At 67.9% G+C, this 57,671-nt stretch carries 52 protein-coding genes and 1 other annotated feature (2 of these 53 running past the window's edge); of the genes, 20 read left to right on the top strand and 32 right to left on the bottom strand.

Features of this window, described 5'->3' with window-relative positions; translation table 11 throughout:
* Nucleotides 1-1,903 carry the 3' portion of a dimethylglycine dehydrogenase gene (locus TEF_16760; protein ANK82255.1) on the top strand. It extends 530 nt beyond the left edge of the window, so only the last 1,903 of its 2,433 coding nucleotides appear in the window; its start codon lies off the left edge, out of view; its stop codon occupies nt 1,901-1,903.
* Between the two features lie 3 nt (nt 1,904-1,906).
* Here the strand turns inward: TEF_16760 and TEF_16765 are convergent, their stop codons facing one another.
* The gene (locus TEF_16765) at nt 1,907-2,578 is read right to left on the bottom strand and encodes a hypothetical protein (protein ANK82256.1); all 672 of its coding nucleotides are present in this window, start codon (nt 2,576-2,578) and stop codon (nt 1,907-1,909) included.
* 219 nt (nt 2,579-2,797) lie between these two features.
* On the opposite strand from TEF_16765, the gene TEF_16770 reads away from it, so the two are divergent.
* Both TEF_16770 and TEF_16775 read left to right on the top strand, forming a co-directional pair.
* Nucleotides 2,798-3,574, top strand: coding sequence for a hypothetical protein (locus TEF_16770; protein ID ANK82257.1), 777 nt, complete (start codon nt 2,798-2,800; stop codon nt 3,572-3,574).
* Nucleotides 3,575-3,674: 100 nt separating this feature from the next.
* Nucleotides 3,675-3,866, top strand: coding sequence for a general stress protein CsbD (locus tag TEF_16775; protein ANK82258.1), 192 nt, complete (start codon nt 3,675-3,677; stop codon nt 3,864-3,866).
* Between the two features lie 10 nt (nt 3,867-3,876).
* Here the strand turns inward: TEF_16775 and TEF_16780 are convergent, their stop codons facing one another.
* Nucleotides 3,877-4,359, bottom strand: coding sequence for a hypothetical protein (locus TEF_16780; GenBank protein ID ANK82259.1), 483 nt, complete (start codon nt 4,357-4,359; stop codon nt 3,877-3,879).
* Between the two features lie 250 nt (nt 4,360-4,609).
* Between TEF_16780 and TEF_16785 the strand changes: the two genes are divergently transcribed.
* From TEF_16785 to TEF_16795, 3 genes are read left to right on the top strand one after another with little or no spacing between them, the layout of a single operon-like run.
* Complete coding sequence (locus TEF_16785) at nt 4,610-5,785, top strand: acyl-CoA dehydrogenase (GenBank protein ANK82260.1); 1,176 nt, start codon at nt 4,610-4,612, stop codon at nt 5,783-5,785.
* 16 nt (nt 5,786-5,801) lie between these two features.
* A complete protein-coding gene (locus TEF_16790) occupies nt 5,802-7,769 on the top strand; it encodes a 3-methylcrotonyl-CoA carboxylase (GenBank protein ID ANK82261.1) in 1,968 nt (655 codons plus the stop codon).
* An 11-nt stretch (nt 7,770-7,780) separates the two neighbouring features.
* The gene (locus tag TEF_16795) at nt 7,781-8,218 is read left to right on the top strand and encodes a hypothetical protein (GenBank protein ID ANK82262.1); all 438 of its coding nucleotides are present in this window, start codon (nt 7,781-7,783) and stop codon (nt 8,216-8,218) included.
* Here TEF_16795 and TEF_16800 read toward each other — a convergent pair.
* From TEF_16800 to TEF_16830, 7 genes are all read right to left on the bottom strand, one after another.
* Nucleotides 8,209-9,075 carry a hypothetical protein gene (locus TEF_16800; GenBank protein ANK82263.1) on the bottom strand — a complete coding sequence of 289 codons (867 nt, stop codon included), beginning with the start codon at nt 9,073-9,075 and terminating at the stop codon, nt 8,209-8,211. The two genes, TEF_16795 and TEF_16800, sit on opposite strands and share 10 nt — an antisense overlap.
* 102 nt (nt 9,076-9,177) lie before the next feature.
* Nucleotides 9,178-9,570, bottom strand: a complete 393-nt coding sequence (locus TEF_16805; protein ANK82264.1) for a rhodanese — start codon at nt 9,568-9,570, stop codon at nt 9,178-9,180.
* Nucleotides 9,571-9,597: 27 nt separating this feature from the next.
* A complete protein-coding gene (locus TEF_16810) occupies nt 9,598-10,233 on the bottom strand; it encodes a uracil phosphoribosyltransferase (GenBank protein ANK82265.1) in 636 nt (211 codons plus the stop codon).
* 21 nt (nt 10,234-10,254) lie between these two features.
* Nucleotides 10,255-11,331, bottom strand: coding sequence for a BMP family ABC transporter substrate-binding protein (locus TEF_16815; GenBank protein ID ANK82266.1), 1,077 nt, complete (start codon nt 11,329-11,331; stop codon nt 10,255-10,257).
* Between the two features lie 62 nt (nt 11,332-11,393).
* Nucleotides 11,394-12,314 (bottom strand): ABC transporter permease, encoded by a 921-nt coding sequence (locus TEF_16820; GenBank protein ANK82267.1) that lies wholly within the window; start codon nt 12,312-12,314, stop codon nt 11,394-11,396.
* Nucleotides 12,314-13,399: a sugar ABC transporter permease gene (locus TEF_16825; protein ANK82268.1), complete on the bottom strand. Its 1,086-nt coding sequence runs from the start codon at nt 13,397-13,399 to the stop codon at nt 12,314-12,316. The genes TEF_16820 and TEF_16825 overlap by 1 nt, the downstream gene beginning before the upstream one ends.
* A complete protein-coding gene (locus TEF_16830; protein ID ANK82269.1) occupies nt 13,396-14,910 on the bottom strand; it encodes an ABC transporter in 1,515 nt (504 codons plus the stop codon). The genes TEF_16825 and TEF_16830 overlap by 4 nt, the downstream gene beginning before the upstream one ends.
* A gap of 99 nt (nt 14,911-15,009) precedes the next feature.
* Nucleotides 15,010-15,228 (top strand) — a binding site (cobalamin riboswitch).
* 36 nt (nt 15,229-15,264) lie between these two features.
* Between TEF_16830 and TEF_16835 the strand changes: the two genes are divergently transcribed.
* The 5 genes from TEF_16835 to TEF_16855 all read left to right on the top strand — a co-directional run bounded on the left by TEF_16835 (nt 15,265) and on the right by TEF_16855 (nt 21,798).
* Nucleotides 15,265-15,447 (top strand): cobalt transporter subunit, encoded by a 183-nt coding sequence (locus TEF_16835; GenBank protein ANK82270.1) that lies wholly within the window; start codon nt 15,265-15,267, stop codon nt 15,445-15,447.
* A gap of 4 nt (nt 15,448-15,451) precedes the next feature.
* Complete coding sequence (locus tag TEF_16840) at nt 15,452-16,150, top strand: hypothetical protein (GenBank protein ANK82271.1); 699 nt, start codon at nt 15,452-15,454, stop codon at nt 16,148-16,150.
* 4 nt (nt 16,151-16,154) lie between these two features.
* Entirely contained in the window at nt 16,155-17,216 is a 1,062-nt protein-coding gene (locus tag TEF_16845; GenBank protein ANK82272.1) for a cobalamin biosynthesis protein CobW, read from the top strand.
* 124 nt (nt 17,217-17,340) lie between these two features.
* On the top strand, nt 17,341-21,177 hold the full coding sequence (locus TEF_16850; protein ANK82273.1) for a cobaltochelatase subunit CobN: 3,837 nt from the start codon (nt 17,341-17,343) through the stop codon (nt 21,175-21,177).
* 3 nt (nt 21,178-21,180) lie between these two features.
* Nucleotides 21,181-21,798, top strand: coding sequence for a cob(I)yrinic acid a,c-diamide adenosyltransferase (locus TEF_16855; GenBank protein ANK82274.1), 618 nt, complete (start codon nt 21,181-21,183; stop codon nt 21,796-21,798).
* Between the two features lie 196 nt (nt 21,799-21,994).
* On the opposite strand, the gene TEF_16860 is transcribed toward TEF_16855, so the two are convergent.
* Nucleotides 21,995-23,008 (bottom strand): dehydrogenase, encoded by a 1,014-nt coding sequence (locus TEF_16860; GenBank protein ANK83563.1) that lies wholly within the window; start codon nt 23,006-23,008, stop codon nt 21,995-21,997.
* A 140-nt stretch (nt 23,009-23,148) separates the two neighbouring features.
* Nucleotides 23,149-24,219 (bottom strand): 3-isopropylmalate dehydrogenase, encoded by a 1,071-nt coding sequence (locus tag TEF_16865; GenBank protein ANK82275.1) that lies wholly within the window; start codon nt 24,217-24,219, stop codon nt 23,149-23,151.
* A gap of 107 nt (nt 24,220-24,326) precedes the next feature.
* Between TEF_16865 and TEF_16870 the strand changes: the two genes are divergently transcribed.
* Together TEF_16870 and TEF_16875 are read left to right on the top strand one after the other, a co-directional pair.
* Nucleotides 24,327-25,952: a hypothetical protein gene (locus TEF_16870; GenBank protein ANK82276.1), complete on the top strand. Its 1,626-nt coding sequence runs from the start codon at nt 24,327-24,329 to the stop codon at nt 25,950-25,952.
* Between the two features lie 125 nt (nt 25,953-26,077).
* Nucleotides 26,078-27,073: a nitronate monooxygenase gene (locus TEF_16875; protein ANK82277.1), complete on the top strand. Its 996-nt coding sequence runs from the start codon at nt 26,078-26,080 to the stop codon at nt 27,071-27,073.
* Between the two features lie 66 nt (nt 27,074-27,139).
* On the opposite strand, the gene TEF_16880 is transcribed toward TEF_16875, so the two are convergent.
* The 11 genes from TEF_16880 to TEF_16930 form a co-directional block, all read right to left on the bottom strand.
* Nucleotides 27,140-28,612, bottom strand: a complete 1,473-nt coding sequence (locus TEF_16880; protein ANK83564.1) for an acid--CoA ligase — start codon at nt 28,610-28,612, stop codon at nt 27,140-27,142.
* A 66-nt stretch (nt 28,613-28,678) separates the two neighbouring features.
* Complete coding sequence (locus tag TEF_16885; protein ID ANK82278.1) at nt 28,679-29,281, bottom strand: hypothetical protein; 603 nt, start codon at nt 29,279-29,281, stop codon at nt 28,679-28,681.
* A 51-nt stretch (nt 29,282-29,332) separates the two neighbouring features.
* Nucleotides 29,333-30,463, bottom strand: a complete 1,131-nt coding sequence (locus tag TEF_16890) for a pimeloyl-CoA dehydrogenase small subunit (GenBank protein ANK82279.1) — start codon at nt 30,461-30,463, stop codon at nt 29,333-29,335.
* A 44-nt stretch (nt 30,464-30,507) separates the two neighbouring features.
* A complete protein-coding gene (locus tag TEF_16895; GenBank protein ANK82280.1) occupies nt 30,508-31,704 on the bottom strand; it encodes a pimeloyl-CoA dehydrogenase large subunit in 1,197 nt (398 codons plus the stop codon).
* Between the two features lie 101 nt (nt 31,705-31,805).
* Nucleotides 31,806-32,660 carry a polyamine ABC transporter permease gene (locus tag TEF_16900; protein ANK82281.1) on the bottom strand — a complete coding sequence of 285 codons (855 nt, stop codon included), beginning with the start codon at nt 32,658-32,660 and terminating at the stop codon, nt 31,806-31,808.
* 4 nt (nt 32,661-32,664) lie between these two features.
* Nucleotides 32,665-33,933 carry an ABC transporter permease gene (locus tag TEF_16905; GenBank protein ANK82282.1) on the bottom strand — a complete coding sequence of 423 codons (1,269 nt, stop codon included), beginning with the start codon at nt 33,931-33,933 and terminating at the stop codon, nt 32,665-32,667.
* A 151-nt stretch (nt 33,934-34,084) separates the two neighbouring features.
* Nucleotides 34,085-35,185 carry a spermidine/putrescine ABC transporter substrate-binding protein gene (locus tag TEF_16910; GenBank protein ID ANK82283.1) on the bottom strand — a complete coding sequence of 367 codons (1,101 nt, stop codon included), beginning with the start codon at nt 35,183-35,185 and terminating at the stop codon, nt 34,085-34,087.
* 46 nt (nt 35,186-35,231) lie between these two features.
* Nucleotides 35,232-36,353 carry a spermidine/putrescine ABC transporter ATP-binding protein gene (locus TEF_16915; GenBank protein ID ANK82284.1) on the bottom strand — a complete coding sequence of 374 codons (1,122 nt, stop codon included), beginning with the start codon at nt 36,351-36,353 and terminating at the stop codon, nt 35,232-35,234.
* A 143-nt stretch (nt 36,354-36,496) separates the two neighbouring features.
* A complete protein-coding gene (locus tag TEF_16920; GenBank protein ANK82285.1) occupies nt 36,497-39,028 on the bottom strand; it encodes a TIGR02302 family protein in 2,532 nt (843 codons plus the stop codon).
* A complete protein-coding gene (locus TEF_16925) occupies nt 39,029-40,342 on the bottom strand; it encodes a diaminopimelate decarboxylase (GenBank protein ANK82286.1) in 1,314 nt (437 codons plus the stop codon).
* A gap of 130 nt (nt 40,343-40,472) precedes the next feature.
* The gene (locus TEF_16930) at nt 40,473-41,867 is read right to left on the bottom strand and encodes an argininosuccinate lyase (protein ANK82287.1); all 1,395 of its coding nucleotides are present in this window, start codon (nt 41,865-41,867) and stop codon (nt 40,473-40,475) included.
* Between the two features lie 19 nt (nt 41,868-41,886).
* Here TEF_16930 and TEF_16935 point away from each other — a divergent pair, with 19 nt between their 5' ends.
* The gene (locus TEF_16935) at nt 41,887-42,444 is read left to right on the top strand and encodes a hypothetical protein (protein ID ANK82288.1); all 558 of its coding nucleotides are present in this window, start codon (nt 41,887-41,889) and stop codon (nt 42,442-42,444) included.
* 9 nt (nt 42,445-42,453) lie between these two features.
* On the opposite strand, the gene TEF_16940 is transcribed toward TEF_16935, so the two are convergent.
* The 7 genes from TEF_16940 to TEF_16970 all read right to left on the bottom strand — a co-directional run bounded on the left by TEF_16940 (nt 42,454) and on the right by TEF_16970 (nt 49,082).
* The gene (locus tag TEF_16940; protein ID ANK82289.1) at nt 42,454-43,587 is read right to left on the bottom strand and encodes a rod shape-determining protein RodA; all 1,134 of its coding nucleotides are present in this window, start codon (nt 43,585-43,587) and stop codon (nt 42,454-42,456) included.
* Nucleotides 43,588-43,596: 9 nt separating this feature from the next.
* Nucleotides 43,597-45,465, bottom strand: coding sequence for a penicillin-binding protein 2 (locus TEF_16945; protein ID ANK82290.1), 1,869 nt, complete (start codon nt 45,463-45,465; stop codon nt 43,597-43,599).
* A complete protein-coding gene (locus TEF_16950) occupies nt 45,462-45,980 on the bottom strand; it encodes a rod shape-determining protein MreD (GenBank protein ID ANK82291.1) in 519 nt (172 codons plus the stop codon). Before TEF_16950 ends, TEF_16945 begins: the two co-directional genes overlap by 4 nt.
* The gene (locus tag TEF_16955; protein ID ANK82292.1) at nt 45,977-46,807 is read right to left on the bottom strand and encodes a rod shape-determining protein MreC; all 831 of its coding nucleotides are present in this window, start codon (nt 46,805-46,807) and stop codon (nt 45,977-45,979) included. Before TEF_16955 ends, TEF_16950 begins: the two co-directional genes overlap by 4 nt.
* 178 nt (nt 46,808-46,985) lie before the next feature.
* Nucleotides 46,986-47,537: an MFS transporter gene (locus TEF_16960; protein ID ANK82293.1), complete on the bottom strand. Its 552-nt coding sequence runs from the start codon at nt 47,535-47,537 to the stop codon at nt 46,986-46,988.
* 130 nt (nt 47,538-47,667) lie between these two features.
* Nucleotides 47,668-48,402: a hypothetical protein gene (locus tag TEF_16965; GenBank protein ANK82294.1), complete on the bottom strand. Its 735-nt coding sequence runs from the start codon at nt 48,400-48,402 to the stop codon at nt 47,668-47,670.
* Nucleotides 48,403-48,428: 26 nt separating this feature from the next.
* Entirely contained in the window at nt 48,429-49,082 is a 654-nt protein-coding gene (locus tag TEF_16970; GenBank protein ANK82295.1) for a hypothetical protein, read from the bottom strand.
* Nucleotides 49,083-49,125: 43 nt separating this feature from the next.
* On the opposite strand from TEF_16970, the gene TEF_16975 reads away from it, so the two are divergent.
* The 6 genes from TEF_16975 (at nt 49,126) to TEF_17000 (ending at nt 54,470) form a co-directional block, all read left to right on the top strand.
* On the top strand, nt 49,126-49,998 hold the full coding sequence (locus TEF_16975) for a tRNA glutamyl-Q synthetase (GenBank protein ANK82296.1): 873 nt from the start codon (nt 49,126-49,128) through the stop codon (nt 49,996-49,998).
* An 87-nt stretch (nt 49,999-50,085) separates the two neighbouring features.
* The gene (locus tag TEF_16980) at nt 50,086-50,673 is read left to right on the top strand and encodes a hypothetical protein (GenBank protein ANK82297.1); all 588 of its coding nucleotides are present in this window, start codon (nt 50,086-50,088) and stop codon (nt 50,671-50,673) included.
* A gap of 93 nt (nt 50,674-50,766) precedes the next feature.
* Nucleotides 50,767-51,741, top strand: coding sequence for an aspartate carbamoyltransferase (locus tag TEF_16985; protein ID ANK82298.1), 975 nt, complete (start codon nt 50,767-50,769; stop codon nt 51,739-51,741).
* A complete protein-coding gene (locus TEF_16990) occupies nt 51,734-53,035 on the top strand; it encodes a dihydroorotase (protein ID ANK82299.1) in 1,302 nt (433 codons plus the stop codon). Before TEF_16985 ends, TEF_16990 begins: the two co-directional genes overlap by 8 nt.
* 38 nt (nt 53,036-53,073) lie before the next feature.
* A complete protein-coding gene (locus TEF_16995; protein ID ANK83565.1) occupies nt 53,074-53,679 on the top strand; it encodes a glycerol-3-phosphate acyltransferase in 606 nt (201 codons plus the stop codon).
* On the top strand, nt 53,676-54,470 hold the full coding sequence (locus TEF_17000) for a hypothetical protein (protein ANK82300.1): 795 nt from the start codon (nt 53,676-53,678) through the stop codon (nt 54,468-54,470). Before TEF_16995 ends, TEF_17000 begins: the two co-directional genes overlap by 4 nt.
* A gap of 16 nt (nt 54,471-54,486) precedes the next feature.
* Here TEF_17000 and TEF_17005 read toward each other — a convergent pair whose 3' ends face one another.
* The 3 genes from TEF_17005 to TEF_17015 form a co-directional block, all read right to left on the bottom strand.
* On the bottom strand, nt 54,487-55,614 hold the full coding sequence (locus TEF_17005) for a hypothetical protein (protein ID ANK82301.1): 1,128 nt from the start codon (nt 55,612-55,614) through the stop codon (nt 54,487-54,489).
* A gap of 62 nt (nt 55,615-55,676) precedes the next feature.
* Nucleotides 55,677-57,404: a hypothetical protein gene (locus tag TEF_17010; GenBank protein ID ANK82302.1), complete on the bottom strand. Its 1,728-nt coding sequence runs from the start codon at nt 57,402-57,404 to the stop codon at nt 55,677-55,679.
* Nucleotides 57,401-57,671: the 3' end of a chorismate synthase gene (locus TEF_17015; protein ANK82303.1), read on the bottom strand. Its footprint extends 806 nt past the window's final position; only the last 271 of its 1,077 coding nucleotides appear in the window; its start codon lies off the right edge, out of view; its stop codon occupies nt 57,401-57,403. Before TEF_17015 ends, TEF_17010 begins: the two co-directional genes overlap by 4 nt.

The following is a 57,671-nucleotide window of genomic DNA, read 5'->3' on the forward strand; positions in this document are numbered from 1 at the left end:
CGAACGCACGGCATCGGGCGAGTGGAAGGTGACGACCGACAAGGGCGAGATCACCTGCGAGCACCTGATCACCGCGACCGGCAATTTCGTGCAGCAGACCGCGCGCATGCTGGGCCTGAGAATCCCGGTGGTCCCGGTCGAGCACCAGTACATCGTCACCGACGCCCACCCCGACATCCTGAAGCGCCGCGAGCAGGGCCTGCCGGAAATGGGCGTGCTGCGCGATTCGGACGCTTCCTGGTACATGCGCGAGGAGCGCGGCGGCCTGTTGCTGGGTCCCTACGAGGTCGGCGCCCCGGCCTGCTATGTGAACGGTCCCGCCGACGACGCCGAATTCGAACTGTTCCAGGAGGACCTGGACCGTCTGGTGCCGCATATCGAAAGCGCCATTCACCGCGTGCCGGCCTTCGGCGAGGTTGGCGTCAAGCAGGTCTACAACGGCGCCATCTGCTACACGCCCGACGGCAGCCCGATCATCGGTCCTGCCTGGGACTTGCCCAATCTCTGGTTCAACGAGGGCCACAGCTTCGGCATCACCGCCGCCGGCGGGGCGGGCTGGCAGCTCGCCGAGTGGATCGTCGAGGGCGAGCCGACGATCGACATGCTGGGCGTCGATCCCCGGCGTTTCGGCGACTACGCCACCCGTTCCTATCTGGTGAAGAAGAACGAGGAGGCCTACGCCAACGTCTTCACCATCCATTACCCGGACGAGGAGCGCGAAGCGGGACGGCCGCTGAGGACCGCGCCCTGCTACGACCGGCTGAAGAACCTGGGCGCCGTCTTCGGCCAGAAGTTCGGCTGGGAGCGCGCCAACTGGTTCGCGCCCGAAGGCGTGGCGCCGAAGGACGACTGGTCGTTCCGCCGCTCCGCCTGGTTCGAGCACGCCCGGAACGAGGCCCTGAACGTCGCGGACAATGTCGGCCTGCTCGACATGTCGGCCTTCGCCAAGTGCCGCGTTTCCGGCCCCGGCGCGCTGGACTTCCTGCGCTGGATGCTGGCCAACCGCATCCCCTCGAAAGGCCGCATCGGCCTCTGCCACAGCCTGACCGCGCGCGGCGGCGTGCATTCGGAGTTCACCGTCATCCGGGAGGCGAAGGACAGCTTCTACCTGGTCTCGGCCGGGGCCTATCAGCGCCTCGACCATGACTGGCTGCGCAAGCACATGCCGACCGACGGCTCGGTCCAGTTCCAGGACCTGACCAACGCCATGGGCGTGCTGGTTGTCGCCGGCCCGAAGGCGCGCGACCTCATGCAACGGGTCTCCGACGCCGATTTCTCCAACGAGGCCTTTCCCTGGCTGACGGCGCAGTGGATCGACGTCGGTCTGGCGCCGGCCTTCGCCGCGCGCGTCAACTTCGTCGGCGAACTGGGCTGGGAACTGCACCACCCGATCGAGTACCAGAACCACATCTTCGATGCGCTCTGGACCGCCGGACAGGACCTCGGGCTGAAACCCTTCGGCATCCGCGCCATGGACATGCTCCGCATCGAGAAATCCTACCGCATGGTGGGCACGGAGATGTCGATCGAATATGCCGCCTACGAGAGCGGGCTGGAGCGCTTCGTGCATCCGAACAAGGGCGACTTCCTGGGCCGCGACGCCCTGGTGGAGTGGCAGCAGCGGGGCTTCGCCAACGCCTTCGTCACGCTGGAGGTGCACGACATCGAGGACGCCGACGCGCTGGGCAACAATCCGATCTACCGGGACGGCAAGCTTGCCGGCCGCGCGACCTCCGGCAATTTCGGGCCGCGCACGGGCAAGTCGCTGGCGCTCGCCATGATCTCGCCCGACCTGGCGGTGGAGGGCGCAGAGCTGGAGATGAAGATCCTCGACCGCATGCACCGCGTCACGGTGGTGGGCGAGAGTCCCTTCGACCCGGAGAACGAACGCCTCAGGGCGTGAGGCTCAGGCCGCGGGCGCGCCGCGACCGGTCTTCAGGTCCACCTCGAAGCGGACCTTTCGCCCTTCGCCGTCCCGGGCCGTGCCGATGACGCCCCGCGTGCCCACGCCACTGTAGTCGCCGCGCAGTTCCCCGGCACCGCAGCGCACGGAAAACCGGCCCGTCGAGTTCGACGTCGGCGTGATGGTGACCGGGCAGGCGCCGCCGCCGGCAAGACCCTCGACCCTGAGTTCGCCCTCGTGGCCCACCAGCCGTGCGCCGTCCGCAGCCGGCGCCCAGTCAGTCTCGACCGGCCAGACACCGTGATAGGGGACGGTCTGCCCTGTCGCCGGATGGCGGATGTAGATCGGTCCCTGCCAGACGATGCGGCGATCGATCGAGTACAGGCCGCAGTCGTACTGCCCGTCCTTTGTGCAATGGTTCACCGCCCTCTGCGGCGCATTGGATTCGCCCAGACACTTCGACAGCTCCTTCGCCGGGCAATAAGTCGCCCCATAGCTGCGCAGCCGACGATCGACCGCGATATGCAGGTTCTCTCGAACTGCATCACGGCCGTAGCGATACTTCTGAATGGCTCCCTCTGCCTTCGCTGAAAGCACCAGAGGCCCGGTCCCGTAGTAATCGCTGCCGGACTTGCACCCGGCCGCGCCGAATCCCGCGACGGCAATGAAAATCATGAACAATCGAAAGAACACGGCACGCCCTCCTGCCCGCTTCAACCCCTGTTCCTTCATAGCCTCCGACCTGACGCGCGGCAATTGCGCAGGCGTCGAATTCTGCAACCGTCGCGATGAGGGCGAAATTTTTTCGGGAACCTTTTCGGGCCTGGCGGCGTCTCACTCCCGGATGGCGGCGAAACGCCATTCCAACAAGAAAGTCAGTGTGGAGTATTCGACATGATTCCGACGATGAAGAAGCTGGCGGCCGCCGGCATGGCCGCGGTGGCCCTGACCAGCTTCGCGGCGCTGAGCGTCGCCCAGGCCGAAACGAAGAACGACGCGGCGAACGCGAAAGCCCCGGCGCAGAGCCAGAACCAGGCGGCCGCGGACGGTGACAGGGCCGCGAATTCCGAATGCGTCGCCAGCATCCACGACATGCAGGCGAACTACCGCGAGAGCAATGTCCGCTACGATCCGGAACTGCGTGCCGATGTCCGCACCCTGCGCGAGGCGGCCTACACCCTGGCCTACAACGGCGACGAGGATGGCTGCCGCTGGATGCTGCAGAAGATCGAGGAAGTCCGCACCAACGCGCAGGAGAACGGCGCGGCTGACACCGCCGAACTGCAGGAACGCCGCATGGAGCGCCTGGACGAGGCCGAGAGCCTGACCGGAATGAAGGGCGCGGTGCGTGCCGAAATGCTGCTGGGCGCCGATGTGGTCAACATGCAGGACGAGGATCTCGGCGCCGTCGAGGACGTCATCCTGAACAGCAAGGGCAATCCTTCCTACGTTCTGATCAGCCATGGCGGCCTGTTCGGTATCGGCGACAACCTCACCCCGGTCTCGATCGGGCAGCTGAAGAAGATCCAGGGCGAGGACACGCTGGTGCTGGACATCGCCGAGGAACGCTTCGAGGAAGCGCCCGAATATGACGAGGAGGCGGCGCGGACCACGGGTCTCGACGCCTGGTCGCAGGATGTCGAGAACTGGTGGGACAAGAACACCGGCTGAACGGCGACCGGGAATCAGGCGAAGGCTGCGGGGTTGCGACCCCGCGGCTGTCCGCTGCGGGATCGCCCTCGGCGATGCCGGAACGAAGAGGAGTAGCGTGATGAATTCGGAACAGCTCAAGGGCAACTGGAACAAGCTCAAGGGCGAGGCGCGCCGGCAGTTCGGCGAACTCACCGACGACGATATCGAGAAGATCGCAGGCGACCGCGACAAGATGGTCGGGGTCGTCCAGGAGCGGTACGGGATCGAGAAGGAAGAGGCCGAGCGCCGGGTCGACAACTGGCGGGCCTGAAGCCTCCGGGCTATTCGGCCAGGCGGGCGCGGGCGCGCGACAGGCGGGACTTGATGGTCCCCGGCGCCACCCGCTCCCGCCGCGCCAGCTCGGCATGGCTCACGCCGCAGAGGCCGGCGAGATAGATCGCCCGTCGCTCCCGGCTGGGCAATGTCCGCACACGCAGCCATAGCCGGCCGATCGCCGAATAGGCCGGCTGCGGCGGTGCGACGGCGATCAGATCGCGGCAGTCGTCCACATTCTCGTGGACCCCGCGCCGGCCGTCCCGGCGCACCCGGGAACGATGCAGATTGGCCATGATGGCGGCGACCCAGGACCGCACGCTGCCGTCGCCGCGGAAGCGGCCACGCTTGCGCAGCGCCTGCTCCACCCCGTCCTGCACCAGATCCTCGGCCCGGTCGCCTGACGAAGCCAGACGCCGGCCGACGCGATACAGGTAGGGAAGGGCCGCGACCAGCTCGGCCTGGAAGTCGTCATGGATGTCCTGCGCCACGCCATGCTCCTGCTACGCTACGGGCGCGCGGCCCGAAGCGGAAGCGGCGCGCGCCTGAGGTTGTTGTTCCGGCGTCTCCGCGCCGGTTTCGCCGCACTCTGGCGATATCATCTCAGGTGAGCGGCCGCGGCCGGCCCTTCAATGTCCTGCGACATCGCTGCTTTTGCCCGCGGGACGGCTCGCGCCTTCCCCCGTCCGGTCCTTCGTCCTAATGTGCGTGCGGATTCACGCGGTCTGGGGAGGACGCGGCATGGGCGTCTACACGCACGAACACCACGAGATCATCCGCTCGGCAAAGAAGCTGATCGAGGACGAGATCAACCCCCATGTCGACGACTGGGAGGCGGCCGGCGCATTTCCGGCGCACGAGGTCTTCCCGAAGTTCGGCAGGCTGGGCTTCCTGGGCATCCACAAGCCCGAGGCCTATGGCGGCCTCGGCCTCGACTATTCCTACAATCTCGCCTTCGCCGAGGCGCTGGGCCATATCGACTGCGGCGGCGTGCCCATGGCCATCGGCGTGCAGACTGACATGGCGACGCCCGCCCTGGCGAAGCACGGCTCCGACGAACTGCGCGCCGAATTCCTCGCCCCGGCGATCTCCGGCGAGATGGTGAGCTGCATCGGCGTCTCCGAGCCCGGCGCCGGCTCCGACGTCGCCTCGCTCAAGAGCTACGCCCGCAAGGACGGCGGCGACTACGTCATCTCCGGCCAGAAGATGTGGATCACCAATTCCTGGCAGGCCGACTACATGACCATGCTGGTCAACACCGACCCGGACGGCCAGGTCCACCGCAACAAGTCGCTGATCGTGGTGCCGATGGATTCGAAGGGCATCGAGAAGGCGAAGAAGCTCGACAAGATGGGCATGCGCTCCTCCGACACCGGCCTGATCTTCTTCGACGAGGTGCGCGTGCCGCAGCGCCACCGCATCGGCGAGGAAGGCATGGGCTTCACCTACCAGATGGAGCAGTTCCAGGAGGAGCGGATGTGGGCCGTGGCCTCCGGGCTGGCGGGGCTGGAGAAGTCGATCCAGGAGACCATCGAGTACACCAGCCAGCGCCAGATCTTCGGCAAGCCTCTGATCAACAACCAGGTCATCCACTTCCGCCTGGCCGAGATGCAGACCGAGGTCGAGATGCTGCGTTCGCTGATGTACCGCTGCATCGAGGAATACACCGCCGGCAACGACGTCACCAAACTCGCCTCCATGGCCAAGCTGAAGGTCGGGCGGCTGAAGCGGGAGGTCTATGACGGCTGCCTGCAGTATTTCGGCGGCATGGGCTTCATGAACGAGACGCCGATCAGCCGCCGCTACCGCGACGGCCGCCTCGCCTCCATCGGCGGCGGGGCCGACGAGGTGATGCTGTCGATCATCTGCAAGTACATGGGCACCCTGCCCGGCCGGAACCAGAAGACCGGCGACTGACCGGGACGGGGGAAGCATGACCATCCAGACCCTGCTGATCGCCAACCGCGGCGAGATCGCCTGCCGCGTCATCCGCACCGCGCGCCGTCTGGGCATCCGCACCGTCGCCGTGCATTCGGAAGCGGACGCCGGCGCGCCGCACGTCCACATGGCGGACACGGCAATCGGGATCGGCCCCGCTGCGGTCGCCGAAAGCTATCTTTCGATCGAGCGCATCATGGACGCCGCGAGGAAGACGGGCGCCGACGCCATCCATCCCGGCTACGGCTTCCTGTCGGAGAACGCGAAGTTCGCCCGGGCCTGCGAAGACGCCGGACTCACCTTCGTCGGCCCGCCGATCGCGGCTATCGACCTGATGGGCGACAAGGCGCGGTCCAAGCTGCGCATGATCGAGGCGGGCGTGCCGACGGTGCCCGGCTATCAGGACGAGGACCAGTCCGACGCGAAGCTGCTGGGCGAGGCGGATCGCATCGGCTTTCCGCTGATGGTCAAGGCCAGCGCCGGCGGCGGCGGGCGCGGCATGCGCCTGGTCGACGACCCCGCAAAGCTGGAGCGGGCGCTGAAGGCCGCGCGGTCGGAAGCGAAGAACGCCTTCGGCGACGACCGGCTGATCCTGGAAAAGGCCGTGGTCGAGCCGCGCCATGTGGAGATCCAGGTCTTCGCCGACCGGGCCGGCAATGTCGTCCATCTGGGCGAGCGCGACTGTTCGGTCCAGCGCCGCCACCAGAAGGTGGTCGAGGAGGCCCCCTCCCCGGCCGTCACGCCGGAAATCCGCCGCGCCATGGGAGAGGCCGCGGTGCAGGCGGCGCAGTCCATCGGCTATCTGGGCGCGGGAACGGTCGAGTTCCTGCTGGACCGCAACGGCGACTTCTACTTCCTGGAGATGAACACCCGCCTGCAGGTGGAGCATCCGGTGACCGAGATGGTAACCGGCTACGACCTGGTGGAATGGCAGATCCGCGTCGCCGAGGGCGAGGACCTGCCCGCCCGGCAGGCGGACATCCGACTGAACGGTCACGCCATCGAGGTCCGGCTCTACGCCGAAAGTCCGGCGAAGAACTTCCTGCCGCGCACCGGCCGGGCGCATCTGTGGCGCATACCGGAAGGCGCCGGGATCCGCGTCGATGCAGGCCTTTCGGAAGGCCAGGAGATCACGCCCTTCTACGATCCGATGATCGCCAAGGTCATCGCTCAAGGGCCCACCCGCGACGCGGCCCGGCTGCGGCTGGCGAATGCGCTGCGCGACACGAAGCTGCTGGGCGTCGAGACCAACCGGCGTTTCCTGATCGAGACGCTGGAGGACGAGGTCTTCGCCGCCGGCGAGGCGACCACGGCTTTCATCGAGCAGCGTTTTCCGAAATCCCGGCTGAAGCCGGCGGAGATCGGGGCTGAAGACATCGCCTTGGCCGCAGTGCTGCTGTTCCGGCGCACGCGGACGGACGCCCCGGCGGCGTTTCACGGCTGGCGCAGCTCCGGCCAGACGCCGCGCAGCCCGATGGTGATCCGCATCGGCGAGGACGAGCACGAGGTCACCGTGATCTGGCACGGCGGCGACGATTACGAAGTCACGACGGGCGGCGGCGCCGTGACCGTTGCCGGGACCTGCGTGGGCAACGCGGAGATCGCCTGGCGCACGGAAGCGGGCACGAAACGCGCCGCCTTCTGCTTCGACGGAGAGAGGCTGTTGCTGCAGACGGAGATGGCGGATATCGCGGCGGAGGAGACGACCTATCTCGACCGCGCCGCCGAGGCGGCGGGCGGCGACGGCGCCGTGGTCGCGCCCATGAACGGCCGCGTCCTGCGCCTCGCGGTGAAGGCCGGCGACAAGGTGGCCCGCGGCCAGATCGTCGCCGTGCTGGAAGCCATGAAGATGGAGCACGAGATCACCGCGCCGATCGCCGGCGAGGTCGCGGAGACCGCCGCGGCGGAAGGTCAGCAGGTCGCCACCAACGCGCTGCTGGTCCGCATCGAGGCGGGAAACTGAGGCGGGCCGTGATGAGAGCGGCGCCGCCATTCCGGGACGCGGCCGTCGAGGCTGTCTTCGCCTCATACACCGAGCCGGCGCGGGCAGGACTGCTGGCATTGCGCCGGCTGATCTTCGAGACCGCAGCGGCGACGCCGGGCGTGGGCGCGGTGAAAGAGACTCTGAAATGGGGCCAGCCGGCCTATCTGACGCCGGAGACGAAGTCGGGCTCCACGCTCCGGCTCGCCCCGGACAAACAGGGCGGGTTCGCGATCTACGCCCACTGCCAGACCACGATCATCCCGGATTTCCGCGACCTCTTTCCCGACGGCTTCGATTACGAGGGCAACCGCGCCATCCACTTCCGCGACGCGGATTCGCTGCCGCTGGAGCGGCTGCGCCTGCTGGTTTCCAGCGCCCTGACCTGGCACCTGAGCAAACGGAAACAGGCCACCCGTCTTCAGCGGTGACGGCGGTCGTAGTCCGCGACGCGGGCCAGAAGTTCGGCGCGGACAGGCTCCGGCACCGGCTCCAGCATCTCGCCGGGCCGGTCGTGACGCGGCATCGAGGCCATCAGCGCGCGGGTAAAGGGCTGCGCGTCCTTCGAAAGCATCTGCGAGACCGGCCCCTGCTCGACCACCATCCCCTCGTGCATCACGGTCACCCGGTCGCACATCCGCGCGACCACACTCAGATCATGCGTGACGAACAACAGCGTCGACCGGCGGCTTTCGGTCATGTCGGCGATCAGGCGGAGAATCTGCATCTGCGCCGTGACGTCGAGGGCCGCCGTCGGCTCGTCGGCGATGACGAGCTTGGGGCTGCAGGCAAAGGCGATGGCGATCAGCACGCGCTGCCGCGCGACTGCTGAAAGCTCATAGGGATAGCGTTCCACTGCGTGTTCGGGCTCGCGGACGCCGACCTCCTCCAGCAGTTGCAGCGCCGCGCGCCGCGATTCCGAACGGCCGAACTTCAGGTTCTCGCGGAAGACGTCGGCGACCTGGCGGCCGATCCGCCGCGAGGGCGTCAGCGCCATCAGCGGGTCGCGCGGGATGGTGGCGATCTGGCGACCCAGAAGCCGCCGCCTGGGCGAGGTGTGCATGTCCAGAAGATCGCTGTCGTCGAAGCGGATCTGGCCCCCGACGATGCGCATGTCGTCCGGCAGCACGCCCAGGATGGCGCGGGTGACCGTCGTCCGGCCCGCGCCGCTCTCGCCGACCAGTCCATGGACCTCGCGCGCCGCCGCCGTCATGGAAACGCCGCGGAGCACGTTGCTGCCATCCTTGTGGCGGATGCGGAGGTCGCGGATGTCGAGAAGCGCACTCATCACAGGCGCAGGCGCGCGTTCATGATGTCCCCTCCGCATCGATGACCGCGGCTGTCGCCTTCCGGTCCGGCGCTCCCGAACGGAACCCGAAGCCGGCCGCGGCTACTTCTTCTCGACCGCTTCGATCTCGTTGCCCGCCTTCTTCCAGGCGCCGAAGCCGCCGCCGATATGGCAGACATTGGTCAGACCCAGCTTCATCGCCGTGTCGGTCGCCAGCGCCGAACGGGCCCCGGCGGCGCAGTAGAAGACGAACCTGTTGCCCGTCTGGAAGACGTCCTTGGTGTAGGGGCTGTCCTCGGCGATCCAGAACTCCAGCATGCCGCGCGGCGCGTGATAGGCGCCGGGGATCTTGCCGTCACGCCAGAGTTCGCGGACATCGCGGATATCGACGATGGTGACGCCATCCTTGCCCACCAGTTCCTTCGCGTCGTCGACGCTGATGGTTTCCACCCGGGCCATCGCGTCGTCGACCATCTGATTCACACCTGACGGCATTTCCGTGTTCTCCCCTGAATGTTGCGCTCAGACGGTACCATAAAGCCGGTCGCCCGCATCCCCCAGCCCGGGAACGATGTAGCCGACCTCGTTGAGACGGTTGTCGATGGCGGCGGTGACCACGGGAACGTCCGGATGGCGTTCAGCCATGTGGGCCAGACCCTCCGGCGCGGCAAGCACGCAGACGAAGCGAAGCTCGCGCACGCCGGCCGCGCGCAGCTGGTCGATGGCGTCCGCGGCGGAGCCGCCCGTCGCCAGCATCGGATCCACCAGCAGCACCCGCGCCCGTCCGATGCCGCGCGGCAGGTTGAGGTAGTAGCGTTCGGGCTTCAGCGTCGTCTCGTTGCGGCGCAGGCCGATATGCCCGACCGGCACGTCCGGCAGCAGGTCGGAGACGCCGTCGGCCAGCCCGTTGCCCGCCCTGAGGATGGAGACCACGGCCAGCGTACCCTGCGCGATCTCCGAAGCATCCATCTCAGCTACCGGCGTTTCGATCCTGACCGCTGCGACCGGCAGATCGCGCAGCGCCTCGTAGGCCAGCAGCGCACCGAGTTCCCGCAGCGTGCGGCGGAACTGGGACGGCGGCGTCGCCGCGCGGCGCAGCAGCGTCAGCTTGTGCTGCGCCACAGGGTGCTCGACGACCGTCACGCCCGCCGCCGTCATGGCCGTTTCAAACCGTCCGGGTCACTTCGGCAGGCTGCCCTCGAGACCTTCGACATAGAAGTTCATGCCAAGCAGGTCCGCGTCGCTCGCCGTCTCGCCTTCCGCCAGCCAGACGCTGCCGTCCTGACGCCGGATCGGGCCCGTGAAGGGGTGGCGCTCGCCGGCGGCGATCTCGGCGCGGGCCTTGTCCGCCAGCGCCTTGACGTCGCCGGGCATGGCGTCGTTGTAGGGCGCGAAGGCGACCATGCCGCTGGCGATGCCGCCCCAGGTGTCCTTCGCTTCCCACGCGCCGTTCAGCGCGGCTTCCACCCGCTCGATGTAATAGGGCGACCAGTCGTCGATGATCGCCGTGAGCTGCGCGTTCGGGCCGAAGCGGGTCATGTCGGAGGCCTGGCCGAAGGCGTAGATGCCGTTCTGCTCGGCGATCTTCATGGCAGCGGGGCTGTCGGTGTGCTGCATCAGGATGTCGGCGCCCTGGTCGATCAGCGCCTTGGCCGCGTCGGCCTCCTTGCCCGGATCAAACCAAGTGTTGACCCAGACGACCTTGAACTGGATGTCGGGATTGACCGACTTCGCCGCCAGGTAGGCGGCGTTGATGCCGCGCACGACTTCGGGGATCGGGAAGGAAGCGATGTAGCCGACGATGTTGTTCTCGGTCATCTCGCCGGCGATCAGGCCGATGACGTGCCGGCCCTCGTAGAAGCGCGCCGAATAGGTGGCCAGGTTCTCGGCCTGCTTGAAGCCGGTGGCGTGCTCGAACATCGTGTCGGGGAAGCGCTTCGCCACCTTCACGGTCGGATTCATGAAACCGAAGGAGGTGGTGAAGATCAGGTCGTTGCCGCCCTGGGCGAGCTGGCGGATGACGCGCTCGGCATCGGGACCGTCGGCAACGCCTTCGACATAGGTCGTCTCCACCTTGTCGCCCAGCGCTTCCTCGATCGCCTTGCGGCCCTGATCATGCTCGTAGGACCAGCCCAGGTCGCCGACCGGACAGCAGTAGACGAATCCGATCTTCAGCTTCTCCGCCGCCGTCGCCCCGAAGGCGAATGACGCGGCCATGGCCGCCGCCAGCAGCGGCGCCCCGATGCGCTTGAACATGTCGCTTTGTCCTCCTGAACAGGGATGCAGGCTCCTTCTCCCTAACCGTCTGAGCGACCCGGTCAAGAAGAAGCGTAGAAGGTCCGGCCCAGGCTGCCCGGCGCCCGCAGCACCGCCGCCCCCCGCCCGCCGGAGATCAGCACCAGCACGACGATGGTGGCGAGATAGGGCAGCATCGAAAGATACTGGCTGGCGATGTCGACGCCGGCGCCCTGGACGTGAAGCTGGACGATGGTCACGCCGCCGAAGAGATAGGCGCCGAGCAGCGCACGACCGGGCCGCCAGCTGGCGAAGACGACAATCGCCAGCGCGATCCAGCCCCGGCCGGCGGTCATGTCCTCCGACCAGAGCGGCGTCCGCGCCACCGAGAGATAGGCGCCGCCGAGCCCCGCCATGGCGCCGCCGAAGGCGACCGCGGCCAGCCGCACGCGCACCACGGGAAAGCCGATGGCATGGGCGGCGTGATGGTTCTCGCCCACGGCGCGCAGGATCATCCCGGCGCGTGTGGCGTAGAGGAACCAGGCGACCAGCGCGGTCAGCAGGATCGAGAGATAGAACATCGGTTCGTGGTGGAACAGCAGCGGCCCGAGAACCGGCAGCTCGCTCAGCACCGGCAGCCGGATCGCCTCCAGCGGCGGCACGGACAGGCCCGAATAGCCCTGACCCATCAGCGCCGACAGGCCGAGGCCGAAGATGGTCAGCGCCAGTCCGGTGGCGACCTGGTTGGCGAGCAGGATCTGGGTCATCAGCCCGAACAGCAGCCCCATCAGCATGCCGGCGAAGGCCGCGACGGCGATGCCGGCAAAGTGGGAGCCACTCTCGGCGGTGACGATGAACCCGGTGACCGCGCCCACGACCATCATGCCCTCGACGCCCAGATTGAGAACGCCGGCCCGTTCGGCCACCAGTTCGCCCAGCGCCGCGAACAGCAGCGGTGTCGCCGCCAGCATCATGCCGACCAGGATGTCGACGGCGAGCTCCATCAGGGCGTCTCCACCACGTTGGCGCGGCGCGGCAGCCTGAGGCGGAAGCGGAAACCGGCCAGCAGGTCCATGCCCAGCAGGAAGAACAGCAGCATGCCCTGGAAGACGCGGGTGACGGCGGCGGGAAGCTGCATCTGGATCTGCGCCGCCTCGCCGCCGATATAGGTCACCGCGATGACGAAGCCGGCCAGCACGATGCCGATCGGGTTCAGGCGTCCGAGGAAGGCCACGATGATCGCCGTGAAACCATAGCCCGCGGGCAGGGCCGGCACGAGCTGTTCGACCGGGCCTGCGGCCTCGAACACGCCGGCAAGGCCCGCCAGCCCGCCGGAGACCATCAGGCAGAACCAGATGATCCGCTTTTCACGGAAGCCCGCGAAGCGGGCCGCGCGCGGCGACTGGCCCATCAGTCGGATCTGGAAGCCGACCACATGCCGGCCGAGCAGGATCCAGCCCGTGGCGGCGGCGGCGAGCGCCACGAGGAAGCCGACATTGGCCCGGCCCTGCTCGAAAAGCGGGGGCATCAGGGCGCTGTCGTGGAAGATGCGGCTTTCCGGAAAGTTGAAGCCATCGGGATCGCGCAGCGGGCCGGTGACCATGGCGCTCAGCAGCAGGATGGCGACATAGGTCAGCATCAGGCTGACCAGTATCTCGTTGGTGCCGAAGCGGGTGCGCAGGAAGGCCGGCACGGCGGCCCAGGCCATACCGCCGGCGATTGCCGCGAGACTCATGAGCGGCAGCAGCCAGACGCCGGAGATGTCGTAGAACGCGAGCGCCACAGCGCCGCCGGTCAGCGCGCCGATGACGAACTGGCCCTCCGCGCCGATGTTCCAGACCCCGGCCCGGAAGCCGAGCGACAGTCCGACGCCGATCAGGATCAGCGGCGTCGCCTTCACGATCAGTTCCGAGAGGCTGTAGGCGTCCGAGAAAGGCGAAAGGAAGATGATCCCCACCGCCCGTACCGGGTCGACGCCCAGAATCGCGAACAGCACCATGCCGGCGGCGACTGTCAGCAGAACAGCCAGCACCGGCGTCATCCAAACCACTGCCCGGGAAGGCTGCGGACGTCGTTCCAGCCGGATCACGCAGCCTCCTCCAGACGTCCGCCCATCATCAGCCCGATGGTCTCGATATCCAGTTCACCGGTCGGCCGCGGACGGCTCAGCCGGCCTTCCGACAACACGGCGAACCGGTCGCTGATCGCCAGCAGTTCGTCCAGGTCCTGACTGATCACCAGCACTGCTGCGCCGGCGGCCGCCAGGCGGTCGAGCGCGGCGTGGATCTCGGCGGCCGAACCGGCGTCGACGCCCCAGGTCGGTTGGGCGGCGATCAGCACGCCCGGCTCCTGCAGCACCTCGCGGCCGACGACGAACTTCTGCAGGTTGCCGCCCGAGAGGCTGCCGGCCGGTGCAGAGGCGCCCGTGGCGGCAACGCGGAAGACCTCGATCACGCGTTTCGCGTAGCCGGCAGCCGAGAGGAAACTCAGGAAGCCCCGCCGCACCAGGCCCTGGCCGCCGCGGGCCGAAATGATCGCGTTCTCCGCCAGCGACATCTCGGCCACGGCGCCGTGGCCGATGCGCTCCTCAGGCACGAAGGCCATGCCGCGGGCGCGGCGGCCGACCGGCCCACGTGTGCCGACGGGCTTGCCATCCAGAACGATGGTCTCCCGCCTGGCGCTCGGCCGCTCCCCGATCAGCGCCTCCATCAACTCGGTCTGACCGTTGCCGGCGACGCCCCCGATGCCCAGGATCTCGCCGGCGCGCAGTTCGAAGGAGATACCGCGCAACGCCGTGCCGAACTCCGAGACTGCCGGCAGGGAGAGGTCGTCCACCTTCAGGCGCACGTCGCCCGGCGTCTGCTTGGCGCGGCGGGGCGGCGGCAGTTCCGCCCCGATCATCATGGCCGCGAGGCTCCGCGCGGTCTCCTTTCGCGGGTCGCATCGCGCGACCACCTCGCCGCGGCGCAGCACAGTCGCCGCATCGCAGATGGCCCGGATCTCGTCCAGCTTGTGAGAGATGTAGAGCACCGAACAGCCCCGGTCTCTGAGACGCCGGAGAATGTCGAACAGCTTCTCCGCCTCCTGGGGCGTCAGCACCGACGTCGGCTCGTCCATGATCAGCAGGCTGGGCGACTGCAGCAGGCAGCGGACGATCTCGACGCGCTGCTTCTCGCCGACCGAAAGGTCGTCGACGCGCCGCGTCGGATCCACCTTCAGGCCATATTCGGCAGACACGGCGCGGATACGGTGTTCGAGGTCGTCGCCGATCGCATCCGCCGGCAGGCCGAGGGCGATGTTTTCCTCCACCGTCATCGCGTCGAACAGGGAGAAGTGCTGGAAGACCATGCCGATGCCGGCCGCGCGCGCGTCGGCAGGCTTCTGCGGACGATGCCTGCGGCCGTTGACGAACATCTGCCCCGCGTCCGGGCGCAGCACGCCGTAGATGATCTTCACGAGCGTCGACTTGCCGGCGCCATTCTCGCCCAGCAGGGCATGGATGCTGCCCCGCCCCACGGCGAGGCTGACGTCGCGGTTCGCCACCACGCCCGGGAAGGACCTGGCCACGCCGTTCAGTTCCAGCAGGGGGACGTCTTCCATCGATCTTCCCGTTACCGCGTGGGGACGGTTATTCCACCCGAGTCGCGGATCGCGCAAGCCATGCCGTACCGGGGCTTGTCCTCGGGTGCCGCTTGGGCCACCATGACACCCAGCAGCGGTTCCGCCGAATCCGAAGCGTTCGGCGGATGCAAAAGGGAACACGGTGCGGCGTACCCATCAGGGACCAAGACCGTGGCTGCCCCCGCAACTGTAAGCGTCGAGGACGCCCCGATACGCCACTGGGCCAACTGCCCGGGAAGGCGGGGAAGGTCCGCCGAGGCGCGAGCCAGGAAACCTGCCGCCGCGAGAGAGCACGCCAACGGACCGCCGGAGGGGCGGTCGAGGAGGAACGACATGACCACTATCCGCAATGCCGCCGCCGGCGCCACAGACCGCCGCGCTGCCGTGATTCCCGCCGCCGTCGCGGCGATACTCATCGGCGCTTTCCTTGTTTTCGGCGCCGGCCTGGCCCAGTCCAGCACGCTGCACAACGCGGCGCATGACGGTCGGCACAGCTTCGCCTTTCCCTGCCACTGAGGCGATGTTCTACCGTATTTTTGCGAGCGCCCTGGTCGCCGGGGTGCTCGCGGGGCTGTTCGTGTCCGTGCTGCAGCAGTTCACGACCGTGCCCATCATCGTGCAGGCGGAGAGCTATGAGAGCGCTCCGGCTGCAGGGGACTCTCACGCCCACGGTCCCGGCGAGGAAGAAGCGCACGACCACGGCGGCGGTTGGGCGCCGGCCGATGGCGGGGAGCGGATATTCTACACTGCCCTGTCCTCCGTCCTCATCGCCGCGGGCTGGGGCCTGTTGCTGGTCGCACTCATCGCACTGAGCGGACGCCGGATCGACGGCAAGACCGGCGTGCTCTGGGGCGCGGCGGGTTTCGTCGCGACGGCGCTGGCGCCCGGCGCAGGGCTGCCACCCGAACTGCCGGGCACCATGGCCGCCGAAGTCACGGCGCGTCAGGTCTGGTGGGTCGCCACTTTGGTCGCGACAGGCGCCGCCCTCTGGCTGCTGGTCCTGGCCAGGGCGACAATCTGGAAAGGGGCCGGCGTTCTCCTGCTGATCGTCCCTCACGCGGTGGGCGCTCCCCAGCCGGACCATTTCGGCGGCGCCGTTCCACCGGAGCTGGCCGCCCATTTCGTCGCCACATCACTCGCCGTCTCAGCCGCCTTCTGGGTCCTGCTGGGGTGGCTGGCCGGCGCGATGTGGGACAAACTGGAACCCAGTGGAGACTGAAACCATGAGTACCGCATCGGGCAAGATCCCGGCGACCGTCGTCACCGGCTTTCTCGGCGCCGGCAAGACGACGCTGATCCGACACCTGCTGCAGAATGCCGGTGGCAAACGCATCGCCCTGATCATCAACGAATTCGGCGACCTGGGCGTCGACGGCGAAGTGCTGAAGGGCTGCGGCGAGGAAACCTGCAGTGAGGACGACATCGTGGAACTGGCGAACGGCTGCATCTGCTGCACGGTCGCCGACGATTTCATCCCCACCATGACCGCCCTGCTGGAGCGCGAGGTCCGGCCCGACCACATCGTCATCGAGACCTCCGGGCTCGCCCTGCCCCAGCCCCTGGTGAAGGCGTTCAACTGGCCCGACATCCGCACGCGCGTGACGGTCGACGGCGTGGTCACCGTGGTCGACGGCGCGGCAGTGGCCGAGGGCCGCTTCGCGCACGACGAGGCGGCGCTGGACCGCCAGCGGCTGTCCGACGAGATGCTGGACCACGAAACGCCGCTTTCGGAGCTGTTCGAGGATCAGCTCGGCTGCGCCGACATCGTTGTGATCAACAAGACCGACCTGCTGGGCGAAGGCGGCCTCGAGAAGGTCATGGCGGAGCTCCGGCACGACATCCGCCCCGGCGTGCAGGTGATCCGCTCCAGCCACGGCGCAGTGGCGCCTGCGGCGCTGCTCGGTCTGGGTATCGGCGCGGAGGACGACATCGCCAACCGTCCCACCCATCACGAACGGGAAGGCGCCGAGGACCACGACCATGACGAGTTCGACAGCTTCGCCGTCGAACTGCCGGAGATCGACGATCCGAAGGCCTTCGCGAATCAGGTCGCTCAGGTCATCCGCGCGCACGACATCCTCAGGCTGAAGGGCTTCGCATCCGTCGCCGGCAAGCCGATGCGGCTGGTCGTGCAGGCCGTGGGGCCGCGCATCGACAGCTATTTCGACCGGCCCTGGCGCGCGGGCGAACCCCGGGGGACGAGGCTGGTCGTGATCGGCGAGACCGGCTTCGACCGCGCCGCGATCGAGGCCGACCTGCGCCGCGTCTACGACCGCGCCGCGTAGGGACGGCCTGCCGGTCGCCATGGTTTGAAGTCCTTGGGCTTGACCCAAGGACCCCGGTGAGCGGCCCGCAACTGGGCCCCTGGATCGAGTCCAGGGGCGCCACTACTGTCATCGGAAGGATTCGATGCATCTCCTCCAGGCGCAGCCCGGACAGATCGACGACGGGACGGAAGCGGTCGACCTGGGCCAGAGCCCGGCCGACGTCGTCTTCCTGACCGCCGCCGACACCGAGATCGCGGCGCTGGCCGCGGCGCGGCGGGAGCTTGGACCGGAAGCGCCGGCATTGCGTCTCGCCAATCTGATGTTCCTGAAGCACCCCATGTCGGTCGACCAGTATGTCGAGAACACCGTCGCCGGCGCGCGGCTGGTGGTCGGGCGTTTCCTGGGCGGCGTCGGCTACTGGTCCTATTGTATCGAGGAGATCGCCACCGCCTGCCGGGCGAAGGGAATCGCCTTCGCCGCCCTCCCCGGCGACGAGAAGCCCGACGCCGACCTCAAGGCCGTCTCGACGCTCGACGGCGAACCATACGAGACGCTGCACCGGTATCTCCGCGAAGGCGGACCCGGCAACTACCGCCACTGGCTCGCGTTCTGCCGCACAATGCTGGAAGGCGGCGAGGCCCCGCCCCCGCCGAAGCGACTCATGCGCGCCGGACTCTACTGGCCCGGCCGGGAAGCGCCCTCGCTCGCCGAGGTGCAGACCGACCGCACCCGGCCGGCGGCCATGGTCGTCTTCTACCGCGCACTGTTGCAGGGCGGCTCGACGGAACCTGTCGACGCGCTGATCGGGGCGCTGGAAGAAGCCGGGCTGCAGCCCGTGCCGGTCTTCGTCGCCAGCCTCAAAGAGGAATTGTCGGCGGACGTGCTGCGCGGGATCATGGCTGAGGCGCGCCCCGACATCGTCCTCAACCTGACCGCCTTCGCCGTCGGCAAGCCGGGCGAGGCGGACGGCTCGGCCGAGATCCTGAACACCGTGCTGGAATCGGAGGACACGCCGGTCCTGCAGGTCGTCATGGCCTCCAGCTCCGAGGCGGCCTGGTCGGAGTCCATGCAGGGCCTGGGACCGCGCGACATCGCCATGCACGTCGCCCTGCCGGAAGTGGACGGGCGGGTGCTCAGCCGGGCGATCTCCTTCAAGGCCGAGGCGTCGTTCGACGAGGACGTCCAGTGCGCCATCGTCACGCCGAAGCCCCGCACCGACCGCGTCCGGTTCGTCGCCGAACTGGCGCGCAACTGGACGACGCTGCGCCGCAAGCCCGCTGCCGAACGCAAGATCGCGCTGGTGCTCGCCAACTACCCCAACCGCGACGGACGGCTCGCCAACGGCGTCGGGCTGGACACGCCCGCCAGCACGGTCGGGGTCCTCGCTGCGCTCGATGCCGCCGGCTACCGCATCGAGGGCGCGCCTGAGGCAAGCAAGGAGCTGATGGACCGGATCATGGCCGGTCCGACCAACTGGCTGACCGACCGGACCGAACGCGCCGGCGGCGTCGTGCTGCCGACGGACGACTACCGCATTTTCTGGGAAGGCCTGCCGGAAGACCTGCGGCGGACCGTCGAGGACCGCTGGGGCGCGCCGGAAACGGATCCGTTCCACGATCCCGCCCGTGGTGGCTTCGTGCTCTCGGTCATCGAGTTCGGCAACGCCGTCGTCGCGGTACAGCCGGCGCGCGGCTATCAGATCGACCCGAAGGAGAGCTATCACAGCCCCGATCTGCCGCCGCCGCACGGTTATCTCGCTTTCTACTGCTGGCTCCGGCGGTCCTTCGGCGCGGACGCCATCGTCCATCTGGGCAAGCACGGCAATCTGGAATGGCTGCCGGGCAAGGCCCTGGCGCTTTCGGAATGCTGCTTCCCGGAGGCGGCGCTGGGCCCCCTGCCCCATCTCTATCCCTTCATCGTCAACGATCCGGGCGAGGGCTCCCAGGCCAAGCGCCGCAGCGCCGCCGTGATCGTCGACCACCTGACGCCGCCCATGACCCGCGCGGAGACCTATGGCGCGCTGAAGGACCTGGAAGCGCTTGTCGACGAGTACTACGACGCGGCCGGCCTCGACCGCCGCCGGCTGGAGCACCTGAAGAAGGAGATCCTGTCGCTGGTCCGCACCGAAGGGCTGGACGCCGATGCCGGCATCGCCCCTGGCGACGACGAGGAGGCCGCCTTTCAGGCGCTCGACAACTATCTCTGCGAACTCAAGGAAGCGCAGATCCGCGACGGCCTGCATATCTTCGGTCAGTCCCCGGACGGACGGCAGCGCCGCGACCTTCTGGTGGCGCTCGCCCGCGTGCCGGGCCGCAACCACGGTTCGCTCCACCGCGCCATCGCCGACGATCTCGGACTGGGCTTCGATCCGCTGGACTGCGACCTCGGCGCGCCGTGGACGGGACCGGAACCGGATGCGCTGGCGAAGGTCGACAACGCCCCCTGGCGCACGGCGGGCGACACCGTCGAGCGGATCGAACTTCTGGCGGCCGAGTTGGTGGCACTCGTTGAGCTATCACCCCCTCCCCGGCCCTCCCCCATCAAGGGGGAGGGAAAGGAAGAGACCGGCTTCAAATCCTCCCCCCTGGTGGGGGAGGTCGGCGCGGAGCGCCGGGTGGGGGGGATGCCCGAGTCAGCGAAGATTCTCGACCGTCTCGACAGCGCGCTCGCGCCGGCGCTGGATAGCTGCGGCGCGGCGGAGATGGCGGCGCTGCTGCGCGGCCTCGATGGCCGCTTCGTGCCGCCGGGACCGTCGGGCGCGCCGACGCGGGGCCGGGCCGACGTGCTGCCGACGGGCCGCAACTTCTTCTCCATCGACAGCCGCGCCATGCCGACCGAAGCCGCGTGGACGCTGGGCTGGAAGTCCGCCAGCCGACTGATCGAGCGGCACATGCAGGACCAGGGCGACTGGCCCCGCACCATGGCGCTGACCGCCTGGGGCACGTCAAACATGCGCACCGGCGGCGACGACATCGCCCAGGCGCTGGCCCTGGTCGGCGCCCGGCCCGTCTGGGAGAAGGCGTCCCGGCGCGTCACGGGCTTCGAGATCATTCCAGCCACGGCCCTGGGGCGGCCGCGCGTCGACGTCACGCTGCGCATCTCCGGCTTCTTCCGCGACGCCTTTCCCGTGCAGATCGATCTGTTCGATTCGGCGGTGCGCGCGATCATGGCGCTGGACGAGAGCCCCGACGACAACCCGCTGGCCGCCGCCTTCGCCCGCGACGCAGCGCAACTCGCGGACGGCGGGCAGGACCGCGCCGAGGCCGAACGCCGGGCGGGCTACCGCATCTTCGGCGCCAAGCCCGGCGCCTATGGCGCAGGGCTGCAGGCGCTGATCGACGAACGGCTGTGGGAGAACCGGGGCGATCTGGCCGACAGCTTCCTGAACTGGGGCGGCTACGCCTATGGCGCGGGCGCGGAGGGCGACCGGGCGCGCGGCGAACTGGAAACCCGGCTCGCCAACGTCGAGGCGGTTGTCCAGAACCAGGACAACCGCGAGCACGACATCCTCGATTCGGACGACTACTACCAGTTCGAGGGCGGCATGAGCGCCGCGGTCACCCACCTGAGGGGCGCGGAACCGGTCAGCTATCACAATGACCATTCCCGGCCCGAACGTCCCGTCATCCGCACCCTGTCGGAGGAGGTCGGACGCGTCGTGCGTTCGCGCGCCGCGAACCCGAAATGGATCGAAGGCGTGATGCGCCACGGCTACAAGGGCGCCTTCGAAATCGCGGCGACGGTGGACTACCTCTTCGCCTTCGCGGCGACCACCAGCGCGGTCGGCTCGCACCATTTCGACCTGCTCTACCGCGCCTATCTGGCCGACGATGCCGTGCGCGGCTTCATCGCCGAGCACAATCCGGCGGCGCTGAAGGAAATTGCGGCACGGCTGGACGAGGCGATCCGGCGCGGCTTCTGGCGCCCGCGGGCCAATGACGCCACAGTACGACTGAACGAACTGATCGAGGGAGGCTGACCGATGGCCGAGCAAGAAGATCCCAACGCCCGCCACAACGAGAAGATGGCCAAGAAGAAGGCCGCGCGGGACAAGATCATGGCCACCAAGACCGGCGAGAAGGGCCTGATCGTGGTCCACACCGGCAAGGGCAAGGGCAAGTCGACCGCCGCCTTCGGCATGATCTTCCGCTGTATCGCCCACGGCATGCGCTGCGCCGTGGTGCAGTTCATCAAGGGCGGCATGGACACCGGCGAGCGGCGTCTGATCGAGGAGCGCTTCTCCGACCTCTGCACCTTCGAGACCATGGGCGAGGGCTTCACCTGGGAGACCCAGGACCGCGAGCGCGACGTCGCCAATGCCCGCGCCGCCTGGGAGCGCGCCAAGCAGCTCATCCTCGACCCGGAAGTGAAGATGGTCCTGCTGGACGAACTCAACATCGCGCTGCGCTACGACTACATCCCGGTCGAGGAGATCGTCGATTTCCTGAAGAACGAGAAGCCCGAGATGACCCACGTCGTCATCACCGGCCGCAACGCCAAGGACGAACTGCTGGAGATCGCGGATCTCGCCACCGAGATGACCATGCTCGCCCACCCCTTCCGCGCCGGCGTCAAGGCGCAGCAGGGCGTGGAGTTCTAGGGGGAGCAGGCGGACTGGGGATGGCTGGGCCGGCCAGCCCGCCGTCCCGCGAGCGAATGACCGGACGAACGGGCAATGACGTTCCGGCAAAAACCTGTCACCCCCGCCTTGTGCGGGGGTCCGGAGCGGCTGCGCCGCAAGTCAATGATTCAACCGGATGCCCGCACAGGGCGGGCATGACACCGAAAAATCAACATTACACCGCCACCCACCGCCCCTCATCGGCCGAGCGGTAGACGGCTTCCTCGATCTCAACGTTCCGCAGGTAGTCCCGGACCGACGTCTCCGCCGGCGCGCCGTCCAGGAAGTGGGCAAGGGCGTGCGCCTGGAAGGCGTGCACACAGTCGCCGCCGAAGCCCCGGTCGTCCCAGGCGTAGCCGTGGCGGCGTTCGGCCTGGCCATTGGGCTTGAGCCAGAGCGCGCCATCGCCGGTCAGCCTGAGCCGCGCTTCCGAGCCGTCCAGCCAGAGCTCCCCCATGGTGAGCCGCGGGTTCGCCGCCTCGAACTCTGTCAGCCGGTTGCCGTCGAAGACGCCGCGGCCGCCGTCCCGGAACCGGAACAGCACGATCCCGGCGTCCTCCCCCGCGATCGCCGGGTTGAGGCGGCGTAGATCGGCGAAGGCCTCGCCTACCTCCCCCATCAGGAATCGGAAGGTGTCGATGAAATGGATGCCGGTCTCGTGGACGAGAAAGCGCGGCATCTTCTGGAAATAGGGCTGGCGGGCGAGATAGGCGTCCGGGCCGCGCCCGTCGCCGGGCCGGAGCCGGAACAGGATCGACTGGGGCGCGCCCAGCAGCCCCGCGTCGAGCAGCCGCCGCGCCTCCCGGTACCAGGGCTGGAAGCGGAAGTTCTCATGCACCAGCGCCCGGACCCCGGCGGCTTCCACCGCCTCGGCGATGGCTTGCGCGCCGGCGAGATGGTCGGCCAGCGGCTTCTGCAGGATCATGGGCAGGCCGCGCTCGGCCACGCGCCGTGCCAGCCCCAGCCGCGTCGCCGGCGGGGTGATCAGATCGACCACGTCAGGCGCGGTCCGCTCCAGCGCTTCGTCGAAATCGGCGAAGGCCGGCGCCCCGCCCACGGCCTCGGCCTTCCCAAGGTCAAGATCGCACACACCAGCGAGCTCTGCGCGGTCCAGCCGCTTCCAGGAGTCGTAGTGGAACTGCGCGAAATAGCCGGCGCCGACGCCGAGGACGCGGAGGCGGTCAGCCATGCCGCGGCCGCCTCCTGTCATCCCCGATGCCGCATCGCGGCACTCGGGGACCGTGTGGCGGATCGCGATGGCGTTCCATCCTGGTCCCGATGCCCGGGCAAGCCGGGCATGACATCGAGAGTGAGGTATGGGAACGCAGGTCACCCCTCGAGTTCCGCGAGCACCGCGTCGGCGGCGGCGGCGGTCGAGGCCTCGCCGCCCAGATCGCGGGTGCGCGCCGCGCCGGAGCGGAGCGCGGCCTCCACCGCCCACTCGATCGCCGAGGCCGCGCGTTGCAGGCGCTCGTCCTCGCGGCGGCGGCCCAGCCAGTCCAGCATCAGGGCGGCCGAGAGGATCATCGCCCCCGGGTTGGCGATGCCCTGGCCCATGATGTCCGGCGCAGTGCCGTGGCTCGGCTGGAAGATGGCGACGTCGCCGCCAATATCGCCGGACGGCGCCAGACCCAGCCCGCCGATCAGGCCGGCCCCGAGGTCGGAGAGGATGTCGCCGAACATGTTCTCGGTCACCATGACGTCGAAGTCCCAGGGCCGCTGCACCATCGCCATGGCGCAGGCGTCGACGTAGAGCCGCTCGGTCGCGACGTCCGGATACTCGGTGGCTATCTCGTCGAAGATGCGGCGGAAGAAGGCCATGGAGCCCAGCACGTTGGCCTTGTCGATCAGGGTGAGGTGCTTGCGCCGCGTGCGGGCCAGGTCGAAGGAGAAGCGGAACAGCTTCTCCGACGTCGCCCGCGTCACCTCCATGATGTCGCGGACGGCCCGGTCGCCGTCGGCCTGTTCCTTGCCGCGGCCGACGAACAGGCCCTCGGTGGACTCCCGGACCAGCACGAAGTCGATGTCGCGGCCGCGGGGGTCCTTCAGTGGCACGGCGTCGGGCAGCCAGGCGCGGATCGGACGCACGCCGCCATAGAGGCCGAAGATCTCGCGCAGGTCGATCTGGGGCACGATCTCCGTGTTGTCGGCGTAGCGCACGTCCGGCAGCCCCATGGCGGCGAGCAAAGTGGCGTCAGCCCGGCCCACGGCCTCCACTGTGGCTCGCGGCAGCGCCTCGCCGTGGTCGCGATAATGGGCGGCGCCCGCCGGGTGCTCGGCCGCCGAGACGCTGAAGCCGAAGAGGTCGGCGGCGCGGTCCAGCACCTTCAGCGCCGGATCCGTGACCTCGGGCCCGATGCCGTCCCCGGGTAGCACGGCGATGGAAATCGTGTCGTTCAAGCTGCACCCCTCCCGGGCCTCCGGCCATTCAGCAGGCCGCGTTTTCATTGTCTGCCCCGCACTATAGTATGACCCCCGGTCAGAGGCGACGCTTGGGGAGGCGGCAGATGATGACGGACAAGTCCGAATGGGTGATCGGCCGGACGCTGGCGCGGCAGGCGCGCGAGCGCGGCGACAAGCCGTTCATGCAGTTCGAGGACGGCGAGCCCTTTACATATTCGCAGGCGCACGAGATCGCCAACGCGACGGGCCACCGCTTCCGGGAGATCGGCGTGCAGTTCGGCGAGCATGTCGTGCTGATGCTGCACAACCGGCTGGAGTATCTGTGGTGCTGGTTCGGCCTAAACCGTATCGGCGCCGTCGCGGTGGCAGTGAACACCGCCTACAAGGGCCGCTTCCTGACCCACGTGCTGACCAACTGCAAGGCGCGCATCGCGGTGGTCGAGCGGGAATTCCTGCCCTGGCTGGCCGACATCGAGGACACCGCGCCCGACCTGGAGACCGTCTACGTGCCCGGCGGTCCGCTGATGGAAGGCGAAGTCCCGGCGTTCGAGCGGATCGACGTGCGTCCCTATTCCGAGCTGGAGGGCGGCTCGACCGCCGACCACAACACCGAGGTCACCTATCGCGACATCGGCATGGTGATGTTCACCTCCGGGACCACCGGCCCGTCCAAGGCGGTGCTGATGCCGCACGGCCACCTGCACCTGGTCGGCGTCTCCCAGCAGCGGGCGCTGAACCTGACGGAAAACGACCGCTACTACATCTGCATGCCGCTGTTCCACGCCCAGGGCATCCTGATGCAGACCTACTCCATCATGCTGGCCGGCGGCAGCGCCGTGCTGATGAAGCAGTTCCGGCCGGCGCAGTGGATCGATGACGTGAAGAAGTACCAGGCGACCGTCACCAACCTGCTCGGCGTGATGAACGACTTCGTCCTCGCCCAGCCCGTCAAGGAGGGCGAGCGCGACAACAGGCTCCGCATGCTCAGTGCCGTGCCGGTGACCAACGAGACGGTATCGGCGCTCCGCGACCGCTTCGGCATTCCGAAATTCAGCGAGCTGTTCGGCATGACCGAGTGCAACATCCCCGCCTGGCGGCCCTTCGACGCGCCGGACGAGCCCGGCTGCTCGGGCAAGGTCTGGGACGAGTTCTACGAGGTGCGCATCGCCGACCCGGAGACCGATGAACCGCTGCCCACGGGCGAGGTCGGCGAAATCCTGGTCCGGCCGAAGGAACCCTTCTGCTTCATGCAGGGCTACAACGGCATGCCCGACCGCACGGTCGATACCTGGCGGAACTTCTGGTTCCACACCGGCGACGCCGGTCGCCTCGATGAGCGGAACTTTCTCTGGTACATCGACCGCATCAAGGACACGATCCGCCGCCGCGGCGAGAACATCTCCTCCTACGAGGTGGAATCGGTGCTGCTGGAACACCCGGCCATCGCCGAGGCGGCGGCCGTCGCGGTGAAGGCGGAGCAAGGCGGCGAGGACGAGGTGATGGCGTGCATCGTCCTGGCGCCCGGCGCGGAGGCGCCCGACCCCGTGGCGCTGCTGGATTTCTGCACGCCACGCATGCCCTATTTCGCCGTGCCGCGCTTCATCGAGTATCTCGACGAGATCCCGAAGACGCCGTCGTCCAAGATCCAGAAGAACAAGCTGCGCGAGCGCGGCCTGACCGAAAGCACCTGGGACCGGGAGTCCGTCGGCTACAAGGTGAAGCGGACCTGATCAACGCAGGCGGGCCGGGGATGGCCGGGCCGGCCAGCTCGCCGACTTTCGCTCATTTCCGTTGACCCCGCACACCGGCGGCATAGTTTCTCGCGCACGCACCAATCCGAGGGGAAACAAGGCACATGAAGACGCGCATCACCGAACTGTTCGACATCGAGCATCCGATCATCCAGGGCGGCATGCACTATGTCGGCTTCGCCGAACTGGCCGCGGCGGTCTCCAACGCCGGCGGGCTCGGGATCATCACCGGCCTGACCCAGAAGACCCCCGAGGATCTGGCCCGGGAAATCGCCAGGTGCCGGGCGCTGACCGACAAGCCCTTCGGCGTGAACCTGACCTTCCTGCCGACGGTCACCGCGCCGGACTATCCCGGCTATATCGACGCCATCATCGACGGTGGCGTGCGCATCGTGGAGACGGCAGGCCGCAACCCGGAAGCGCACCTGCCGAAGCTGAAGGAAGCGGGCTGCAGGATCATCCACAAGTGCACCTCGGTGCGGCATTCGCTGAAGGCCGAGGCCATCGGCTGCGATGCGGTGTCCGTCGACGGCTTCGAATGCGGCGGCCATCCGGGCGAGGACGACGTGCCCAACATGATCCTGCTGCCGCGCGCCGCCGAAGAGCTGAAGATCCCCTTCGTCGCCTCGGGCGGCATGGCCGATGCGCGCAGCCTGGTCGCCGCGCTGGCGATGGGCGCGGAAGGCATGAACATGGGCACGCGCTTCATCGCCACGAAGGAGGCGCCGGTCCATGAGAACGTCAAGAAGGCCATCGTCGCGGCCTCCGAGCTCGACACGCGGCTGGTCATGCGCCCGCTGCGCAACACCGAGCGGGTGCTGAACAACGCCGCCGCCGAGAAGGTGCTCGCCACCGAGCGCGAAAAGGGCGCCGATCTCCAGTTCCAGGACATCCTGCAGGAGGTCGCGGGCGTCTATCCGAAGATCATGCTCGACGGCAACATGGACGTCGGCGTCTGGTCATGCGGCATGGTCGCCGGCCTGATCCACGACATCCCGACCTGCAAGGAGCTGATCGACCGCATCATGGCCGACGCCGAGACGATCATCCGCCAGCGCCTGGAAGGCATGCTGGGCGGCGCCCCGGCCGTGGCGGCGTAGGCCGCACCCGCGTTCCGCGGCAGGCGTCGCCGTTGCCGGGGACGGCTCAGGCAGCGAGGTTTCCGATCACAACCGGGCGGCGCGGAGTTCCTTGCGGCGGACCTTGCCGGCGTCGTCGCGGAGCGGGGCGTCGGTGGTGAATTCGAAGCTGCGCGGGATCTTGTAACGGACCAGCCGCTCGCCCAGAAAAGTCCTGAGTTCCTCCTCGTCGACGCCGCCAGGCGCGTCGACGATGGCGTGCACCCGGTTGCCGAGATCGTCGTCCGGCAGGCCGATGACGACCGAGGAGCGGACGCCGGGGAAGAGGTCGATCGCGGCCTCCACCTCGGCCGGGTAGATGTTGGCGCCGCCGGCCAGGATCATGTCGGCGATGCGGTCGGTCAGGTAGAGATAGCCTTCCCTGTCGACATAGCCGAGATCGCCCAGGCTTTCCCAGCCGCCTTCCATCGCCTTGGATTCCGCACCGAGATAGGTGTAGGTCGAGCCCTGCCCGCCATCGGGCAGGAAGAAGACCTCGCCGACCTCGCCCGGTTCGGCCTCGGTCCCGTCCTCGCGCACGATCTTCATGGTGGAACCGGGGAGCAGCTTGCCGACCGAGCCCTTGTGGGTCATCCACTCATCGCCCGTGATCCACGTGACGCCGGTGCCCTCGGTGCCGCCCATCAGCTCGTAGATGCGGTCGGCGCCCAGCCAGTTGATCCATTCCTCCTTCAGCCACGGCGGGCACGGCGCGGCGAGATGCAGGAGAACCCGCAGGCTGGAGAGGTCATAGGCGTTGCGCACGTCGTCGGGCAGACGCCAGATGCGGTGCATCATGGTCGGCACCATCATCATCCAGTCGATGCCGTAGTCCTGGATCAGGCGAAGCGTCTCCTCGGCGTCGAAGCGGTCGGCGACGATGATGTGGTTGCGCTTCAGCATCGCCTGGATGGCGAAGATGAAGGGACCGTTATGGTAGAGCGGCCCGACCACGAGGTGGTTGCGGTAGTTCTCCTGCAGGAGCCAGGAATTGTCCGAGCCGGCCAGCGTCGAGGCCTCGAAATCGTAGAGCGGCGCGCTGGCCGAGACGATCAGCTTGGGCCGGCCCGTCGAGCCGCCCGACGTCGGCGCCTTCCAGCTGTCGGCGACGACGTCGTCAAGGTCGCTGTCGTCGGTCTCCTCGGGCGGCATGTAGCCCTTCGGCAGCACGGGGCAGCCATTGGGCGAGGGCTCGTCGGACCCGACGACGAGCCGGCTGCCGGCGACCTCGATGATGGCGTCCCGTTCGGCTTTCGGCAGGCGGGCCGAGACGGGCTGCGGGATCCCGCCGGCCTTCCACGCCGCCCAGGCGGCGGCGAAGAACTCCGCCCCGTTGGGGAGGGCGATGGTGACCATGGCGTTCCGCTCGACGCCCATGTCGCGGTAGACACGGGCCAGGCGGTTGGTCCAGCGGTGGAACTCGGCCGCTGTCCAGGTACGGCCGTTGTGGGTGACGAAGGGCCGGTCCGGCATCTCCGCCGCCAGCGCCGCCAGATTTTGCGCGAACGAGATTTCCGCCATCATCCCCTCCCCCGAGACATGCTGATTCCGAAGCCGTTCAGAGGATAACCGCGCGCGCGCCCAAGGCTAGACCGTGCGCAGGCTGTCCAGGCCGATCACCGGCTCCTCGCCCTCGGGCGCACCGAAACCGAGGTCGACGAAATAGAACTCGTCCGGCAGCGCGTTGCGCATGTCGTTGCTCGGCGGTTCCGATTCCGCCCGTGACCGGGACGACGAGAAAACGCTCATGAGCTGGACCGGCGCGTCGTCGGCGTCCGCCAGAACCGGCAGGATGATGCCTTCCATCGGCGCCTCGGCGCGGGTTTCCGGATAGCGGTGAAGGAAACGGAAATAACCGCCGCAGGGTGTGCTCGCCAGGCTCCACAGCCGCCGGGCGCGTGTGGCGCGGTTCTCGGGCGCGGTCAGGTCGAGTGCGTTCACACCGGTCATGTGCATGCCCGAATACTCATCGACACCCGTACCCGCGAGCCGGAAGTGGAAGACATCCGGCGCCCGGGCTTCGAGCAGGATGATGCCCGGCAGCAGTTCGACGATGTCCTCCAGCCGCACATCGCGGCGGCGGGGCGGCGCACCGGCCTTCCGCCAGCCGATCCAGGCTGCGAGAAACAGCGCGTTGCCCTCTGCAAGCTCGAATTTCATATCGCCCCCGACCAGCGCCCGCCACTTCATAACGCGGGCGCGGCGGAATGGATAGCGGTCAGAGCGCCGGCCCGAAGGCCCTCATTGGGTGAGGGCCGCGAACTGCTTCAGCTGGTAGTCGCGGTTGCCGAACATGGTGTCGATCTGCATCAGCCGCTTGTAGTAGTGGCTGATCTTCAGCTCGTCGGTCATGCCCATGCCGCCGTGCATCTGCACCGACTCGGCGCCGACGAAGACCCCGCCCTTGCCGATCTGCGCCTTGGCGGCGGTCGCGGCCTTGCGCCGCTCGGCCTCGTCCTCGTCCAGCTTCAGCGTCACCATGTAGGCCATGGAACGCGACTGCTCCAGTTCGATGAAGCAGTCCACCATGCGGTGCTGCAGCACCTGGAACTTGCCGATCGGCACGCCGAACTGCTTGCGGGTCTTGAGGTACTCGTTGGTCTCGTCCTTGAGCACTTCCATGCAGCCGACCGCCTCGGCGCAGAGCGCTGCGATGGCGCGGTCGACGACCTTCTCGATGACAGGCATGGCCTTGCCTTCCTCGCCCAGCAGGGCGTCGGCGCCGACCTCGACGCCTTCCAGCATCACCTCGGACGCGCGCAGGCCGTCCGCGGTCGGGTAGTCGCGGCGGCTCAGGCCATTGGCGTTGTTGTCGACGATGAACAGGGAGACCCCGTCACGGTCGCGCTGGCCGCCCGAGGTGCGAGCGGAAACGATGATCTTGTCCGCCGCCGGCGCGCCGTAGACCACCGACTTGTGGCCCGAGAGCTTCCAGCCGCCGCCGGACTTCTCGGCCTTGGTGGCGACGTCGGCAAGGTTGAAACGGCTGGTCGGCTCGGCATAGGCGAAGGCGACCATGCAGGACCCGTCGGCGATGGCGCCCAGGATCTCGGTCTTCTGCGTTTCGTTACCGGCCTCGGCGATCAGGCCGCCGCCGAGCACCACGGTCGGCAGATAGGGCTCGGTGAGCAGGCCGCGGCCGATGCCTTCCATGATCACCATGGTCTCCACGGCGCCGCCGAAGCCGCCATGCTCCTCGGGAAGGCCCACCGCCAGCCAGCCGAGCTCCGCGAAGGTCTTCCAGTTGTCGCGGCTGAAGCCCTCGTCGGAGTTGGCGATCTTGCGCCGCTTCTCGAAGTCGTACTCGTTCTGGATGAAACGGTCGACGCTGTCCTTGAGAAGCTGCTGGTCCTCGGAAAGGTTGAAATCCATCTGCCCTTTGTTCCTCCCGCGTTCGCCGGACCCCGTCGCCGGCTCTAAAGTCCCAACACCATCTTGGCGATGATGTTCTTCTGAATTTCACTCGAACCGCCGGCGATGGTGATCGCCCGCATGAAGAGATGCTGTCCCAGCACGCCCTCGGCATGGTCCGGTCCGACCGGGGTCCGGTTGCTGCCCGGGGTCTCGTCCGGCATGTCGTAGGGAGCGGCATAGTATCCCAGCGCCTCGACCGTCAACTCGGTAATCGACTGGGTGACCTCCGAACCGAGCAATTTCAGCATGGAGGCCTCGCCGCCGGGGGGCGAGCCCTCCTGCATGTCGGCCAGGACGCGCAGGTTGCAGTATTCCAGCGAGGTCAGCTTGACCTCGGTCTCGGCGACCTTGCGGCTGAAGACATCGTCCTCGATCAGGGGGCGGCCGTCAGCCTGCTCGGAGAAGGCGATCTCCTTCAGCCGCCGGAGCAGCTTCTTGTTCCAGGCGACCTCGGCAATGCCGGCGCGCTCGTTGCCCAGCAGGAACTTGGCGTAGGTCCAGCCCTTGTTCTCCTCGCCGATGCGGTTCTCCACCGGCACGCGCACATCCTCGAAAAACACCTCGTTGACGTGATGGCCCCGGTCCATGAGGTGGATCGGCCGGACGGTGACGCCCGGCGTCTTCATGTCGATCAGCAGGAAGGTGATCCCCTCCTGCTGCTTGCCGTCGGAGGCAGTACGGACCAGGCAGAAGATCCAGTCCGCGTAGTGCGCCAGCGAGGTCCAGATCTTCTGGCCGTTGACGATGTAGTCGTCGCCGTCGCGGACGGCTGACGTCTTCAGGCTGGCGAGGTCGGAACCGGAACCCGGCTCGGAATAGCCCTGGCACCACCAGTGCTCGCCCGACAGCAGCTTCGGCAGGAAATAGTCCTTCTGCGCCTGGCTGCCGAAGGTATAGATCACCGGTCCCACCATCTGCAGCCCGAATGGCAGGAGCGGCGGGGCGTCGGCGTTGTGACATTCCTCGTCGAAGATGTGGCGCTCGGCGGGCGTCCAGCCGCAGCCGCCATGTTCCTTCGGCCACCAGCCGGCGACCCAGCCCTTCCGGTGCAGGATGCGGTGCCAGCGCAGATAGTCGTCGCGCTTCAGCTCGCGGCGGTTGCGGACCTTCTCGCGCAGATCGTCCGGCAAGTGCTCGGCCAGAAAGGCGCGCACTTCCTCGCGGAACGCCAATTCTGCGGGCGAGAACGCCAGATCCATGCTTCGTGGTCCTCCCGGCGCGCCATCTCCCCCGGCGCGCGCGGAACTCTAGCGCGAGGGCCGGAGCGCTGTCCACAATGCCCCCGCGTCAAGACCCCGGATCAGGTTTCCCGGATGCCCCGCAGCCTCTCCGTCCGGCGGCGCAGCAGTTCCAGCGTGAACAGCAGCATCGCCGAGACGAGGGTCAGCAGGGTCGCCACGGCGAGGATCGTCGGGCTGATCTGCTCGCGGATGCCGGAGAACATCTGCCAGGGGATCGTGCGCTGGTCGAAGGAGCCGACGAACAGCACCACCACGACCTCGTCGAACGAGGTGATGAAGGCGAACAGCGCGCCCGAGATCACGCCGGGCGTGATCAGCGGCACGATCACCTTGAAGAAGGTCCGCGCCGGCGAGGCGCCGAGGCTGTAGGACGCCCGGGTCAGGTTGTGGTCGAAGCCCACCAGTGTCGCCGTCACGGTGATGACCACGAAGGGCGTGCCCAGCGCGGCGTGGGCCAGAATGACGCCGATATGCGTGCCCTGCAGGCCGACGGAACTGTAGAAGAAGAACATGCCCGCCGCGGAGATGATCAGCGGCACGATCATCGGCGAGATCAGGATCGACATGACGATGGTGCGGTAGGGCATGGTCGGCCGCGAGAGGCCCAGCGCCGCAAGGGTCCCGAGCGTGGTCGAGATGATGGTCGCGAAGATGGCGATCACCACCGAGTTCCAGACCGCGCCCTGCCAATTGGGATTGGTCAGGAAGTCCTGGTACCACTTCGTCGAATAGCCGGCCGGATCAAGCGCCAGCATCTCCGGCGTGAAGGAGAAATAGGGCACCGAATTGAACGACAGCGGGATGATGACGACCAGCGGGAAGATCAGGAAGAACAGGATCAGTGCGCAGATCACGCGGAAGGCGTAGTGCCAGACACGCTCGATCGGAGAATAGTACGGAGGAAGCGCCGCCATCGTATCAGCCCAGCTTCATGTTATCGATGCCGACGATCTTGTCGTAGAGAATGTAGAAGGCGAGCACGATGCCCAGCAGGATCACGCCAAGCGCCGCCGCCAGTCCCCAGTTCAGCGAAACCGAGATGTTGTAGGCGATGCGGTTGGAGATGAAGGTGCCGTCGGTGCCGCCGACCAGTTCCGGCGTGATGTAGTAGCCGATGGCCAGGATGAACACCAGGATGGCGCCCGCGCCGATGCCCGGCACCGTGTTCGGGAAGTAGACCTTCCAGAACGCGGGCCAGGGATGAGCCCCCAGCGAGGTCGCCGCCCGCATGTAGCTCGGCGGGATCGTCTTCATCACGCTGTAGAGCGGCAGCACCATGAACGGCAGCAGGATGTGTGTCATGGCGATGACCGTGCCGGTGGCGTTGTGGATCATCGCCAGCCGTCCGTCATCGGAGATCAGGCCGAGGAAGATGAAGGTGTCGTTGAGCACGCCCTGCTGCTGCAGCAGCGCGATCCAGGATGTCGTCCGCACCAGCAGCGAGGTCCAGAAGGGCAGCAGCACGCAGATGATCAGCAGGTTGCCGATGCGCGCCGGCTGGGTGGCGATCAGGTAGGCGACGGGAAAGCCTAGAACCAGCGTCAGTACCGTGATCAGCGTGCTTAGCAGCACTGTGCGGATGAACAGCTTGGAATAGATGGCGCGTTCGGACTCGACGAATTCGATGCCGCCGTCCGGCTGCGGCTTGGCGTCGATCGCCGAGAGGAAATAGCCGGCCGTGAACGGACCCGAGAACATCTTGATCGTCTGCCAGGTCGCGACCTTCGCCCAGTCCTTGTCGGCCTCGATGAGCTTTTCCTTGTAGGGCCCTTCCTCCATGCGCTGGGCCTTGCGGGCAGAACCGCGGAACAGGCTGGACATGCCTGAGCGCTCGTAGTTGAGGCGCTGGCCCACCTTGGTGTTGGTGCGGTTTTCCTTGGCTTCCTGGAGGTCGAGAACCATCGCCTCGAAAACCGCCTCGCCGGGCAGGTCGCCCGAGGTCTCGTCCCAGTCCTCCAGCGCCTCGGTGCTGCGCGGCAGGATTTCCGCAACCATGTCGTTCTCGACCGAGCGGAGCAGCATGTCGCCGATCGGCAGCATGAATGTGAAGAAGATGAAGGCGAAGAGCGGCAGCACGAGGCCGATCGAGATCACCTTCTTGCGGAACATGGCCCGCGCCAGGCTCGACTTCAGCGAGCGGCCATCGGCGGTGACAAGACCAGCTTCCTTGACGGTGGTGTAACTCATCCTGCTCCCTCAAGCGCCCCTCGATGGGTTCCGGCGCCCATGCCGGGCGGCCGTGGTCGCGGCCGCCGGGGATGGGTCTGTCCGCGCCGCCATTGCAGCGGCGAATGCCGGGGCGGGCGGACCCGCCCCGGCTTCCGTCGGACGTCGGAGACTACTCCAGGAGCCAGGCCTGGAACCGCTCGTCGATGTCGTCGCGGTTATCCGCCCAGAACTCGTAGTTGTAGAGCAGGGTGGTCTTCGAATTCTCCGGATCGGTCGGCATGTGCGGACCCATCGGGATACCGAGTTCCGCGTGATCGCCGACCAGAGGCGCCGACGACTTGCGCGCCGGGCCATAGGAGATGTACTTGGCCTGATCCGCCAGACGCTGGGTGTCGGTGGCGAACTTCAGGTACTCCATCACTTCGGCTTCATTGTCGCCCCCCGTCGGCACGATCCAGCCGTCGAGGTCGAAGACCTGCCAGTCCCAGAGCATCTTGATCGGCTGCTTCTGCTCCTCGATGGCGGCGAACAGCCGGCCGTTGTAGGCCGAGGCCATCACGACCTCGCCGTCGGCGAGCAGCTGCGGCGGCTGAGCGCCCTTGGTCCACCAGACGACACTGTCCTTGATGGTGTCCAGCTTGGCGAGCGCCCGCTCGACGCCTTCCCGGGTGCCGAGCACGTCATAGACGTTGGCCGGATCGACGCCATCGCAGATCAGCGCCCATTCCATGTTGTTGATGGGGTTCTTTTCCATCGACCGCTTGCCGGGGAAATTCTGCAGGTCGAAGACGTCGCAGACACTGGTCGGATCCTTGTCCAGCATGTCGTGGCGATAGCCCCAGGTGGTGGAGTAGACGATCTGCGGAATGAAGCATTCCGAGACGATCAGGTCGCCGAAGTCTTCCGAGGCGGGCGTGCCGTCCGGCGCAGGCGCCAGAACCTTGTCATGGTCGATCGGCTTGGCCAGGCCCTCGTCGCAGAGACGGATGGCATCCGCGGCGACCACGTCGACCAGATCCCAGGTGACGTTGCCGGCTTCGTTCATCGCCCTGAGCTTGGCCACGGCCTCGCTCGAGGAATCGTCGTTCACGATCGAGACGTCGGAATTATTCTTCATGTAGGGATCGTGATAGGCGTTCTGCTGGCTCGCGGAATACGCGCCGCCCCAGCTCACGATCACCAGCTCGGTGTCCGCCGACGCGTTGCCGGCGAAGCCGCCGGCCGCCGCCGCCATGGCCGCGGCTGCGGCCGTTAGTGCGATGCGTTTCATGGATGCCTCCTTGTTGCTACTCGCGCTGCTTGCGCCCTGTTCGGCGTCACAGACCCTCGGGCCAGTCAAGGGCCCGGCAGTCACGTGTCCGCCACCCGAGGGCGACTTCACTGCCGGGCGACAGCCCGGCACGTTCGGTTGAATTCGGTATCTTGACGACGAAGTCGTCGCGGCCGCAGACGGTCATGCGCGTGCGGATGTGGTCGCCGAGATAGATCAGCTCCTCCACCCGTCCCTCGACCCGGGAATCGCAGCCCTCGGCCTCTTCGCCCATACGCACCCGCTCGGGCCGCAGCGACAGCATGGTCTCGCTGCCCACGCCCTCATGGCCGATCGAAAGCGCACGAACCTTTTCGCCGGTCTTCAGCGTCACGACGCACTGGTCGCCCTCGACGCTCTCGACGCGGCCGGTGAGCTTGTTGTTCTCGCCGATGAACTGCGCCACGAAGGCGTTGTCGGGCCGCTCGTAGAGCGCATCGGGCTCGGCGAGCTGCTGGATCACGCCGTCGTTGAACACCGCGATGCGGTTGGACATCGTCAGCGCCTCCGACTGGTCGTGGGTGACGTAGACCACGGTGATGCCGAGATTGTCGTGGATGTGCTTGATCTCGAATTGCATCTGCTCGCGCAGCTGCTTGTCCAGCGCGCCCAGCGGTTCGTCCATCAGCACCAGCTTGGGATCGAAGACCAGCGCCCTGGCCACGGCGACGCGCTGCTGCTGGCCGCCGGAGAGCTGCGCCGGACGGCGATGGCCCAGCTCCGGCAACTGAACCATCTCCAGCGCCCGCTGCACCCGCTCCTCGATCTCGGCGCGGCCCATCCGGCGCACGCGCAGCGGAAAGGCCAGGTTCTCGGCCACCGTCATGTGGGGAAACAGGGCGTAATTCTGGAACACCATGCCGATGTCGCGCTTGTGCGGCGGCACGTTGTTCAGATGGTTGCCGTCGAGGACAACCTTGCCGTGGGTGGGGGTCTCGAACCCTGCCAGCATCATCAGGCAGGTGGTCTTTCCGGAACCGGAAGGACCAAGCATCGTCAGGAATTCACCCTTGGCGATGTCAAGATTCAAGTTTTTGACGACTAGCGTTTCGCCATCATAACTTTTCTGGACTTCCTGGAAGCTGACGAAAGGATCGCCCGCCGCCACGGTTGCGGTCGCATCGTTCATGAAGTCTTTTCTTACCGTCCCTTGCCGACGTTGGTCGCTCTACTGCGCGCCTGCCGCTTTTCTCTCGGCTTCGACCCGCAACCTCCCGAAGGCGTCGCTACGATGTCAGTTTTGCGTCGGGCGCGCAACCCGCCTGTCAAAAATCAGAATTGACGCAGCAGACGATCAAGGTAATCGAGTTCGTTTTCGCTGCGATGGCGCTGCCCCGAACGCTTGCGCAACTCATCGAGTATTTCCCGCGATCGCTGTAATGCGCCCTTTTCCGGCACCATGTCGCCGGAGGTGTCGCCCCAGCTCTCCGCCGGGGTCCGGCCGAGGGGGTCGGTGTCCTCGCCGTCGATGCCGGCCTGGCCGGCGCCCTGGTCGCTCTGTCCCTCGTTCTCACCGCGATTGGCCATTTCCTCGAGCACCGATTCCGTGCCCCGGCGCAGCTGATCCAGCGCCCGGTTCTGCCGATCCAGCGCCCCGTCCCGGTCGCCCTGGCCCAGCGAGCCCTCGGCGCCGCGCATCGACTGCTCGGCCTGACCCAGCTCGTCGGGAATGCGGCCCATGCCCTCGCCCAGCCGCCGCATCAGTTCGCCCAGCTGGCGCCGGAGCGCCTCCTGCTGCTGGGCCAGATCCCCGTCGCCCGGCTGACCGCCCTGTCCCTGCCGGGGCTCGCCGCGCTCGCCCTGCTGGCCCTGACGGCCCTGACGACCGGGCGGCGTGAAGGGGTTGCGCTGCGTGGGCAGACGGGAATTCGGCTGGTTGCGGCGCTGCTGGCGCCTGTAGGTCTCGTCCATGAGCTCCTGCTGGCGCTGCATCATGCGGCCCAGTTCGTCCAGCATCTGCGCGCCCTCCTGCTGGCCCTGGGCGGATTGCGGGCGTTTGCCCATCTGCAGGTTCTCAAGCATCTCCTGAAGCTGGGAGAGCATGTCGCGCGCCTGGTCGCGCGCGCCCGACCGCGACAGCTCCCGCGCCCGGTCGAGAATGTCGGCGAGGTCCCGCTGATCCATGGTCTCGCCGTCCTGCATCTCCGGCAGTTCCTCGCCGCTCTGCATGCGTTCCATCGCCTGCTGCTGCAGGGCCTGGAGATATTCGTCCATCGCCTGCTGCAGTTCGTCCATCAGGCGCTGGATCTCCTCCTCGGAGGCGCCGCTGGCCAGCGCTTCCTGCAGTTTCTGCTGGATGTCGCGAAGCTTCTTCAGCGCCACGGAAATCTGGCCCTCCTCGATGCGCAGCGCCGTGCGCCAGAGCAGTTCCTCATTGTCGGCGATGACGCCGGGTGCGCCGCTTTCGGCCAGTTCCGCCCGCGCCAGCGAGAGCATCAGATGCGCGGCCAGGTCATCGTCGTAGACGCCCGGATTGATCTGCAGCGCGCTGATTGCGCGCACCACCCACTCGCGATGCGCGTCGGCGTCGACGATGAGCTTGCGGCGCTGTTCGATGACCGCGCGCGCCGCCGGCTGGGAGAACTGCCGTGCGGGAAGTGTCATTTCCAGCACGCCGCTGTCGGCGGTCTGCCCCGCCTGGTCCTGCGCCCGGAGGTGGAAGGTGACCGGCAGGCCGGCCCACCGGTGCGCGGTCAGGTCGCGAAAGACCGTATCCTCGATACTGCGCTGTCCCCGGCCCGGCAGGGGCAGTTCGAGCACCAGTCCCTCCTCCTCACCATCCGCGCGCCGGATATGGGCGCTGATCGAGGTCAGACCGTAGTCGTCGGTTGCGTGATAGCTGACCTGCATCGCGCCGCGGAGCGACGTCTCGATGTCCTTGGTGATTTCCACTGCGGGCGGCGCGTCCGGAATGATCTCGATCATCCAGCGGCCGAGGACTTCGCCATCGTTCTCGATGCCCAGCGGACCGCCGGCCGTGAGTTCCGTCTCGAACTGCGCGTCCCGTTCGCTCACGGCCTCGAAGGCGCGTACCGTCTCGCCCTGCCGCATCTCCGGCAGGCCGGGCCCGTGATAACGGGCCAGCAGGCGGCTGTTGACCGGCACCTGCAGCGTCCGGGTCTCCTCCCCCGCCATCGCCGAAATGAACATCGGCGGATGGCCGGTATAGGCCGGCGGGGTGATCCAGGCCTCCATCACCGCCGGCTCCGTGCCGGCCGGCGCGAAGCCCGGCTCCAGCGCGGCCTGCAGGTTGTCGCCGAAACGCTGCCCGCCCGCGGCAAGGCCCAGCGCCAGCAACAGGACCGCGGCGAAGCGCAGGGCGTAGGGATCGCGGCGCGCCGTATCCGGCTTCGGCGCCGGCACGGTCAGGGCGTCGATCCGTTCCGCCATGCGGCGGCGATGGGCTTCCCACAGCCCCGCCGCGGCCGGATCGCCCCCGCCCAGCGCCATGCGGTCGCCGACAGCCGTCAGCGGCCTGTGACTGACACCTTCGCCCTCCAGGCGCCGGGTGACCTCGGCCGCCGAAGGCGGATGGAACAGGATCAGGGATCGGACGCCGAGCCCGGCCACGGCCAGAGCCCAAAGGCCGATCAGGGCCAGGTGCAGATAGCCGGGAAGCGCGCTCCAGAGACCCGCGGCGGTTGCCGCCAGGCCGACGCAGAGCAGCGCCACCGGCGCCCAGAGCAGCGGCGTCAGACGTTCGAGGATCAGCGAGCTTCGGGTCAGCAGTCTCTTGCGGCGAAGGCGTCGCCGGGCGTCGGCGTCGAGGATGTCGTGGGCCGTCGGTCTATCTGCTGGCGACATTCACGCTCCTTTCGCCGAGCCCCCCCGGGCCGCACCGCCGCGCAGCCACTCCGGTATCTGATCCCTCGCGATCAGGCTTTCCAGATCCTCGCGCGGACGGACGACGGCGAAACGATCGCCGTCCACCATCACCTCGGCGACCAGTGGCCGGGTATTGTAGGTCGACGACATCACCGCGCCATAGGCGCCCGCAGTCTCGAAACAGACGATATCACCCGCGGCGAGAGGGGGCACTTCACAATCCCGAGCGAACATGTCGCCGCTCTCGCAGACCGGCCCGACCAGGTCGACCTTCTCGAAGGCGCTGTCCGGCGCCGGCTCGCGTTCCGCCATCACCTCATGGCGGGCATCGTACATCGCCGGGCGGATGAGATCGTTCATCGCCGCATCGAGGATGACGAATTTCCGGTCCTGGCCTTGTTTGACGTAGATCACCGAAGTCATCAGCACGCCCGAATTCCCGGCGATCATCCGGCCCGGCTCGAAGATCAGCTCACAGCCCAGATTGCCGACCGTGCGCTGGACGACGCCGGCATATGCGTCCGGATGCGGCCAGGGCGCGTTGCGTTCGTAGGGAATGCCCAGACCGCCGCCCAGATCGACCGAACGGATGGCATGGCCGTCATCGCGCAGCGCGTGGACCAGATCCGCGACCTTCGCGAAGGCGCGTTCGAACGGCGTCAGGTTGGTGAGTTGGGAGCCGATGTGGACGTCCACGCCGACGATCTCGATGGACGGGTGCGTTGCCGCCCAGCGGTAGATCTCCCGGGCGCGGTCGAACGGCACGCCGAACTTGTTCTCCTTCTTGCCGGTGGAGATCTTGGCGTGGGTTTCCGCGTCCACGTCCGGATTGACGCGGAAGGCGACCGGCGCGCGCAGGCCCATCGAGTCCGCAACCGCGGCGAGCACTTCCAGCTCCGGCTCGCTTTCCACGTTGAACTGCCGGATGCCGGCTTCCAGCGCCGCGCGCATCTCCGGGGCCGTCTTGCCGACGCCGGAGAAGACGATCTTTCCGCCCGGAATGCCGGCGGCCAGGGCGCGCCGGAGTTCGCCCAGGGAGACGACATCGGCGCCGGAGCCGAGATCGGCCAGCACCCGGATCACGGCCTGGTTGGAGTTCGCCTTCAGCGAATAGCAGATCAGATGCTTCACACCCGGCGCGGCGCTGGCCAGGGCGCCGGCAAAGACCTTGTAGTGCCGCCGGAGCGTCGCCGCCGAATAGACATAGGCCGGTGTGCCGACCTCGGCTGCGATCGTCGCCAGCGGCACGCCCTCCGCATGGAGCCGGCCGCCGCGGTAATCGAAATAGTTCATTGCTGCTTCTTCTCCTCGGCGTCCGCGGACGCCGCAGCGGCGGCTGCTTCCGAAGGCGTCTTCGGATTGCCCTTCTTGCCGCAGGCGCCGAGCGCCAGGAGGGCAACGGCCAACAGGATCAGGAGGGGTCTCATGCCAGCTTCTCCTTCCAGCGTTCGATCTGGGCGCGGACCTGCGCCGGCGCGGTGCCGCCATAGGAATTGCGCCCGTGCACGGCGCGCTCGACGGTCAGCGCCTCGAAAACGGCCTCGCTCACGCCGGGCGCGATCGAGCGGAGTTCGTCCAGTGAGAGATCGCCCAGGTCGCAGCCCTTCGCCTCGGCCATGCGCACCGCCGCGCCGGTGGCGTGATGGGCCTCGCGGAACGGCATGTCGAGGTTCTGCACAAGCCAGTCGGCGAAGTCGGTGGCCGTGGCGAAGCCCTGGGCGGCAGCGCGGCCCATCGCACCGGCATCCGGCGACATGTCCGCGATCATCCCGGTCATGGCCGTGACCGACAGTTCGATCGTGTCGGCGGCATCGAAGACCGCCTCCTTGTCCTCCTGCATGTCCTTGCCATAGGTCATCGGCAGGCCCTTCATGACTGTCGTCAGCGCGACATAGGAACCGGTGATTCGGCCGATCTTGGCCCTGACCAGTTCCGCGGCGTCGGGATTTCGTTTCTGCGGCATGATCGACGAGCCGGTCGAGAAGGCGTCGGACATCTTCACGAAACTGAATTGTGCCGAGGACCAGATCACCAGTTCCTCCGCGAGCCGCGACAGGTGCATCGCGCAGACGCTGGCGGCGTGCAGGTAGTCCAGGGCGAAGTCCCGGTCGGAGACCGAATCCAGACTGTTCGCCGTCGGCCGGTCGAAACCCAGCGCAACTGCCGTCGCGTCCCGGTCGATCGGGAAGGAAGTGCCGGCCAGGGCCGCCGCGCCGAGCGGGCATTCGTTCAGCCGCCGCCGCGTTTCGGCGAAGCGATCGCGGTCACGCGCCGCCATCTCCAGATAGGCCATCATGTGATGACCGAAGGTCACCGGCTGCGCCACCTGCAGGTGCGTGAAGCCGGGCATCGCGGTCTCGGCGTGGGCTTCGGCCTGCGCCAGCAGCGCCCGCTGGAAGTCGGCCAGCATGCCGTCCAGGCGGTCGATGGCGTCGCGCAGCCAGAGCCTGAAGTCGGTCGCCACCTGGTCGTTGCGGCTGCGCGCGGTGTGCAGACGGCCCGCGGCGTCGCCGATCAACTCGCGCAGGCGCGCCTCCACGTTCATGTGGATGTCCTCCAGCGCGGCGGAGAATTCGAACCGGCCCTCACCGATCTCTCGCAGGATCGTGTTCAGCCCGTCGGTGATGGCCGTCAGGTCTTCCCTTGTCAGCACGCCCCGATCGGCCAACATGGTCGCATGCGCAATCGAACCCCGGATGTCCTGGGCATAGAAGCGCTTGTCATAATCGATGGAGGCGTTGATCTTCTCCATCACCTTCGCGGGGCCGCCGGCGAAACGGCCGCCCCACATGATATTGCTGGCATCTTTGTCGGACATGGATACCCGGAGGACCTGAATGAAGTTGCGTCTGCTGCCGGCGCTCGTCGCCGTCACGTTCCTTAATCTGACTGCCGCGGCAGCGGAACCCCCACTGGCGAAATTCGCCGCCGGCGAGGTGGCGAACTTCACCGCGCACGCGGAGCCCAGGCCGCTGGACGCGATCGCGTTCCAGGACGCCGATGGCGCCGAGAGGAGCCTGGCTGACTTCGAGGGGCAGGTGGTGCTGGTCAATCTCTGGGCGACATGGTGCGCGCCCTGCCGGCACGAGATGCCCTCGCTGGACCGGCTGGCCGAAGCCATAGACGATCCCGAATTCAGCCTCGTGGCGATCTCGCTGGACCGGGCCGGTGCCGACAAGGCGAAAGCCTTCCTGGACGAGATCGGGGTGGAGAACCTGGATTTCTACATCGATCCCTCGGCGCGGACCGGCATGCGCCTGCAGGCCTTCGGCCTGCCCGTCACCATCCTGATCGGGCGCGACGGCCGGGAACTCGGCCGCCTCGTCGGTCCGGCGGAGTGGGACAGCGAGGAAGCGCAGGCGCTGATCCGCGCGGCGCTGGCCGGCGGCTCCTGAGCGGATCGGTCAGCCGCTGGCGCGGGGAATCTCGACCTGACGGTGGATCGACACCGACAGGATCAGACCGAAGCCGATCAGCAGGGTCAGCATGGCCGTGCCGCCGTATGAAATCAGCGGCAGCGGCACGCCCACGACCGGCAGGATGCCGGTGACCATGCCCACATTGATGAACACATAGAGGAAGAACGTCGCGGCGATGCCGATCGCCACCAGCCGGCCGAACTGGTTGCGGCTGCGGAAGCCGATCACGTAGGCGTAGATCAGGATCAGCGTGTAGATCGCCAGCAGCGCCAGCCCGCCCATCATGCCGAATTCCTCCGCCAGCATGGTGAAGATGAAATCGGTGCGCATCTCGGGCAGAAAGTTCAGGTGGCTCTGCGTGCCCTGCAGGAAGCCCTTGCCCGCCACGCCGCCCGATCCCAGCGCGATCTTCGACTGCAGGATGTGATAGCCCGCGCCCAGCGGATCGCGCTCCGGGTTGAAGAAGGTCATCACCCGGCCCTTCTGGTACTCATGGAGCTGCGACCAGGCGATCGGCAGGGCGGCGACCGCCACGGCGATGGCGAGCGCGAACTTCCATATCCGTACGCCGGCGAGGAAGAAGATCACCGCCCCTCCGGCGGCCAGCAGCAGGGCCGTGCCGAGATCGGGCTGGCGCAGCACCAGGGCCGTCGGAACGGCGATCAGCAGCAAGGGCGGGACCAGCCACAGTACCCGTCCGGCTTCCTCCAGCGAAAGCCCGTGGAAATAGCGCGCGAGCGCCAGCACGAGCGCGATCTTCATCAGCTCGGACGGCTGCAGGTTGATGAAGCCGAGGCTGATCCAGCGGGTCGCGCCCATGCCCGTGGTGCCGACGACCTCGACGCCGATCAACAGGACCAGCGCGCCGAGATAGATCAGATAGGCCCAGCGCATCCAGAAGCGGATGTCGATCAGGGCGATGACCACCATCAGCGCCAGACCGACTCCGAAACGCATCATCTGCCGGATCGCCCATGGTTCGAGCGAGCCGTTGGCGGCCGAATAGAGCATGGCGAAGCCGATGCACGCGGTAAGCGCGAGCAGTGCGACCAGGCCCCAGTTCAGGCCGAGAAGCTTGCGGCCCAGGCCCATATGCGCTTCGCCCCTGCGATAGGCCATCGCCACGGCTCAGCCCTCCTCCGAGGCCGGGGCACGCGCCGCGACCTCGGGCTTCGACGGATCCAGGCGAAGAGTCTCCTCCAGGATATCGCGGGCGAGCGGCGCCGCCGTCGAGGAGCCGCTGCCGCCATGCTCGGCGACCACGGCGATGGCGTAGCGCGGGGCGTGGACAGGCGCATAGGCGACGAACAGCGCGTGATCGCGGCTGCGCCACTCCAGTTCCTCGTTCTTGAGCACGCCCGAAAGCCGCTCGGCCTTGGTGATGCGGCGCACCTGGGCGGTGCCGGTCTTGCCCGCCATCTCCCAGCCCTCCCGGTCGATGCTGGAGGCGCGCGCCGTACCCCGTTCGCCGTTGACCACGCGGTTCATACCCTCCCGCACCAGATCCAGCGCCTCGACGGAAATGCCGAGCGGCTCCGGTTCGGCGGCGAGTTCATCCGCCGGCCGGCGCAGGATCGACGGCGTGACGGCATGGCGGCCGTTGGCGAGGCGCGCGGTCATGGTGGCGAGCTGCAGCGGCGTCGTCAGCAGATAACCCTGGCCGATACCGGCGATAAGCGTTTCGCCGAGCTGCCAGGATTCGCCGAAATGCGCCTCCTTCCACATCTTGCGCGGCACCAGCCCGGCGCTCTCGCCCGGCAGATCGGGCAGCAGCTTCCGGCCCATGCCGAGTTTCTCGGCCATGTCGGCGATGCGCTCGATGCCGACCTTGCGGGCGATGTCGTAGAAGTAGATGTCGCAGCTCTGGGTGATCGCCTCGGTCAGATTCATCCAGCCGTGCCCCCAGCGCTTCCAGCAATGGAAGGTGTGGTTGCCGAGCTGGTGGCGGCCATTGCAGAAGACCCGGTGCCCCGCGTCGATGGCCCCGGCCTCCAGCGCCGCGAGCGCCACGGCCATCTTGAAGGTGGAACCCGGCGGATAGCGGCCAGCGACGGCCTTGTTGGTCAGGGGATTGCGGGGATTGGTCGTCAGCCGCCGCCATTCCGCGTTGCTGAGCCCGACATTGAAGGCGTTGGGATCGAAGGTCGGCGTGGAGGCCATGACCAACAGTTCGCCGGAATGGACATCCATCACCACGACCGAACCGCTGTTGCCCGCGAACCGGCGCATGGCGAAACGCTGCAGCCGAACGTCGAGTGTCATGCGGACGTCGGCGCCGGGCCGGCCCTCGGTACGCGAGAGTTCGCGGATCACACGGCCGAAGGCGTTGACCTCGACGCGCTGATTGCCGGCCGCGCCCCGCAGCCGGGATTCCTGGCTGCGTTCCAGCCCGCGCTTGCCGACGCGGAATCCGGGCAGTTCCAGCAACGGGTCGCCGTCGCCGTTCTTCAGGTCGGCCTCCGAGACCGGGGCGACATAGCCGACGGCATGGGCCAGGTGCGCGCCATAGGGATAGTCCCGGGTGTCGCCGACATCGAGCTGGATGCCGGGCAACTCGGGACTGCGCACGTTGATCCGGGCGAATTCCTCCCATGTCAGGTTGTCGACCACCGCGATGGGCACGAAGCCGCGCTTGCGCGCAGCCTCCTTCAGTACCCGCTCCCGTTCATGGTCGCTGACGGACACGATGCGGTTCAGCGCATCCAGGGTTCCGGACACCGAGCTGGTCTGCTCGGGCACGATGACGACGCGGAAATTCTGCCGGTTGGTCGCCACGGGCAGGCCGTTGCGGTCGAGGATACGCCCGCGCGGCGGGGCCAGCAGGCGCAGGTTCATGCGGTTCTCGTCGGCCTGCATGCGATACTGGTCGGATTCCAGCACCTGTAGGTAATAGAGCCGCCCCGCCAGCAGTCCCATCAGGCCGAGCTTGGCCCCGCCCAGGATCGCCGCCCGCCGGGTGAAGACGGGAAAGCGCGCCTTCTCGACCCGCTGCTTCACGCCGGCTGCTCCTGTCCCAGACGGTGCGCGACATAGAGCAGCGGCGCAGCGACGAAGGGAAACAGCGCCACGGTTGAACCGGCCTGCAGCATCACGTCGCCGATCGGTACGATCTCGGCGAAGTAGATGCAGGCGATCAGCCACTGGGCGAGAGCGGCCGGCAGGGCGATCACTGCGAAGCCGGCCCAGGCCAGGGCGAAGGGCCGCCCGACCAGAAAGCGGCGCTGCCCGGCGCAGACCGCCTGCACGACCATCAGCAGCAGCGCGTTGAGACCCAGCGGACCGCCGGTAACGAGATCCTGCGCAAGGCCGATCAGGAAGGCCAGCCAGTGGGGCATCAGATCGGGCCGCTGCACCGCGAAGACGAAGACGGCGATCATGCCGAAGGCCGGCAGAACCGGACCGACCAGAGGTGCGCCGATGGGGACGCTGCCAACCAGGATCAGAAGCACGGTCACCAGACCCGGCAGCGCCAGCAGCAGCCTGGACGGATGCCAGATGCGGTCGTCGCTCACGGCCCGTTGGCCCCCGGATCCAGCGAGGGCGGGCTGTAGCGCAGCACGTTGACCATCTCCAACCGCGACCATTCGACGAAGGGCCGGATACGCACGTCGCCCTGTTCGGCGCGGGCGACCACGCCCACCGGCAGGCCGGGCGGGAAGACGCCGCCATGGCCGGAGGTGACGATGCGGTCGCCGGGGCGCGCCCGGGTCTCCGCCTCCATGAATTCCAGACGCGGCCGGGCGGTGTTGTCGCCCGAAAGGATGGCGCGGCGGCGGCTGTCCTCGACCAGGACCGGCACGCGGCTGTTGAGGTCGGTGATCAGCAGGATGCGCGAGGCGTTGCGGCCCGTCTCCGTCACCCGCCCGACCAGTCCGCGGGCGTTGACGACGGCCTGCTGGGGGGCGACGCCGTCGCGTTCGCCGGCGGCCAGCACCAGGGTACGAACGAACGGCCCGCCGCTTTCACCGATTACCCGGGCGGTGATGTAGCGGACATCGTCGTGACTGCGCACGCTGAGCAGGCTGCGATACTGGGCGTTGTCGCGCTCCAGTTGCCGCGCGACCTCCTGCCAGTGCATCAGCCGGGCGTTCTCTTCGCGCAGCCGGGCGTTCTCTTCGTAGACCCGGAAGACGCTGTCCGCCTCCTCCAAGGCCGCGTTGACCGCGGCAACCGGGCGGGAAAGCACGTCCAGCACGGGGGCGGCGACGTCCAGGATCGCCGTCCGCGCCCTTTCGACCGCAGGCAGGCCCGAACCGCCCGCCGCGAGCAACATCACCGACGCCGCCACAAGGGCCGCCAGGGAGAAGCGGTTCACCAGCAAGCTCATGGGACTTGCCATACGTGCCGCCAGCGGTTTCGACGGACGTCGCACGCTACACTCAACCCCTCATTCGGAAACGTCGTATCGTTGCCGGGACAACGGAAACGATAACCCGTTCTAGCCGCTGCCGCTTAGGACCGCTAGTCATAATTCGCGGGCCTTGACAAGTGATGAACCGACAGAGTCGCAGGATAGATCAAGGCTCGAGTTCTGTATCCCAGTAGAGGTAGTCCCGCCAGCTGTCGTGCAGGTAGTTCGGCGGGAAGGAACGGCCGACATCGTTGAGTTGATGGACCGTCGGCCGCATCGGCGCGCGGCGCGGATGCATCTGGGCGCGGGCCGGCATGCGGCCGCCCTTGCGGATGTTGCACGGCGCGCAGGCGGCGACGACGTTCTCCCAGGTCGTGCGCCCGCCGGCCCGGCGCGGGATCACGTGGTCGAAGGTCAGATCCTCCGTCGAGCCGCAGTACTGGCACCGGAAGCGGTCGCGCAGGAACAGGTTGAAGCGCGTGAACGCCGGATAGGCCGCGGGGCGGATGTATTCCTTCAGCGCGATGACGCTGGGCAACTGCATCGAGAGGCTTGGGCTGGATACCTGCCGGTCATAGAACTGGATGATGTTGACCCGCTCCAGATAGGCGGCCTTCACGGCCTCCTGCCAAGGCCAGACCGAGAGCGGAAAATAGCTGAGCGGCCGGAAATCCGCATTGAGCACCAGCGCGGGATATTTCTCAGGCTTCAGATACACGGGCTTGCCCCCAGGCGAATCCTTAGCTGTTCAGGCCGCGTGCGGATTGTCTCTCCGGCGAATCGAAAGCGCAACCGCTTAGGGGATCCATATCCGGTGGCGCTGACGGAAATATGACACAAGATGTCCCTCAGCCGATGGCGCAGGACACGGGACCGGCGCATTGGAGCCGGCCGGCGAAGGCCAGCGCGAGATGCCGCGTGGCGATCTCGATACCGTCCGGAGCGATGCCGTGACCGATGCCGGCGGAGATGTGGAAGGCGACCGGCACACCGGCGCGCCCCAAGCCGGCCGCGGCCCAGAACATGGCCAGCGGCGGCACCAAGTCGTCCTGGTCGCCGTGGACCAGCTGCACCGGCACCGGAGCGACCTGCTCGCCGGCCAGCGCCTCCGGACCCAGCAGGGCGCCGGAAAAGCCGACGATGGCCGCCGGCGGCGTCGGCCGGCGCAGTCCCAGATGCAGCGACATCATCGTGCCCTGGCTGAACCCGACCAGCGCCAGCGCGCCGCCATCGAGCCCGTGGCGCGCCAGTTCTTCGTCGATGAACCCATCGAGCGCCGGGGCCGCGTCGGTGGCGCGGTCGGCCATCGCGGCATAGCGTTCGGCCAGCCTCTCGGGGTCGCGGCTCATCATCGCCGGATCGTCCAGCGAGATCGGAAACCACTCCCGGCCCATGGGCGCCGATCCGCAGGGGTCCGGGCCGTCGGGGGCCACGAAGGCGGCCTCCGGCAGGGCGCGCTGCAGATAGGGCGCCAGCGCAATCAGGTCATTGCCGTCGGCGCCATAGCCATGCACCAGGACGACGAGCTGTTTCGGCTTGCCGCCGCTGGCAGGCGGCACGCGGGGGCCGGAGAGCTGTTTCATGGAGCCTTCACCATCAAGGGGAACATTCAGACCGAAACCGGATCGGCGCGCCGGCGGGTGACGCCATAATAGCGCCAGAGCAGACGCGCGGCGACGCCGCGATGGGGCCGCCATGCTTCCGCCATCGCGGCAAGCTGGCTTTCGTCGGGCCGCGCCGGCAGACCCTTGAGATCCTGCGCCGCCGCCTGCAGCGCCAGATCGCCCGCCGGAAAGATGTCTGGGCGCTGCAGCGCGAACAGCAGGTAGACCTCGGCCGTCCAGCGCCCGATGCCCTTCACCGCCGTCAGCGCCGCCATCGCCTCGGCGTCGCTCATGGATCCGAGCCGCCGCAGCGGCAACTCGCCGTCGGCCACCGCCTGCGCCAGTGCGCGCGTGTAGACCATCTTCGGACGGCTCAGGCCGAAACCGCGCAGCGCTTCCTCGTCGTGATCGAGGTAGCGGCGGGCCGAAAAGGGCTTCGTCCCCGCCTCCACCCGGGTCCAGATCGCCCGCGCGGACGCCACGGAGACCTGCTGTTCGACGATCAGCATCATCAGGGACTTGAGACCCGGCGCGCGGCTGCGGTCCGGCAAGGCGCCGGCGACCTGCCGCGCGCGCCGGAGATCCGGGTCGGCGGCGAACAGCGCCTCCATCGCCGTCAGGAGCTCCGGCGTCTCTCCCGATTTGAAGCGCGGTGACATGGAACGCTAAATAGAGCGCACCCACCGTCACTGTCGAGCCAGCATGACCTTCATCACCCGCTTCGCGCCCAGCCCCACCGGCCCCCTGCACCTGGGCCACGCCCTCTCGGCGCTGTTGTGCGCCGAGGCGGCCAGGATGGCCGGGGGACGCCTGCTGCTGCGCATAGAGGACATCGACGCGACGCGGTGCAGGCCCGAATACGAGGCGATGATACTCGACGATCTCGCCTGGCTCGGTCTTGCCTGGGAGGAACCGGTCTGGCGGCAGTCGGAGCGTATGCCCCACTACCGCGGCGCGCTGGCGGCGCTGGAACGCCGCGGGCTGGTCTATCCCTGCTTCTGTACCCGCGCCGAGGTCCGGGAACTGGCGACGGCAGAAGGTCTGGAGGGCCCCATCTACCCCGGCACCTGCCACGCGCTGCCGCGAGACGCGGCCCGCGCGCGCATCGACGCAGGCGAGCCGGCGGCCTGGCGGCTGGATCTCGCCGCCGCGCTGGGGGCGGCCGGCCCCGTGACCTGGACGGACGCCCGTGCCGGCGCGCAGACATGGGACGGCAGGGGCTGGGGCGACGTGGTGCTGGCCCGCAAGGACATCGGCACGAGCTATCACCTCGCGGTGACGGTCGACGACGCCGCCCAGGGGATCACCGACGTGATCCGCGGGCTCGACCTGTTTCACGCCGCCCATGTGCACGTCCTGCTGCAGCGCCTGCTGGGGCTGGCGACGCCGCGCTACGCCCATCACGAACTTCTGACCGGCGAGGACGGCGCCAAGCTGTCCAAGCGTCATGGCGCGGAAAGCCTGCGCAGCCTCATCGATTCGGGACTCGGCCGGGCGGAGCTGGCGCGGCTTCTCGTCGCGCGGGGGGCGCCCGCGCGGATTCTGCACATGGACACCCCTTTCCCGTCACAATGATATGGGTACTATCCGCCAACGCCAGTTGGAGGCAGCCGGTTCTTGAGCGCGATGGACACAGACAGAGGCCGCGATGCGCGCGGTCCGATGACCAATCTGGGACGGCTGACCCGCTATCGGCTCATCATTCCCCTGAAACGCGGCCAGATGCCGCCCGAGCATGTCGCCCGGGGCGTCGCCGTCGGCCTCGCCGTGGCCTTCACGCCGACGGTCGGGATCCAGCTCATCGCCGTTTTCGGCATCTGGGCGCTGGCGCGGGCCATCGCCACCCGGTTCCAGTTCCACCTCGTGGCCGCTCTGGCCTGGGTGTGGGTGACCAACATCTTCACCATCGGCCCGATCTACTACACCTTCCTGCTCACCGGACAGCTCATGCTGGGCCGCTTCGACGAACTCGGCTCGATCGGTTTCGGCACCTTCACGGCCCAGCTCACCGACGTCGTGAACGCCGATTCCAGTTTCCTGGAAGGGCTCTGGATCGGCACGCTCACGCTGTTCAAGGTCTGGGGCCTGCCCCTGTTCATCGGCTCGATTCCCTGGGCCGTGGGGACGGCATGGGTCGGCTATGTCTGGTCCAGGCGCTTCATCATCCGCTTCCGCGAGGCGCGCCAGAAGCGCTGGGCAAGGAAACTGCAGCGTCGCGACCAGCACGACGCGGGCGGTCCGCCAGCCTGAAACGGGGCCCGCGGCGGCAACCCCGGGGCAGCCTTTGAGAAATCCGATTTGCCCCCTTGCACGGACGGCGCTTGCCCCTATTGTCCGGGCTTTATGGACCATGCGGACGACGCCTTCGATCTGCCCTTCCCCCACCGGCACCTGCTGGGGACGCAGAACCTCAGCCGTGGCGACATCGAGCGTATTCTTGACCTGTCGGAGCGGTTCATCGACCAGAACCGGCAGGCCAACAAGCATCGCACCGATCTCTACGGCCGAACCCAGATCAACCTGTTCTTCGAGAATTCGACGCGGACGCTGACTTCCTTCGAACTGGCGGGCAAGCGCCTCGGCATCGACGTCATCAACATGAATACCGAGGTCTCCTCCACCAAGAAGGGCGAGACTCTCATCGACACGGCGATGACGCTGAACGCCATGCACCCCGACGTGCTGGTGGTCCGCCATCCCGATTCGGGCGCGGTGGACCTGCTGGCCCAGAAGATGGACTGCGCCGTCATCAATGCCGGCGACGGCAAGCACGAACATCCGACCCAGGCGCTGCTTGACGCCCTGACCATCCGTCAGCGCCTGAAGCGTCTGGAGGGTCTCACGGTCGCGATCTGCGGCGATGTGGCCCACAGCCGGGTGGCGCGGTCCAACATCCACCTGCTGAACACGATGGGCGCGCATGTCCGCGTGATCGCGCCGCCCACCCTGCTGCCGACGGGGATCGCCCGGCTCGGCGCCACGCCCTTCATCGACATGCGCGAGGGTCTGAAGGACGCCGACGTGGTGATGATGCTGCGCCTTCAGCGGGAGCGGATGACCGGCTCCTTCCTGCCGTCCGTGCGAGAATACTTCCACTATTACGGGCTCGATCACGACAAGCTGGCCTGCGCCAAGCCGGACGCGCTGATCATGCATCCGGGACCGATGAACCGCGGCGTGGAGATCGATACGGAGGTCGCCGACGACATCCACCGCAGCGTCATACGCGAACAGGTGGAGATGGGCGTCGCCGTGCGCATGGCCGTGCTGCTGCTGCTGACGCCGAAACAGGGCAACGGGGGACCGGCCGATGGCTAGCCACCGCATCGCCTACATGAACGGCCGCATCCTGGATCCCGCCAGCGGCCGTGACGAGACCGGCCATCTGCTGATCGAGGACGAGCGGATCGCCGCCGTCGGACCCGACATCTTTCCCAGGGGGCTGCCGGACCGGACCGAGGTCGTCGACCTCGCCGGCCTCTGCCTGGCGCCGGGACTGGTCGACATGCACGTGGTGGTGGGGGAGCCGGGCGCGGAGCACAAGGAGAGCTTCGCCAGCGCCGCGGCCGCCGCCCGCGCGGGCGGCGTCACCACGCTCTGCACCCTGCCCAACACGGATCCGGTGATCGACAATGTCGCCCTGGTCGAATACGTGCTCCGCCGGGCCAACGAGGGTTCGGACGTCCACATCCGCCCCTTCGCCGCGGCGACCCAGGGCCTTGCAGGCGCGCAGCTTACCGAGTTCGGTCTGCTGAAGGCGGCCGGCGCCGTCGCCTTCACCGATGGCGACCGCGCCATCGCCAACGCCAATATCCTGCGCCGGGCGCTGAGCTACTCCACGGCCTTCGACGCCCTGATCGTCCAGCACGCCGAGGAACCGACGCTGGCCAGCGGCGTGATGAACGCCGGCGAGCTGGCCACCCGTCTCGGTCTCTCCGGCATCCCGACGGCGGCCGAGACGATCATGGTCGAACGCGACCTGCGCCTGGTGGAGCTCACCGGCGCGCGCTATCACTTCGCGCAGCTCACCACCGCCGATGCGCTGGACGCCATGCGCCGCGCCAAGAAGGCGGGATTGAGGGTCTCGTGCGGAACGGCGCCCCACTACTTCACGCTGAACGAGCACGAGGTCTCGGGCTACCGGACCTTCGCCAAGGTTTCGCCGCCGCTGCGCTCCGAGGATGACCGCCGCGCGGTCGTCGAAGCGATCCGCGACGGCACGATCGATGTCATCGCCTCCCAGCACACGCCGGAAGATCCGGAGGCGAAACGCCAGACCTTCGAGCAGGCGGCCTTCGGCGTGGTCGGGCTGGAGACGATGCTGGCGCTGGGACTGCAGCTCAACATGAGCGAGGACGTGCCGCTGCTGACGGTGCTCGCCTGCATGACCTGCAATCCGGCGCGGCTGTTGGGTCTCGACTGCGGCGTTCTGGAGCCGGGACGGCCGGCCGACCTGGTGATCTTCGATCCCGAGGCGCCCTGGGTTGTGGATTCGAAGAAGTTCCGTTCGAAATCCAAGAACTCGCCCTTCGATGAGCGCCCGCTGCAGGGCCACGCCGTGCGCACCGTGGTCGACGGGCGCACCGTCTTCGTGCGCCGGGTCGAAAAGTAACAGCCATGTATTCCGACCTCGCCCTCGTCCTCGGCCAGATCGGCGTCGCGCCGATCCAGCTTGGCGGCACCCTGCTCGTCGCCTATCTGCTGGGCTCGGTGCCCTTCGGCGTGGTGCTGACCTCCGTCGCCGGACTCGGCGACGTGCGCCGGATCGGTTCGGGCAATATCGGCGCGACCAACGTCCTGCGCACGGGACGGAAGGATCTGGCGCTGATCACCCTGCTGCTCGACGGGGGCAAGGGCGCCGCGGCCGTGCTGATCGCCGGACATCTCTACGGTCCCAATGGCGAGGTTCTGGCGGCCATCGGCGCCTTTCTCGGCCATCTCTTTCCCGTCTACCTGGCCTTCCGTGGCGGCAAGGGTGTGGCCACATTCCTGGGCATCGCGCTGGCGCTGCACTTCCACGTCGGCCTCGCGACCTGCGCCATCTGGCTCGCGGTGGCGTTCCTGACACGCTACTCCTCGCTGGCGGCGCTGGTGATGGCCATCGCGACCCCTGTTCTGGCCTTCTACCTGCACGGCCCGCTGGCAATGGAACTCGACATCGTCCTGGCCGCCCTGATCTATCTCAAGCACCGCGGCAATATCCGGCGGCTGGTCACCGGCGAGGAACCGAGGATCGGCGGCGGGAAGAAACCTTGACGTCCCTCCGGGTTCTGGCGGCTCTGCTGGCCGCGGCCGTGCTGCTGGCCGGGTGCGCGACGCCGGGCCAGCGCGGCGACTTCACGGAAGCAGACGTCGTGCGGGGTTTCGAGATCGTCGCCTTCGGACGCGAGTTCGCGGACGCGGAGGCAACCTACGTCACCAAGTTCGACGCCCCCATCCGCATCCACGTGCTGCACGAACCTCTCGATCTGCGGCCCGTCGATGGCACGCGGGCAGTGATGGACATGATCGCCGGATTCCACCGCCCGCCCGCCTTCGCCGGCCTGACCCACGCCTCGATCGACCAGGGCGCTTCGGAAGCCCTCGACAACGCTCACATCCTGGTCGTGGCGCTCGGCTCGCGGAACTACGAGACCTTCTACGAGAAGGCCTCGCAGCGCTGGATCGAGGGCGGCAAGCTGCTGGTCGCGGACCATTTCTACTTCAGCCGCTGCGGCGCCAGCATCAGCGATCAGAAGGGCCGCATCCGCCGCGCCGTCGTCTTCCTGGACGTGGACGACATGAGCCCGATCCTCAACGAGTGCCTGGCCGAGGAAATCCTCCAGTCGCTGGGCCTGCCCGACGACGACGATTCGCTCGTCTGGTCGATGTTCAACGATTCCAACGACGTCCGGTTCCCGACGGACTTCGACAACCTGCTGGTCTCGGTACTTTATTCGGATGCGCTGCGGCCGGGTCAGAGCCGCGGGCGGGTGATGCAGCAGGTGCCGGGGCTGGTCAGGGAACTGTGGCCGAGCCACCTGGCGCGGCGTCGGAACGCCGAATAGAGACTGGCGCCTCGGCTCAGGCGGCGGCCGTCTCGCTGGCCTTGACGTATTTTCCGGTGGTGTCCTTCAGCCGCTCGACGAGAATCAGCGAGAGATTGAACAGGATGCGCGCGGCAATGTCGGGCATCTTCGTCATGGCCCGGGTCATGGTGTCCTGGGTGAGCACCAGAATTTCGGCGGGCCGCAGCGCAACGACGTCCGCCGTGCGGGGCTCGGTATTGAGATAGGCCATCTCGCCGAAGATGCCGCCCTTGCCGAAGCGGGCGATGCGCCGCTCGCCGTCACGGACCTCGACGGCGCCGTCCAGGACAACGAACATCTCGTTGCCCATGTCGCCCTTCTTGACGATGGTTTCGCCCGCGCCGCACTTCACCACCGTCGCCAGCTTCAGGAAGCGGGCCGCGTCGCGGTACTCCAGCGCCATCAGCAGCGGGATGCCGTTGTGCGGCGTCTGGTTGAGCTTGCGGGTCAGATAGCTCCAGAGCGCCTCCTCGTCCATCGCCGCGGGCTGGACGGAGTCGCAGGCTTCGGCAAAGGCGCGGCGGAACCAGTTCACCAGTTCCCGGTCGTGATTCATCGTCCGCGCCAGCGGCAGGAACGGCGATCTGGTCGCCGTCATGTGCTCCAGGTCGCCCGTGGGCAGCACCATGGGCACGCGGAAGCCGAGGTCGGCGTCCTGATAGTTGGCGCCGTAACTGCGGTAGCCCAGCCGCTCGAACACGCCCACTTCGCCCGGTGCGGCATTGGTGAAATCGAACCCGCTGCCCCTGGCGCAGGCGATCTTGTAGGCAGCCGTCATGAGGATCGCGGCGGCGCGGCTGTCGGCGCGGTCGGTATCGACGACCAAGGTGTCGGTGAAGGAAACGGTCAGCCCCTCGAGGTCGAAGGCGCCGAGACCGAAGCGCTCGCGCATGTAGACCGGCAGCATGGGCACGGGCGCCACGATGACGCGCAGGGTGGCGGCTATGCGGCCGGCCCGGCGCATGTAGATCTGCATCGCGGCGCGATCCGCCGGGTCCGACAGGGCCCTGTTCTCGTGGTCGGCATTGACGTAGGTCCGCCCGAGTTGGCCGACCAGCACCTCGTAGCGAAAGCCGTAGACCTCCGCCAGTTCTTCGGGCGACTGCGCGATCAGGATATCCATGTCGGGGCTTGCGGACATGGTCCAATGCTAGGCGTGGTACCTGAAGAACGCGTTAACGGCCCTCAGCGCAGGTCGAAGAGCGGCATCTCCAGCCGGATGAGCGCGGGCTGATCCAGTACGGCGGCGGTCTCGGCCGCCTTCTTCAGCAGCGGATGGGCAAGCCCGATCCGCGCGGCCACGAAGCCCGGGTCGGCGGCGGCGCGCAGCCTCTCGCGCCAGCCGATGCGCGGATACTCCACGATCTCCATGTCGGCCGCGCCGCCGGCGCCGGCGGCTTCCGCGGCCTCCTCCAGGGCGGCGCGGAAGCCGCCCAGACGGTCGACCAGCCCCCGTTCCAGCGCCTGTCGTCCGGTCCAGACGCGGCCCTGGGCCGCTGCTTCCGCCGCGGCCGGGCCGAGCCCGCGCGCCTCGGCGACCCGTTCGACGAACTCGGCGTAGATCTCGTCGATGCGGCGGCTGAGCCGCTGGCGCTGCGCCGGGGTATAGGCGCTGAAGGGCGAGTTGAAGGCCGCGTCGGGGCCGCTGCGCACGGTCTCGATGCGCACGCCGTTCCGCGCCAGCAGCTCCTCGAACACGATCTTGCCGCCGATCACACCGATGGAACCGGTGATCGTGGTTTCAGCGGCGACGATGCGGTCCGCCGCCATGGCGATCATGTAGCCGCCGGAGCCGGCGACCTCGCCCATGGAGACGATGACCGGCTTGTCGAGGGCTTCGATGGCCCGCCGGATCGCATCCGAAGGCGCATAGGCGCCGCCGGGGCTGTCCACCCGCAGCACGATCGCGTCGATGGCGGGATCGGCGTCCGCTTCCCTGAGCGTCGCGATCAGCCGCTCGGCGCGTACCTGATCGCCTTCGAGAGGCGATCCCCAGCCGCCGCTGATCGGACCCGAAGCGACGACAAGGGCGACACGGCGGATCGCGTCGCCATCCTGCTCCAGGATCAGGGGCAAGTAGTCGCGGGCCGTGATGACCGGGGCGTCGAGCGCGTCATCGAGTTCGAAACCATGGCCCAGCCGGTCGACCAGCCCCGCTTCCAGCGCCGCGGCCGGGTTCATCAGGGCCCGGTCCAGCCGTCCTTCCAGACCCTCGGCCACGCCTGGCCGGTCGGCGTCGATGCCGTCCTTCAGCCTGTCGTCCAGATCGACGACCATCGCCGTCATGGCCTCGCGCAGTTCCGGCGGCATGCGCCGCTCCGCGATCACATTGGCCGCGGACTTGAAGCGCTTGCGGCGTTCGAGCTGAGGATCGATGCCGAGATCGTCGACCAGTTCGCCCGCATAGGGCGTCTGCAGCGCCACGCCCGTGACCGCGAATTCGCCCGCGGCCGGCATCCAGATCTCGTCGAAGGCGGCGGCGAAGCGGTAGCGCGCGAGATCGTAGTATTCGGAGACGACATAGGTGCGCTTGCCCGCCGCACGGAAACGGCCGATCGCGCCGGCCAGCGTCTCGGCGTGGACGAAAGGCAGCTCCGCCGCCGACAGATCCATCCGGATCGCCCTGATGCGCGGATCGGCGGCGGCGCGGTCGATCACCCGCACCAGACGCGAAAGCGTCAGGGCGTCCCCGCGCACCACGCTGAGGAATCCGCCCTCGCTGACCGATTCCGGCAGGCGCTCGTCGAATGTGATTTCCAGCACCGAGCCGTCGGCGATCTCCGGCGGGCGCGGCTGCCAGGGTTCCACGACGACCAGCGCCACCAGCCCGCCTATCACCAGGAAACCGACGACGAACAGAATCGATTTCAGCCCGAACCAGACGATCCTCAGGGCGCGGCCGAGCGCGCTCACGACGCCTGTCCCTGGGCCCGCGCCCTGAGCAGATGGTCGGCCAGCACGCAGGCCATCATCGCCTCGCCCACGGGCACGGCGCGGATGCCGACGCAGGGGTCGTGACGCCCCCTGGTCACGATCTCGGTGTCGTTGCCCTCTCTGTCCACGGTCGCCCGGGGGCTGAGGATCGAGGACGTCGGCTTGACCGCGAAACGGCAGACCACCGGCTGGCCGGAGGAAATGCCGCCAAGCACACCGCCGGCGTGATTGGAGGTGAAGGATGGC

It is taken from the genome of Rhizobiales bacterium NRL2 (assembly GCA_001664005.1).
In the GTDB taxonomy this organism is placed as follows: Bacteria; Pseudomonadota; Alphaproteobacteria; order Minwuiales; family Minwuiaceae; genus Minwuia.

Excerpts from the sequence above, each read along its gene's own strand:
- TEF_16765 (ANK82256.1), bottom strand. The coding sequence starts at position 2,578 with ATGATTTTCATTGCCGTCGCGGGATTCGGCGCGGCCGGGTGCAAGTCC.
- TEF_16770 (ANK82257.1), top strand. The coding sequence starts at position 2,798 with ATGATTCCGACGATGAAGAAGCTGGCGGCCGCCGGCATGGCCGCGGTG.
- TEF_16775 (ANK82258.1), top strand. The coding sequence starts at position 3,675 with ATGAATTCGGAACAGCTCAAGGGCAACTGGAACAAGCTCAAGGGCGAG.
- TEF_16785 (ANK82260.1), top strand. The coding sequence starts at position 4,610 with ATGGGCGTCTACACGCACGAACACCACGAGATCATCCGCTCGGCAAAG.
- TEF_16790 (ANK82261.1), top strand. The coding sequence starts at position 5,802 with ATGACCATCCAGACCCTGCTGATCGCCAACCGCGGCGAGATCGCCTGC.
- TEF_16795 (ANK82262.1), top strand. The coding sequence starts at position 7,781 with ATGAGAGCGGCGCCGCCATTCCGGGACGCGGCCGTCGAGGCTGTCTTC.
- TEF_16800 (ANK82263.1), bottom strand. The coding sequence starts at position 9,075 with ATGAGTGCGCTTCTCGACATCCGCGACCTCCGCATCCGCCACAAGGAT.
- TEF_16805 (ANK82264.1), bottom strand. The coding sequence starts at position 9,570 with ATGCCGTCAGGTGTGAATCAGATGGTCGACGACGCGATGGCCCGGGTG.
- TEF_16810 (ANK82265.1), bottom strand. The coding sequence starts at position 10,233 with ATGACGGCGGCGGGCGTGACGGTCGTCGAGCACCCTGTGGCGCAGCAC.
- TEF_16815 (ANK82266.1), bottom strand. The coding sequence starts at position 11,331 with ATGTTCAAGCGCATCGGGGCGCCGCTGCTGGCGGCGGCCATGGCCGCG.
- TEF_16820 (ANK82267.1), bottom strand. The coding sequence starts at position 12,314 with ATGGAGCTCGCCGTCGACATCCTGGTCGGCATGATGCTGGCGGCGACA.
- TEF_16830 (ANK82269.1), bottom strand. The coding sequence starts at position 14,910 with ATGGAAGACGTCCCCCTGCTGGAACTGAACGGCGTGGCCAGGTCCTTC.
- TEF_16835 (ANK82270.1), top strand. The coding sequence starts at position 15,265 with ATGACCACTATCCGCAATGCCGCCGCCGGCGCCACAGACCGCCGCGCT.
- TEF_16840 (ANK82271.1), top strand. The coding sequence starts at position 15,452 with ATGTTCTACCGTATTTTTGCGAGCGCCCTGGTCGCCGGGGTGCTCGCG.
- TEF_16845 (ANK82272.1), top strand. The coding sequence starts at position 16,155 with ATGAGTACCGCATCGGGCAAGATCCCGGCGACCGTCGTCACCGGCTTT.
- TEF_16850 (ANK82273.1), top strand. The coding sequence starts at position 17,341 with ATGCATCTCCTCCAGGCGCAGCCCGGACAGATCGACGACGGGACGGAA.
- TEF_16855 (ANK82274.1), top strand. The coding sequence starts at position 21,181 with ATGGCCGAGCAAGAAGATCCCAACGCCCGCCACAACGAGAAGATGGCC.
- TEF_16860 (ANK83563.1), bottom strand. The coding sequence starts at position 23,008 with ATGGCTGACCGCCTCCGCGTCCTCGGCGTCGGCGCCGGCTATTTCGCG.
- TEF_16870 (ANK82276.1), top strand. The coding sequence starts at position 24,327 with ATGATGACGGACAAGTCCGAATGGGTGATCGGCCGGACGCTGGCGCGG.
- TEF_16875 (ANK82277.1), top strand. The coding sequence starts at position 26,078 with ATGAAGACGCGCATCACCGAACTGTTCGACATCGAGCATCCGATCATC.
- TEF_16880 (ANK83564.1), bottom strand. The coding sequence starts at position 28,612 with ATGGCGGAAATCTCGTTCGCGCAAAATCTGGCGGCGCTGGCGGCGGAG.
- TEF_16885 (ANK82278.1), bottom strand. The coding sequence starts at position 29,281 with ATGAAGTGGCGGGCGCTGGTCGGGGGCGATATGAAATTCGAGCTTGCA.
- TEF_16890 (ANK82279.1), bottom strand. The coding sequence starts at position 30,463 with ATGGATTTCAACCTTTCCGAGGACCAGCAGCTTCTCAAGGACAGCGTC.
- TEF_16895 (ANK82280.1), bottom strand. The coding sequence starts at position 31,704 with ATGGATCTGGCGTTCTCGCCCGCAGAATTGGCGTTCCGCGAGGAAGTG.
- TEF_16900 (ANK82281.1), bottom strand. The coding sequence starts at position 32,660 with ATGGCGGCGCTTCCTCCGTACTATTCTCCGATCGAGCGTGTCTGGCAC.
- TEF_16905 (ANK82282.1), bottom strand. The coding sequence starts at position 33,933 with ATGAGTTACACCACCGTCAAGGAAGCTGGTCTTGTCACCGCCGATGGC.
- TEF_16910 (ANK82283.1), bottom strand. The coding sequence starts at position 35,185 with ATGAAACGCATCGCACTAACGGCCGCAGCCGCGGCCATGGCGGCGGCG.
- TEF_16915 (ANK82284.1), bottom strand. The coding sequence starts at position 36,353 with ATGAACGATGCGACCGCAACCGTGGCGGCGGGCGATCCTTTCGTCAGC.
- TEF_16920 (ANK82285.1), bottom strand. The coding sequence starts at position 39,028 with ATGTCGCCAGCAGATAGACCGACGGCCCACGACATCCTCGACGCCGAC.
- TEF_16925 (ANK82286.1), bottom strand. The coding sequence starts at position 40,342 with ATGAACTATTTCGATTACCGCGGCGGCCGGCTCCATGCGGAGGGCGTG.
- TEF_16930 (ANK82287.1), bottom strand. The coding sequence starts at position 41,867 with ATGTCCGACAAAGATGCCAGCAATATCATGTGGGGCGGCCGTTTCGCC.
- TEF_16935 (ANK82288.1), top strand. The coding sequence starts at position 41,887 with ATGAAGTTGCGTCTGCTGCCGGCGCTCGTCGCCGTCACGTTCCTTAAT.
- TEF_16940 (ANK82289.1), bottom strand. The coding sequence starts at position 43,587 with ATGGCCTATCGCAGGGGCGAAGCGCATATGGGCCTGGGCCGCAAGCTT.
- TEF_16955 (ANK82292.1), bottom strand. The coding sequence starts at position 46,807 with ATGGCAAGTCCCATGAGCTTGCTGGTGAACCGCTTCTCCCTGGCGGCC.
- TEF_16965 (ANK82294.1), bottom strand. The coding sequence starts at position 48,402 with ATGAAACAGCTCTCCGGCCCCCGCGTGCCGCCTGCCAGCGGCGGCAAG.
- TEF_16970 (ANK82295.1), bottom strand. The coding sequence starts at position 49,082 with ATGTCACCGCGCTTCAAATCGGGAGAGACGCCGGAGCTCCTGACGGCG.
- TEF_16975 (ANK82296.1), top strand. The coding sequence starts at position 49,126 with ATGACCTTCATCACCCGCTTCGCGCCCAGCCCCACCGGCCCCCTGCAC.
- TEF_16980 (ANK82297.1), top strand. The coding sequence starts at position 50,086 with ATGACCAATCTGGGACGGCTGACCCGCTATCGGCTCATCATTCCCCTG.
- TEF_16985 (ANK82298.1), top strand. The coding sequence starts at position 50,767 with ATGGACCATGCGGACGACGCCTTCGATCTGCCCTTCCCCCACCGGCAC.
- TEF_16990 (ANK82299.1), top strand. The coding sequence starts at position 51,734 with ATGGCTAGCCACCGCATCGCCTACATGAACGGCCGCATCCTGGATCCC.
- TEF_17005 (ANK82301.1), bottom strand. The coding sequence starts at position 55,614 with ATGGATATCCTGATCGCGCAGTCGCCCGAAGAACTGGCGGAGGTCTAC.